We start from the raw sequence: 55,004 nt of genomic DNA on the forward strand, positions 1-55,004 counted from the left end.
CCGCTCGACGGCCGCCGCGACCGGTCGTGGCCTCGGCAGCCCGTTGTGGGCCGTCCTGTGATCGGCTGCGTTCGACAACGTGTCGCCTCCGGCTTTCGCGGCTCCGGCTCCGGCTTCGGCCCCGGCGTTCCCCCGCCCTCTCACCTGTTCTGCCCGCGATCGGGGCAACGCTCACGTTTCCCCCGGCGCTCCCGGGGCCACGGGGTCTCACCTGCGGCTGACGGTCTCACCTGGGACTGAGGGTCTTACCTGGGACTGAACCGTGACCTTGATCGGGAGCCCGCTGTCACCGGCGTGTGATTACCTGTCGCCATGCGCGCGTGCGCGCTCTGTACGGGGGTGCCGCGGGGAGCGGTGCGGGCGGAGGGGAGAGCCGTAGTGGAAATGCAGCCGGTATCGGGGGCGTTCGCGGCGCGGGGCCGCAGGGGGTTCCTCGCGCTGATGGTCGGGACGATGCTGCTGGTCGTGGCCGCCTGTGGCGGTGACGGCGGGTCGGACGACGGGAAGAAGGGCGCGGACGGCGACAAGGGCGGGGGCGGCCGGAAGACCTCGCGCGCCGTCGTGGCGATAGCGCCCAAGGACGGGGCGAAGGGCGTCAACACCCACGGCGCGCTCAAGGTGACCTCGGCCAAGGGCCGGCTCACCTCCGTCAAGGTCAAGGACGCCAAGGGCCACGCGATCGACGGAAAGATCACCGAGGACGGCAGCACCTGGCGGCCCACCCACCACCTGAGCTCCGCGACCACCTACACGGTGGACGCCGTCGCCAAGGACGCCCAGGGGCTGACGGCGGCCAAGCGCTCCTCCTTCACCACGCTCCGGCCCAAGCAGACGTTCCTCGGGACGTACACCCCGGAGGACGGCTCGAGGGTCGGCGTCGGCATGCCGGTCTCGATCCGCTTCTCCCGGGGCATCACGGACCCGAAGGCCGTGGAGCAGGGGCTCAAGGTCTCAGCCTCCCCGTCGGTGCCGATCGAGGGCCACTGGTTCGGCAACGACCGGCTGGACTTCCGGCCGGAGAAGTACTGGGCGCCGGGCACCAAGGTCACCCTCAGCATGGACCTGGACGGCGTGGAGGGCCGGCCGGGCGTCTACGGCGAGCAGAAGAAGACCGTGAAGTTCACCATCGGCCGCAGCCAGGTCTCCGTGGTCGACGCCAAGAGCAAGAAGATGGTGGTCAAGCGGGACGGCAAGACCATCAGGACGCTCCCCATCACCTCCGGCGCGCCCGGCCACGAGACGTACAACGGCAAGATGGTCATCAGCGAGCGGCTGGCGGTGACCCGGATGAACGGCGCCACGGTCGGCTTCGACGGCGAGTACGACATCAAGGACGTGCCGCACGCGATGCGCCTGTCCACCTCGGGGACCTTCATCCACGGCAACTACTGGGCGGGCCAGGCGACCTTCGGCTCGGCGAACGTGAGCCACGGCTGCGTCGGCCTCTTCGACCAGCGGGGCGGCGGCTCCAAGTCGACGCCGGCGGCCTGGTTCTTCCGGAACTCGATCATCGGTGACGTGGTCGTGGTGAAGAACTCGCACGACAGCACCATCCAGCCGGACAACGGGCTCAACGGCTGGAACATGTCGTGGAAGAAGTGGAAGGCCGACCAGTAAGGCCGACCGGGAGCGGCAGGCAGGAGCGGCAGGCCGTAGCGACGACCAGGAGGGACAGCGGGAGGCGCGGGGAGGGTGTGGACGGCGTGCTAACGGACGCTAACCTGCGCTCATGACTGTGAACCTCGAGGTCGCCGAGGGCGTCGGCACCATCCGGCTGGACCGTCCGCCCATGAACGCGCTGGACATCGCCACGCAGGACCGGCTGCGGGAGCTCGCCGAGGAGGTGACCGGCCGCGACGACGTACGGGCCGTGGTGATCTGGGGCGGCGAGAAGGTGTTCGCGGCCGGCGCGGACATCAAGGAGATGCGGGACATGGACCACGCCGGGATGGTCGCCAGGTCCCGCGCCCTCCAGGACTCCTTCACCGCCATCGCCCGGATCCCCAAGCCCGTCGTCGCCGCCGTCACCGGCTACGCCCTCGGCGGCGGCTGCGAGCTGGCGCTGTGCGCCGACTACCGGATCGCCGCCGAGAACGCCAAGCTCGGCCAGCCGGAGATCCTGCTCGGCCTGATCCCGGGCGCGGGCGGCACCCAGCGCCTCGCCCGGCTGATCGGCCCCTCCCGCGCCAAGGACCTCATCTTCACGGGCCGTCAGGTGAAGGCCGACGAGGCGCTGGCGCTCGGTCTGGTGGACCGCGTCGTACCGGCGGCGGAGGTCTACGAGCAGGCGCACGCGTGGGCGGCCCGGCTGGCGCGGGGCCCCGCGATCGCGCTGCGCGCGGCCAAGGAGGCGGTGGACGCGGGCCTGGAGACCGACCTGGAGACCGGCCTGGCCATCGAACGGAGCTGGTTCGCGGGGCTGTTCGCCACCGAGGACCGTGAGATCGGGATGCGGAGCTTCGTGGAGGAGGGGCCGGGCAAGGCCACGTTCCGCTGAGCGGTGGCCCGGGCGGCCCCACCGCCCGGGCGAGCCGTACCCCGCGCGGGTGAGCATGCCCCGTGCGGGCGAATTTGTTTCCCCACCCGCGAGCCCTGGGACGAGCCGGTCCGGTACGCTGGGTGATCGTGCGTACGCGCCGTGACATCGCAGGTCAGGCGCGGTATTTGGGGCATCTGACGGTCGCTGGCACACGTTGGAGCCGGTTTGTGGAGCCTAGGGCCCCGGTGTTCTGGAATCCCCTGGTTCCGCCCCGGACGGTATGCCGGACGGCCATGATGGGGGGCATGGCGGGCTTGGAGGGTATGGAGCAGCCGCAGCGGCGCACCGGTACGGCCGCGCCTTCCCGGGCACCTTCCGCCGACGACGAGTCGGCCGCCAGGGCGGTGGAGCTGTTCGGAAACCCCGCGGTCGACGAGGTGCGGCTGCCGTCCCGCCCGGAGTCGGCGGGCGCCGCCCGCCGGCTGGCCGAATGTGTGGTGCTGCGTGACTGGGGCCTGAGCCCCCAGCTGGCCGAACACGCGGTGCTGCTGGTGTCGGAGCTGGTGGGCAACGCGGTCCGGCACACCGGCGCCCGCACCTTCGGGCTGCGGATGCTGCGGCGGCGTGGCTGGATCCGGGTGGAGGTGCGCGACCCCTCGCGCGGGCTGCCCTGTCTGCTCCCGGTGGCCGAGCTCGACACGAGCGGGCGGGGGCTGTGGCTGGTGGACCTGCTCGCCCAGCGGTGGGGGGCGGATCTGCTGCCGCGCGGCAAGACGACCTGGTTCGAGATGCGGGTGACCGAGCCCTGACCGCACGCCGAAGAGGCCCCCACCGTCGGTTCGCGACGGCGCGGGGCCTCTTTCGTGCCGCCGCGGATGGAAAGGGGTGTCATCCGTGGCAGTGGGGTGAACGACCTCGCTCGGGTCGACGGGGGTCGCGTGCCTCACTATCGCAGAGACCAGATCCAGCCACCAAATCAATCAAAGGTGAGGTGTGACACTCGCCTTGTTAATAATGGGTAATGAAGTCGTCTTTCCTTTGGGTGGCCTTTTTCGGCAGGGAATTTCCAGTGGTCCATACCGTGACGCGAATTCTTTCTTTGCCTCTCAATCCTTGGCATGGCCCTGCCGACACCCCACCATGGAACCGCGCTACGCGCGTCACACCCCCCCACTGTCACGGCTATGGATCCCGGGAGACCCCCCATGGAAACGCACGGCCGCACCCCTTCCCGCCGTACCCTGCTGCGTTCCGGCGCCTACCTCGGCGCCGCCGCCGCCGGGCTCACCGCCGCCACGACCCCCGCGCGGGCCGACGCGAGACGCGTCCGGGCCGCCGTCGCCTACCCACCCACCCACTGGATCCCGGCCAGCACCTCGAACTACCGGGTCTCCAGCCGTCCCACCTCGTATCCGATCGACTTCGTCGTCATCCATGTGACGCAGGAGACGTTCCCGGACGCGATGAAGATCTTCCAGGACCCGGCCAAGCAGGTCTCCACCCACTACATGGTGGCCTCGGCCGACGGCTACATCGGGCAGTTCGTGCGCGAGAAGGACGTCGCCTGGCACGCGGGCAACCGCGACTACAACAACCGCAGCATCGGCATCGAGCACGAGGGCTGGGTGGACAAGCCCGAGTACTTCACCGACGCGCTCTACGAGTCCTCCGCGACCCTGACCGCCGCCATCTGCGACCGCTACGGCGTGCCCAAGACCCGGACCCACATCATCGGCCACAACGAGGTCCCGAACGCCACCCACACCGACCCCGGCAAGTACTGGGACTGGGACCGCTACATGGCCCTGGTCAAGGCTGCCTGAGGCGCCCCGCGCTCCCTGCTGCCGGACGGTCTAATCTGTGCGGGTCAGACAAGCGCACAGAAGGGGCGGATCACGTGGCGGACATCGAGGCGGCGCGGAAGGCGTTCGAGCGGTACGACCTCAACGGGGACGGGCTGATCAGCGCGGCCGAGTACAAGAGCGTGATGGCTCAGCTGGGGGACCCGTATGTCACGGAGCCGGTCGCCCAGGCCGTGATCAACTCCCATGACTCCAACGGTGACGGACTGCTCTCCTTCGAGGAGTTCTGGGCGTCCCAGAACAAGGGCAGCTGAACCGGGCGCAGGGCCCGACCGTACGTACGCAGGACCGGCGGCGCGGCCGGCGGATCACCGCCAGCCGCGCCGCTGCGCGCTCGCCCGCCGGCGGCGGTCGTTGCACAGCAGGCAGCGGCCGTACCCCTGCGGCAGCGGGTCGTCCTTGTCCCCGTACAGCGGGTCCACGGCGCCGCGCGGATGCTCCGGGCAGCCCGTCGCGCCGTGCTCCGCGCCCAGCGCGCCCGCGGCGGCCAGCGCCCGGCGCAGGGCGTCGACGAGCAGCTCGGTCTCCTGTCCGGAGGGCGCGGCGTCCAGCGAGAAGGCGATGTCCGACGCGGTGGTGAGCGCGCTGCGGAGTTCGCGCAGGTCTGCGTAGCTCATACCGGAAGGGTAGGTGCCGCCACCGACAGCCGCCCCGGCTGCCCCCACCCGCTCCCGGCCGCCCCGGCTACTCCTTCCGGGCCCAGGCGCGCAGGTCGGCCTTGCTGTCGAAGCGCGCCACGTTCTTGTCCACCGGGTGGTCGGTGTACTGGTGGATCCGCCACGTCGCCTTGATGCGCGGCTCGCCCGCCGTCACGTAGTCGGCGATCCACAGCCCGTCCCCGGCGTACGAGGTGGTGTCGACGTTCAGCCAGTACGTGCGGTTGCAGTACAGCAGCACCCGGTGCCCGGGGCGGAGCTTCTTGACCTCCCGTATGAACCGGTCCTTCTCGGCGTTGCTCGCGTGGGTGCCCTCGGAGGTGGTCTCCCAGTCCACGGCGAGCAGGTCGTGCGACCGGGAGGCGCACTTCTCCACGAAATAGGCCGCCTGCGCCGCGATGTTGCCCGGCCACAGGAAGTGGTAGAAGCCGACCACGCACCCCGCCGCGCGGGCGCGGGCGGCCTGCGCGGACTGACGTGGGTTGATGTAGGAGCGGCCCTCGGTGGCCTTGATGAAGACGAAGGCCTGTCCGTCCGGGTCGAAGCTGGACTGGTGCGAACTGACGTCGATGCCCCGCAGCATGCTGCCTGCCTTGGATTGCCGTGCCGGATGTCCCCTGTTGTCCTTGTCATGCCCGGCGCGGCGCCGTCCGCACCGTCGAGGGGCGTCATCCGTCTCTACATGGCGAGCCGTGCCCTGGACCAGCTGTCCCCCGGACGAGTCGGATCGACTGCTCATCAGCTCAGCAGAAGCACGGCCGCGATCGCCAGATGAGTGACGTACTGGCCGGCCATGAAGGCGCGGTACGGGGCGCGTTCCCGCCCGGCGGCGGGATGCCGGCACAACCAGGAGACCCAGCCCGCGCCCCCCGCCAGCACCGCGGCCGCGCCCAGCAGCGGCGGATCCCAGACGGCGGCGCCCACGGCGAACGCCACGGCCACCGCCGGGGCGCAGACCGCCGTGACCGTCCGCGCCGCCCTCTCGCCGCGGACCACCGCGAGCGTGCGGCGCCCGCCCTCCCGGTCCCCGGGGATGTCGCCCAGGTCCTTCGCGAACGCCCCCACCAGACCCATCCACGCCGACATCACGCCGGCGACCAGCCAGAAGCCCGGCCGCGGCGCACCGCCCGCGGCCTGCGCCCCGGCCCCGTACGTGCACAGCCCCACGCCGATCACCGACAACGACGACGACCAGCTGCGCCGCTTCGCGCTGAGCGGCGGCGCGGAATACGCCCAGCCGAAGAACAGCATTCCGCCGATGCACAGCAGGAGGCCCGGATCGCCGACGCCGAGCAGCAGAGCGGCCGCGGTCAGGACGCCGATCGCCCAGGCGGCCGCGCGGACGGACAGCGCGCCGGACGCCAGCGGCCGCCGCGAGCCGTTGGCCCGGTCCTCCGGCAGGTCCATCACGCCGTTGAGCAGATAGGCCGCGGCGGTCGCGCAGAACGAGGCGAGGGCGCCGGTGGCGAACTGGGCCAGGGGCAAGTGGCCGCCGGGCCGGGCACCGAGGGCCCCGACGGTGAAGCGGGCGAGGAAGACCACCTGGACCACGGGGCGCGCCTCGCGAAGACACAGCCAGGCCACCCTCGCGGCGGCGACGCGCGGGGACAGCCGGGGTAACGGACCGTCGGGGGTGGCCGATGCGGCCTGTGAGCCTGGGGACATGGGCAGAATCTAGCCGCCGTCCCCGCCGCCGGCGAGAAGGCGTCGCAGCGCGGCGGACACCCACGCCACCAGCACCCCGGCCACGACGGCCCCGGCCCCCGCGCCCGTCCCGATACACCCCACCACGCCCGAGGTCCTGCTCCAGTACGCTGAAGCCCATCAGTACGGACCCGCGTAGTGCACGGTCAGGGAGGTGAGTCATGACCGCCGAGATGGTCGCTCCCGCGTGGATGCACCAGCAGATCACCGCCGAGCAGTACGACTCCTGGTCCGAGGAGCAGTGCGCGGGCGTCGAGATCGTGGACGGGATGGTCGTCGTGAGCCCCAGCGCGTCCAAGCGGCACAACCGCCTGGCCCGGATCCTCGCGAACGCCCTGGACGCCGCCGCGGGACCCCAGTGGAACGCCGACACGGACTTCGATGTCCGCCTGCAGGACGTGCCGCTCACCAATCGGCGCCCGGACGTGGTCGTGTACCGCGCGGAGACGATCGACGTCACGCCCACCCGCCCCGAGCATGTGCTGCTGGTCGCCGAGGTCGTGTCGCCGGGGTCGGAGACCACGGACCGGATCGTGAAGGTGGATCAGTACGCGAAGGCCGGGATCGCCTTCTACTGGCGGGTCGAGCAGGCCGCCACCGGCCTGCCGCTGGTGTACACGTACGTCCTGGATCCCGCCACCGGGGCCTACCGGGACGGAGACGTGTTCACCGGAGTGGTGAAGGCAACGGCTCCGTTCCCGGTGGACATCGACCTCGGCCGGCTCTGACCACCGGCCCGTCGCTCAGGCCCTGCTCTGCCGCTCGGTGCAGGCGACGCACCGCTCGGCGTGCGGTACGGCCAGTACCCGCTCCCGGCCGATGGGGGCGCCGCAGGAGGCGCAGGAGCCGAAGGTGCCGTCCTGGATGCGGGTGAGGGCGGCGAGGGTCCGTTCCAGGAGGGCGGCGGCGGTGTCGGCGCGGGTGTGGAGTTCCTCGATGGCGAGGGTGGTGGCGCCGGCGTCCGCGGCGTCGAGGACGCAGTCGCCGCGGACGGCCGACTCGGTTTTCCGCGCGTCGGCGATCTCCGCGCGGAGGCGGTCGCGCAGGTCGGACAGTACGGCGGCCGCCTCCTCGAGGTCCTGCGGCCCGAGGGGGCTCTCGCGCGGGGGTGTGCTGTTCATGGTGGTCAAGCCGGTCCCGCCGTCAGTTGGCCACGAGGGAGTCGTCCTCGACGCGGGCGCCGGGGAGTCGGTGGCGGGCGGCGATGAGGGCCGCGTCCACGTCCCGGGTCCCGGTGGAGACGCACAGGGTGTAGGCGACGTCGTCCATGCGCTGCCGCACTTCGGGGCTGCCTTCCTCGGCGTTCAGCGCTCGCAGGGTTTCGTACTGCTGGACGAGGTTGCGCAGGACCGCGGGGTGTGCCATCAGCATGGGGCCTCCTTGGGGCGCAGAACCGCTACGGGGGTGAGCGGAAGCTCGGATACCCGCCGGGTGAACGCGTATGCCCTCGTGTTTCGAGAGGTCCCAGTGGTGTTAGAGGCGGGAAATGGCGGGGACCCGTCCACATGGTGTCCACGGGCACCAGGAGTGGTGTCCGCGGGAACCGGACCAGAAAGGTTGTGATGGTAGTGGGGCAGGAGGCCCTGCACGAGTTGGGGGAGAAGGTACGCAGCGCGAAGAAGACCGCGCCCACCAGGCCGCACCCGGGCGCGCCGGACAGCGCTCCGGCGCTCAAGCTCCTCGCCCCCGGGGCGGGGCCGGTCGACCGGGCCCGTGACCTGGTCACCGGACGCGGCAGGCAACCGAAGGGCAGGGAAGAGGGATAACCATGCCCGCACGATCCAGCAGTAAGCGCGAACGACAGTACGAGCACATCAAGGAGGGCGCGGAGAAGCGGGGCGCGTCCGAGGGCCGTGCCAAGGAGATGGCGGCCCGTACGGTCAACAAGGAACGGGCCCGCGCCGGCGAGAGCAAATCCGCCAGCAAGAGCTCGACCCGGGACCGCAAGTCCGCGCCGCAGCGCGGCGGCGAGCGGTCGGGCGGCGGCTCGAAGGGGCCGACGCGCGATCAGCTCTACAACGAGGCCAAGCAGCGCGGCATCGAGGGCCGCTCGCACATGACCAAGGACGAGCTGGCCAAGGCCCTGGGCCGCTGACCGTCATTGGACGGGCCCGTGGGCCCAAGGGCCCGCGGGGTGTGCGCGTGGGAAGAGGTCCTGGTCGATGGCCAGGGCCTCTTCCCACGTCTTACCGTGACCGCTCCATCCGGACGGTGAACGGCTCCTCGGCGCAGGGGGCCGTGAGGGTCAGGGTGAGCCTGGCCAGCCGGTCTCCCCACGACGCGCGCAGCAGCGGGTCGTCGAGGGGGCGGTGGTCGAGGTGCGCGGTGGCGCGGGCCGGGTTCCAGGTGATCGACAAGGCGCACCCTTCGGCGGTGACCCGGGCCCGGCCCTCGGCCAGTTCGACATCCCCCGACAGCACGTGCCGCAGCAGCACGGGGTGGGCGGGGCGCGCCGGGCCGGGGGCGCCGGGAGCCGGTGTCCAGCGGTCCTCGACCAGGATGTGGGCGGGGGAGTCCCGGGTGGCGCGTACGAGCCGCAGGGATCTGCGCCAGCTCCGCAGCAGGCCCGGCGGGTAGGCACCGGCGAGTTCGGCGTGCAGGGCGGCGCCGGTGGGGGTGAGGTCCACGCGTACGTCGTCCGCGGCGTGGGTGGGCCCGGGTTGCTGGGCGGCTCCCGGTTCGGGGACGTTGTGCCAGGCGCTCCGCAGGGGCCAGGCCCGGTAGCGGTCCGGGCCGAAGCTGGAGGCGGTGTACGTGGGCTGGCCGATGTCGACGACCAGGGGCCGGCCGTCCAGGGCGACCCAGTAGGAGCCCACGTCGAGGTGGTTGTGCCGCTCGCCGTTGTGCCCGGCCTTCGCGGCGAGCGTCAGTCCGGCCGCCGTGGCCGCCGCCTCGCGCGCGACGAGGACCTGCACCCGGGGGAGCCAGGTCTCGCGGGACAGCCAGGTGCTCCCGGCCGCGGGGGCGGTCAGGGCTCGGTGCCAGCGGGGGTCGGTGAGCCCCGCCAGGGCTCGGGCGAGGCCGGCCCGGGGGCGTACGGCGGCGCCGTCGCGGCCGCGGGCCAGCGCGTGGGCGCGGACGCCGGGGTCGGCCAGCCGCTCGCCCCACTGGAAGAGCAGGTGCCAGGGCTGGTCGGGCCACAGTCGGGCGGGGGCGTCTCCGGCGTTGACGTACCAGTCCCCGGCCAGGTGCATCCGGCTCGGGAACCTGCTGAGCGGGCCGAAGACGGGCAGGTCGCGGGCGTCGAGCGGGGGGCCGCCGGCGTCGGCGAGCAGGTCGAGGGCCTCCAGGAGCCGGCCGGCGCCCTGCCACCAGTAGGCGACGCCCTCGTCGATCCCGCCGTCGTCGGGGAGCACCGCGAGGTAGTGGTCCAGGCCCTCCACGACGAGCCGTACGAGCCGGGCCCGCCGCTCCTCGTCGTCGGTGAGCAGGAGGGCGGCGGCGAGCACCGCCCCATGGATCCACGGGTTCCAGTTGTGGGCGTCCCCGTCGCGGCCGATCCAGTGCCAGTCGCGGACGCGCTCGAAGGGGGTCAGCACCCGCAGGTCCACCTCGCGCCGAAGCCGCCGCCGCAGCCCGGGGATCCGGCGGTCCAGATGCGGCCCCAGGACGTGGTCGGCCCAGGCCAGCAGGGACGCCACCTCGGCGGCCCCCAGGTCGAGGAACGGCCGGTCGGGGTCCGGGAGCACCTCGCCGCGCGAGTCGGCGAACCGGTCGTGCGGCGCCCAGCACCACGTACTGGCCTCGGCCAGGGCCACCAGCGCGTCGGCCGCCGCGTCCAGGTGGGGCGCGGCCCCGGGCGGGGCGTCGGCCGCCGCCACCTCGCCGGTGAGCGTGGCGGCGAGGACCAGCAGCGTGGTCCGCTCCCGCAGCCTCCGGGCGGCGTCCTCGTAGGCGGTCCGCACGCCGTCGCGGAAGGTCCGCGCCCAGTCCGACGCGGTCAGTACGGGCGCGTCGCGGCGGAGTTCGGCCGCGGCCTCGTCCAACAGCCCCCGGCGGGTGGCGGCGTCCACCGCGTCCCACACCGGGCGCGCGGTCACGTCGGGGACGCGCAGCCGCGCCCGGACGTCCCGTAGGAGCTCGACCAGGGGATCGGCGCCGGGCCCGGTCTCCAGGACCGGGCCCAGCCGGTCCCGGAGGGAGCGGTGCGCGGCGGAATCCGGCTCTACCGTCCCCATGGTGGATGTCTCCTGATCGGTTGTCTGATCGGTTCTCTGCCGACACCTGATCGGTTGTCTGATCGTTTCTGTTCGAAATCGTTGACTCGGAACTATGCCACGGGGTGAGGTGGCAGATCACCACCACCCACCACCCACACCCACCACCACAGACTTCCGGAGGAAGCAGTGTCGCCTCACGAGGACCGGGACCTCTCTCCGTACACCGGATGGACCAGGGCGCACTGGACCACGCTCGCCGACCGGATGCTCGCCGCCACCCGCCCGTACGCCTCCCCGGCCGGCGCCCGGATCGACCTGCCCGGCCCGGCCAGCCGCAGCGGCCCGGTCTCCGACGGACTCGAAGGCTTCGCCCGGACGTTCCTGATCGCCGGCTTCCGGGTCGCCGGAGAGCGGGGCGCGGACCCCGGAGGGCTGCTGGAGCGGTACGCCCGCGGCCTGGCCGCGGGCACCGACCCGCACTCGCCCGAGGCCTGGCCCCGCCCCGACCGGCTCGGCCAGGCCAAGGTCGAGGCCGCCTCCATCGCCCTGGTCCTCCAACTGATCAGGCCCTGGCTGTGGGACCGGCTGGACGACGGGGTGCGCGAGCGGACCGTCGCCTGGCTGGGGACCGTCGTCGGGCAGCCCTACCCGCCGATCAACTGGGTCTGGTTCCGGATCGTCGTCGAGTCGTTCCTCCGGGAGGCCGGCGGGCCCTGGTCGGCGGGCGACATCGAGGAGGACCTCGCCGTCCACGCCTCGCTGCGCCGCCCCGGCGGCTGGCTCAGCGACGGGCAGGAGCGGGCCTACGACCACTACACGGGCTGGGCGCTGCACCTGTACCCGCTGCTGTGGACCCACCTGTTCGACGTCACGGGCACGCTGTGCCCGCCGGCCCTCCGCGAGACCTGGGCCGCGGACCTCGCCCGCTACCTCGACGACGCGGTGCGGCTGGTCGGCGCCGACGGCTCGCCGCTGCTGCAAGGGCGCAGCCTCGCCTACCGCTTCGCCGCCGCGGCGCCCTTCTGGGTCGGCGCGGTCACCGGGGCGGGCGGGCAGCCGCCCGGGCTGGTGCGCCGGGCGGCCGGCGGCATCGTCCGGCACTTCACCGACCGCGGCGCCCCCGACCGGGACGGGCTGCTGGGCCTCGGCTGGCACGCCGCCTGGCCGGCGATGCGGCAGTCCTACTCCGGGCCGGGCTCCCCGTACTGGGCGGCCAAGGGCCTGCTCGGCCTGATGCTCCCGGCCGACCACCCGGTGTGGACGGAACCGGAACTGCCGCTGCCGGTGGAGACCGGGGACGTGGCACGGGTGATCGAGGCCCCCGGCTGGCTGCTCTCCGCGCGGCGCCGCGACGGCATCGCGGTGGTGCTCAACCACGGCACCGACCACGCCCGCCCCGGCGACACCAGCGCCGACTCCCCGCTGTACGCGCGGCTCGGCTACTCGACCGCCACCGTCCCGCCGTTGACCGCGGCCTCGGCGGCGGACCCGGTCGACAACGCGGTCGTCCTGCTCGACGGCGCCGGCCGGGCCAGCCACCGCAGCGGATTCGAGACCCTGTTCGCGCGCGAACTGCCCGGCGGGGTGCTCGCCGCCGGCTCCCGGGGGCCGGTGCGCTGGGTCGACACCACCGCCGACGACTCGCCCGACCACGGCTCTGGCCGGACCGGGCCGACGACACCCGGGCCCCAGGTCACCGTTGTTTCCGTGCTGCGCGCGGGGGTGGAGGTCCGGCTGGTCAGGGTCGATGCCCCGGCATCCCGAGCGGCCGCGTCGGGGGTCTGCGTACGGGTGGGCGGCTGGCCGGTCGCCGCCGGCACCCCGCCCGAGACCCGGACGGGCACCGGGCCTTCGGGACCGTACGCCGAAGCGGGCACCGCTTCCCCGCCTCCCGCTTCCCGGCCTCTCGCTTCGCCACCTCCCGCCTCGCCACCTCCCGCTTCCCCGCCTTCAGGCTTCCCGTCGCCCGGCTGCCCGTCTTCCGGGCCCCTGCGTTCCGTGCTGCGTGGTCTGCGGGGGCTGAGCCACGGCGGGGTCGCCCTCGGCGAGGACGACAGCCCCCTCGGCGCCCGGACCGCGATCCCATGGCTGGCCACGGACGGCGTGCCGTACGGCGAGGTGCTCGCCGCCGCGGTGGTCCTCGACCGGGGCGCCGCGGGTGACACCGACGGGCCGGACGGCCCGGAGGGCCCGGACCCGGCCGTCGCCGTGCACCCGACTCCGGACGGCGGTCACCGCGCCCGGCTGACCTGGCCGGACGGCCTCACCGCCGAGGTGGAGCTGCCCGCCGTGCGGTAGTCAGTGAACTTTGTGGTGAGTATCGGACAGCGACACGCCGACGCCACGGCGTGTCGCTGTCCGATACTCACCACAAGTCTCAGACGGCCGAGGCCCGCTTGACCGAGGAGTCGCGGAGGACGAGCTCCGGCAGGATGAGGACGCGCTGGGCCGGGCGGCGCCTGCCCTCCATGAGCCGGGACACCATCATCTCCACCGCGACCCGCCCGACCCGGGCCTTGGGCGGGCGGACGGCCGTCATCGCCGGCTCCGCCAGATGCGCGACCTCGTCGTCGTAGCTGACCAGCGCGATGTCGTCCGGGATCGCCACCCCCCGCTCGGTGAGGTACTGGGCGACGGACATCGCGTCGGGGTCGCTGTGCACGATCAGCGCGGTGATCCGGGACCTGCGGCACCGGTTGAGGATGCCCTCGATGATCTGCCGGTGGCCCGGCACGTCGAGGGCCACGCCCTCGCGGCTGCTGGCCCTGGCCGCCGAGCACCGGCCCTGGCGGTACCTGGTCTTCTTGGGCCTGCTCTCCCTCGCCGCCGGCCCCTCGCTCGCCGCGGCCTTCGCCTACCTCCGCGCCGCCGCCGACGACGCGCGGGCCCCGGTGACCATCCTGTTCCGCGGCTACCGCCGCCTGATCACCCGGGCGCTCCTGGCCTGGACCCCGTTCGCCCTGCTGGCCGCCGTGGCCACCACCGACCTGGCCGCCCTCGGCACGACCGGCCCCGGCCCGGTGCTGGCCCCCCTGCTCATCGTGGTGACCCTGGTCGCCCTGAGCTCCGGCGTGGTCGCGATGGCCGCCCTGGCCGAGGACATCGGGCTCACCCGCCACACCCTGCTGGCCGCCTCCTACGCGTCGGTCCGCCGCTGGCCGCTCGCCCTGCTCAACCTCGCCCTGCTGGGCGTCGCCCTGGTGATCGTCAACCAGGCCCCGCTGCTGGGCCTGGCCGCGGTGCCTGGCTGCGTCCTGTTCGTCGTCTGGCGCGACTGCGGGGCCATGCTGGAGGCGGTGGGGGCCGTCAGCACTCGATCACGTTGACCGCGAGCCCGCCCCGCGCGACGGGGAGGCAGCGCGGTGGCCCATGATGGCGGCCTGGAGCTCGGTCATTGCTGGGCCAGATCGCCCATCCACACCCTCCTGCCCATTTCGTCCAGCTCCACCTCCCACCGGGCGCACTCGGGCATCGCCCGGCGCAGCAGCCGCCAAGAGTCCGGCCCGGTCGGTGGGTGCCCCAGCGACGCCCCACGTCCCGCACCTCGACGCGGGGCTCGCTCACGTCCATTCGCCGCCCACGGCTGCAGCCGCCCCCGGACCCAGCCCAGACCGGCCCGGGTGTACCAGTCGGCCAGCGCCCGCCTGGCCAGCTTGGGGTCGGCCGCGGCGGGCCGGTCCATGCGCGGCCGACCCGCGACCGGTCGGTCCGGCCGGCGGCAAGAAAATCATCTTGTCGCGACCATGATCAAGACATAGCCTCGCCACCCGAGTCGAACAGCCGCGGGGGGCGGATGTGACGTTACTCATGGTTGCCGCGACGGTGTACGGCGTGGCGCAGATGCTCGTACTGTCCTCGCCGGCGCGGTCGGCGCGGGTTTCCACGGCACTGTTGGCCATCGCGGTGGGTGTCTACGGGGGCGGTGTCGTGGCGGCGCTGCTGGAACTCGCGTACACCCGGAACGTCGCGGAGGCGACCGGGGAGCCGCTGGCCAAGGTCGTGGAGACCGCGAGCTACACGGTTGACCCGGTCATCGAAGAGCTGATCAAGGTCACGCCGCTGCTGCTGGTCGGCTGCAACATCAAGATCCGCCGTCAGTGGGGACTCACGGACTTCGTGGTGCTCGGCGCTGGGCTGGGTGCGGGGTTCGGGTTGCTGGAGGCCGTGGCACGGTACGGGCTGGAGGCGGAGCGGGCGATCAGCCATCCGGGCGGCGGCTGGATCATTCCCGACAGCCTTCGCGCGCCCTATGTCCCAGGCCCCGAGCAGGTCTTCTCCGCCTGGTTCCCCGCTCCGCAGGGAACTCTTGAACTGGGTGATCTCTCCCCGGCCGCGGGAACCAGTCCCCATCTGGTCTACACGACGATGGCAGCGCTCGGTGTGGGGGTTCTGCTGCGTGCGAGAGGCTGGGTACGGGCCCTCGGCGTCGTGCCCCTGGTCGCCACGTCCGCTCTGCACATGCTCACCAACTACGCCGCCGCGCATCCGACCGACCGGGACGCCGCGTCACGGGTCGATACGTTCCAGGGGATGCTGTGGGCGGTTCCCCTGGTGTGCCTGGCCGTGGCCATGGCCGCCGATCTGCGGCAGGTGCGGCGTGCGAAACCGGTGGTGCAGGGCGTCCTGCTGCATGCGGAGCGCGCCGGGAGGTCCGGTCTGAGTGCGCTCGCGGGGTACGCGGCCTGGTGCGTGCCCTGGTCGACTCTGATCGCCCTGCGTTTCGCACGGCTCCGGCGGTCGCTGTTCTTCGGGATGACGGGCGGTGCGCCGTACGCGGGTGCTGAGGTCCTGCACCGCACGGTCACGTGGGCCGCCTCCCAGATCGACGCCTCCGACCGCGAACAGGCCTGGCGCGGTGTCGACTTACGGGCCGTGCTCCGGGCAGGGGGCGGGCTTCGGGCCCCGCGCCGCAAGTGGTTTGTGGTCATCGCCCTCGGGCTGACGATCCCGTCCCTGGTACTTCTGCTGCTCGGGTCCTTTCCCGCTGCGGCTGAGGTGCAGCGGTACTTCGGCTCGGGCAAGGGGCTGTACATCCTGGTCGTCTTCGGGATCGCCGGTCTGCTGCTGATCGGCTGGCAGCTCATGCGGCTGCTGGGCGCCTGGCGGTCGACCCTCGCGCTTCCGCATGGCGAGGTGCTCGCGATCATCCGTCTCCGGATCTGGGTGGCGTTCGGCGGCGGTGTCACAGGTGTGCTGTTGGTGCTGAGGCTGGGGGACGGCGCGGCGCCGGACAGCCCGGTGATCCGCAATCTCCATCTCCTCGACGCGCTGAACAACTTCCTGGCCTACCTCGGCTTCGTCCTCATGCTGCTGGCCCTCCTCGCCCTCTTCCCACCCGGCGGCGGGCTCGCCCTCGCGACCGCAGGAGTGACAGCCGGCGCTGTCACTGCCGAGGCGGCGATCCATGCCGCCGCGCTTGGAACGCTCGGCATCCTCCTCATGACGGCGGCGTCCGGCGGCAGCGGCGCGGAAGAGGGCTCATCAGCCCATACGCCATCCGAGGGCCAAGGGAAGCAATCCGGCCCACGCGATGGACGCTTTCCGTCGGATGAAACCGTCCCGGTCACCGAGGAGCAGCAGGGAGCCTTTACACAGAGTCAACGACAGTTGAGCGGGCTCAGTAAGAGGAAGCAGGCCGAAGAGGTCGGAAAAGGGTTCGAGAAGGATGGCCAGAAGTACAAGCCGGAGGCGCCCTTGTTGAGGGGAGGGAAGCATGGATTGGACTGGTCGGAGGGAACAGCTCGTGCGGTCAAGGACGGCCGTCCACAAGGGCGCTTCGGGGATGCCGCGGATGTCAAGTACGCTGCGGAGCGCGGAGCCGAACTGGGGCCGGGCGAGCAGGGGTTCTTCAGATTGCCGAACGGGCACAATTGCGTGGAATATTTACCGGATGGGACGACGCGCACACCGAACAGTATTTTTGTGAAAGTTTATCCAAACGGTAAGGTGCACGCCTACCCGTTGACTCGATAGGGGTTGTTATGGGCTTCTGTGTGCAACCGGGGTGTCCCGAGGTGCTGAAGGTCGAATCCGCTGAGGACATGGCTGATGCGGTGGGTCAACTCTATCCTCTGGAGACCGAGCATGCGGTCTTGGTGTGGAACCGGGTTCCGGTGCTGCTGGAGTACCGCTACGATATTCCGGTGTTGCTCGACGACCTCGTGCCGCTACTTGAGGAAGTTCGGCGTCCGGAATTCTCTGAAACTCGGGTCTACTGGGGATCGGACACCTTCTCCGCCGAATGGCAGATTCGTCGCGACGGCGCCTTGCTGGACATTCATTCCCGCTGGATGGCCGTGTCCGGAGGATATGAGTTCCTACTTAACGACAGGAGTCAACTGACTGTCGAAATCAACTCGTTCGTCGCCGAGTGGCTGAAGGTGCTGCGACGGATCACATACGATCTCGGGGCTCAGACCGTACATTTCGAGGATGACGACCTAGTGGTCCGGGTGAAGGCCCTGCTGACGTCACCGCATTAACGCGGGGCCGTGCGGCTGTCCCTCACCGTGGACCTCTGGACCGGCCCTGGGGACTCATGACGACCGCTCCGTCCGGACGGTGAACGGCAGGGTGACCCAGTACGAACCCGCGTAGAGGTAGCCGTGCCGCTCGCCGTCGAGATGTGGCGGTGGTTTATGGATGGCTGCCGGGCAACATGGCACCGTCCATGAATCACTTCCTCCCGGAGATTTCGGACGCACGGCTGCATGCCGAGCGTTGCAGTCTCGCGAAAACTGATCTCCCCGGTGGGTTACCACGACAGGCGGCGGGCCCCGTTTCGCAAAGGCCTGGGGGCATGAGTACTTGTACTCATGCCCCATCGCGGCGTCTTGGAAAGGTAAGGGTGTGACGGGACGAAAGCGAGGTGTTACGTCAACTCGTCGGGCTGATCTTGGCGACTGCGGTCTCGATGTGCCGGTCGACCAGCGCGGGCGCGCCGGTGAGCATCACCACGACATTGCCCTGGCGGACGGCGGCGGTCTTGAAGACCTGCGGTCGGGCCGGGAGATCGATAGTGGTCGTGTACGCGTACTGCTCCTCCCCGACCTGCGGGGGCGCGGACTTGCTGACCTTAATCGAGATCGGCGTGCTGCCGGATGTCATGGTGAAGGTCGGACAGGATGTCCACGCGTTCATCACGGCGCGCAGCTTGCTCGATAGGGCGGACGGGGTGTCGCTGTACAGTTCCTCGCCCAGTTCAGAGTCCTCGTCGTACTTGAATTCCGCCGTGGCTTTAACCGCGAACTTCATCCGGTCACTCTGCTTGGCGAGCTTTTCCAGCGCTGGACATCCGTCTGCGCCGATGTCGTCGTACTGGGACGCCTCATCCTCCTTTTCCGGTGATTGGACGTATCCGGAACCGAGATCGCTGGTTGTGAGCAGGAATGCCCGCAACTTGCTGGCTTCGAGGGGCCGGGCGTCGGCAGGCTGGCTTGCGGTCGACGTCTTGATGCTTGGCTTGGAGTCCGTATGCTGGCCTCCTGAACTGCTGCAGCCGACAGTGGCGGCAAGAGTTCCGCAGACAGCGATCGCGGCGATCCCATGGTATTTCAGTGGCTTGTGCCGTAAGTGCATTTCGGGTCTCCTTTAATCGGCGGGTGACGACCCTACCGGCCGGGCGACCAAGGGGTGGAAAGCACTGGTCAGGGCCTATTTCCCTAGCACTCGATCACGTTGACCGCGAGCCCGCCCCGCGCCGTCTCCTTGTACTTGACCTTCATGTCGGCGCCCGTCTCCTTCATGGTCTTGATGACCTTGTCGAGGGAGACGTGGTGCCGCCCGTCCCCGCGCAGGGCCATGCGGGCCGCCGTGACGGCCTTGACCGAGGCCATGCCGTTGCGCTCGATGCAGGGGATCTGGACGAGGCCGCCGACGGGGTCGCAGGTGAGGCCGAGGTTGTGTTCCATGCCGATCTCGGCGGCGTTCTCGACCTGTTCGGGGGAGCCGCCCAGGACCTCGGCGAGGCCGCCGGCGGCCATGGAGCAGGCGGAGCCGACCTCGCCCTGGCAGCCGACCTCGGCGCCGGAGATGGAGGCGTTCTCCTTGAAGAGCATGCCGATGGCGCCCGCGGCGAGGAGGAAGCGGACGACGCCGTCCTCGTCGGAGCCGGGGACGAAGTGGGTGTAGTAGTGGAGGACGGCGGGGATGATGCCGGCCGCGCCGTTGGTGGGGGCGGTGACCACGCGGCCGCCGGCGGCGTTCTCCTCGTTGACGGCCATGGCGTAGAGGGTGACCCACTCCATGGCGCGGGTGGCCGGGTCGCCCTCGGAGCGCAGGGCGCGGGCCGCGGTGGCGGCGCGGCGACGGACCTTGAGGCCGCCGGGGAGGATGCCCTCGCGGGACAGGCCGCGCTCGACGCAGCCGCGCATCACCTGCCAGATCTCCAGCAGGCCCTCGCGGATCTCCGTCTCGGTGCGCCAGGCCTTCTCGTTCTCCAGCATCAGCGCCGAGATGGACAGGCCGGTCTCATGGGACAGGCGCAGCAGCTCGTCGCCGGTGCGGAAGGGGTACTTCAGCACGGTGTCGTCGAGCTTGATGCGGTCCGCGCCGACCGCGTCCTCGTCCACGACGAAGCCGCCGCCGACCGAGTAGTAGGTCTTCTCCAGGAGGGGGAGGCCATCGGCGTCGTACGCGAAGAGGGTCATGCCGTTGGCGTGGTACGGCAGCGAGCGGCGGCGGTGCAGGACCAGCTCGGCGGACTCGTCGAACCCGATCTCGTGCTCGGCGCCGATCTCCGCGCCGAGCAGCCGCAGCCGCTTGGTGGTGCGGATGCGCTCCACCTCGTCGTCGGCGGTCTCGACGTCCACCGTGCGCGGGGAGTGGCCCTCCAGGCCGAGGAGGACGGCCTTGGGGGTGCCGTGGCCGTGGCCGGTGGCGCCGAGGGAGCCGAAGAGCTCGGCGCGCACGGCGGAGGTGTGGGCCAGCAGGCCGTCGTTCTTCAGCCGGCGGACGAACATCCGCGCGGCCCGCATGGGGCCGACCGTGTGGGAACTGGACGGTCCGATGCCGATCGAGAAGAGGTCGAAGACGGAGATGGCCACGGGGGAGCTCCTTGGATCTGCACGGAGTGCGTGCGTGTGGTGCGGGGTGGGTGGGGGCGCCGGGGTGGTGCGCCCCCCTCCACCTTCCGGCCCGGATTACTTGGTGAGGTCCGGGTACAGCGGGTGCTTGTCGGCGAGCGCGGTGACGCGCGCCTTGAGCGCCTCCGCGTCGTAGGACGGCTTGAGCGCCTCGGCGATGACGTCGGCGACCTCGCGGAAGTCGTCGGCGGTGAAGCCGCGGGTGGCCAGCGCGGGGGTGCCGATGCGCAGGCCGGAGGTCACCATCGGGGGGCGCGGGTCGTTCGGGATGGCGTTGCGGTTGACCGTGATGCCGATCTCGTGGAGGCGGTCCTCGGCCTGCCGGCCGTCCAGCTCGGAGTCGCGCAGGTCGACCAGGACGAGGTGGACGTCGGTGCCGCCGGACAGCACGGCGACGCCGGCCTCGGCCACGTCCGGCTGGGTGAGCCGCTCGGCCAGCAGCTTGGCGCCCTCGAGGGTACGCTGCTGGCGCTCCTTGAAGGCCGAGCCAGCCGCGATCTTGAAGGCCACGGCCTTGGCGGCGACCACGTGCTCCAGCGGGCCGCCCTGCTGACCGGGGAAGACCGCGGAGTTGATCTTCTTGGCCAGCTCGGCCGTGGAGAGGATCACGCCGCCGCGCGGGCCGCCGAGGGTCTTGTGCGTCGTGGTGGTGACCACATGGGCGTGCGGCACCGGGGAGGGGTGCAGCCCGGCCGCCACCAGGCCCGCGAAGTGGGCCATGTCCACCATCAGGTAGGCGCCGACCTCGTCCGCGATCCGGCGGAAGGCCGCGAAGTCGAGCTGGCGCGGGTACGCCGACCAGCCGGCGATCACCAGCTTGGGGCGGTGCTCCTTGGCCAGCCGCTCGACCTCGTCCATGTCGACCAGGCCGGTCTCGGCGTCCACGTGGTAGGGCACCACGTTGTAGAGCTTGCCGGAGAAGTTGATCTTCATGCCGTGGGTGAGGTGCCCGCCGTGCGCCAGGTTCAGCCCCAGGATGGTGTCGCCGGGGGAGAGCAGGGCGAACATCGCGGCCGCGTTGGCCTGGGCGCCGGAGTGCGGCTGGACATTGGCCGCCTCGGCCCCGAAGAGCGCCTTGACCCGGTCGATCGCGATCTGCTCGACCACGTCGACGTGCTCACAGCCGCCGTAGTAGCGGCGGCCCGGGTAGCCCTCGGCGTACTTGTTGGTCAGGACCGAGCCCTGGGCCTCCATGACCGCGACCGGAGCGAAGTTCTCCGAAGCGATCATCTCCAGGGTGGACTGCTGGCGGTGGAGTTCGGCGTCGACCGCGGCGGCTACGTCCGGGTCGAGCTCGTGCAGGGGGCTGTTGAGAAGCGACATCAGGGTCCCGATCGAAGGAGGGGGTCAGTTTTCGGCGAAGGCGGCGTACTCGTCGGCGGAGAGCAGCTCGTCCGGCTCGTCCGTCACCCGCACCTTGAACAGCCAGCCGCCCTCGAAGGGGGCGGAATTCACCAGCGCCGGGTCGTTGACCACATCCTCGTTGATCTCGGTGACCTCGCCGGTGACCGGCGCGTACAGATCGCTGACGGACTTCGTGGACTCCAGCTCACCACAGGTCTCGCCCGCGGTGACCGTCGTGCCGACCTCCGGGAGCTGGACGTAGACGACGTCGCCGAGCGCGTTGGCCGCGAACTCGGTGATGCCGACCGTCGACACGCCGTCCTCGCCGGCGGCCGACAGCCACTCGTGCTCCTTGCTGTAACGCAGCTGCTGGGGGTTGCTCATAATGCGATTCTCCTGGATACGGGGGAGTGCTTGGGAAACGGGTCTTGCCTGGTGGGACAGGCGGTATGGGCGGGTACGCACGGGAGTGCCCCGGCGCCGCCCGCGCGCCGGGCGGCCCGGCGCGTGCTCGGTGCGGCTCAGCGCCGCTCGTGGGAAGCGCTCAGCGCCACCCGCAGGAGCGCTCAGCGCCGGTCGTCCAGCGCTCAGCGCCGGTCGTCCAGCGCTCAGCGCCGGTCGTCCAGCGCCCAGCGCCGCCCGCAGAGCGCTCAGCGCCGCTTGTAGAAGGGGAGGGCCACGACCTCGTACGGCTCATGGGTACCGCGGATGTCCACCGCCACTCCCGACGTGCCCGGCGCGGCGTGCGCGGCGTCCACGTACGCGATCGCGATCGGCTTGCCGAGGGTGGGCGAGGGCGCGCCCGAGGTGACCTCGCCGATCACCGCGCCGTCCGCGCCGACCACCGCGTACCCCGCGCGCGGGACCCGGCGGCCCGCCGCGACCTGGCCGACCAGCACCCGCGGCGGGTCGGTCTCGGCCCGCCGCCCCGCCTCCTCAAGCGCCGCGCGGCCGACGAAGTCACCGGGCTTGTCGAACTTCACCACCCGGCCGAGCCCCGCGTCGAACGGCGTCGTCGCGCGGGTCAGCTCGTGCCCGTACAGCGGCATCCCGGCCTCCAGGCGCAGCGTGTCCCGGCAGGACAGCCCGCACGGGACCAGCCCGGCCGGCGCACCGGCCTCGGACAGCGCCCGCCACAGCCGCTCGGCGTCGTGCGGGGCGACGAACAGCTCGAAGCCGTCCTCGCCTGTGTAGCCGGTACGCGCGATCAGCGCCGGGACGCCCGCGACGGTGCCCGGCAGGCCCGCGTAGTACTTGAGGCCGTCCAGGTCCGCGTCGGTCAGCTCGCGCAGGATCGCCGGGGAGGCCGGACCCTGGACGGCGATCAGCGCGTAGGCGTCCCGGTCGTCCCGTACGGCCGCCTCCAGGCCCGCGGCGCGCTCGGTCAGCGCGTCCAGCACTACCTGGGCGTTCCCCGCGTTGGCCACCACCAGGAACTCCTGCTCCGCCAGGCGGTAGACGATCAGGTCGTCCAGGATGCCGCCCTCGGCGTCGCAGATCATGGTGTAGCGGGCGCGGCCGACGGCGAGCGCCGACAGATGGCCCACCAGCGCGCGGTCCAGGGCAGCGCCCGCCTCCGGGCCGGTGAGCGTGATCTCGCCCATGTGCGAGAGGTCGAACAGGCCGGCGCGGGTGCGCACCGCGGTGTGCTCGTCGCGCTCGCTCCCGTAGCGCAGCGGCATCTCCCAGCCGGCGAAGTCGGTCATGGTGGCGCCGAGCGCCCGGTGCAGCGCGTCCAGCGCGGTACGGCGGGGGGCGGGCGGGGCGTCGGTCACGGGGGCACCGGTCAGGGGGGCGTCGGTCATGGGGCTGGCTCCAGGGCGGGACGGTGACGGGGACGACGAGGACTGTCCTCCCCATCTGTCATCGGAACCTGAGAGGTTCGCCGTGACCCTCCTTCCGCCCGACGCCGGGGGCGTCGTCGCAAAGAGCGGTCCGGCTTGCACCGTGGGTGGAGCCACGCCAGCGGCTCGCTTTTCAGATCTGCCTCGCCCGCGCGGTATCGGGGCCTGAGAGATTCAAGGGAGGACTTGCTCCTTCGGCGCCCCGGACGGCCGGCACTGCTGCCGGTGGCCGAGGACTCTCCCGCGCGGATTCAAGCGGCCGGTATGGAGTTGCGCGCAACATCATCGCACGTACGCCCGAGAAGGGAAGACCCGCTCGGGCGGAACCCCGGCCCGGACCCGGCTCACAACGGGGCGAAACCCCGATGCACAGGGATCAGAGGCCCAGCCCACGGCAATACCACCTTGCTGGACATTACCTTTTCTTGACACTCTTCGGGAACGAGCCGCAGTGACCGGACCTAGGAGGACGATCACGGTGCAGGGGCAGGGTACGTACGCGACGACATGGGGGCCCCTGCCGGTGACGCAGGGGGCGGCGCCGACCGGGGGAGCGCTCAGACCGGGGTGCCCGGCGGCCGTCCAGGACCTGCGCGGCGACGGCGGCGCCGCGCGGCCCGGCGCCCGTGAGCTGCGCTACCGGGCCGGCGATGTGGTGGTCGCCTCGGGACTGCCCGGCAGCGGCAAGAGCACCATGATCGACCGCACCGTGCCCCGCCTGGACCAGCGCGGCGGGCCGGTGCTGCGGGTCGACTCGCAGGACACCCGCGAGCGCTGGGAGCGGCGGATGCCCCACTGGCTGCCCTACGCCCTCTACCGGCCGCTGGTGCGCTGCGCCCACTACACCGGGCTGCGCCGGGCGCTGCGCTCGGGGGCCAGTCTCGTGGTGCACGACTGCGGCACCCTCCCCTGGGTCCGCCGCTGGCTGGCCCGCGACGCCCGGCGCACCGGCCGCGGGCTGCACATGGTGCTGCTCGACGTGGACGCCGCGGTGGCGCTGGAGGGGCAGACCGCCCGCGGCCGGGTGGTCTCCCGCTACGCCTTCGGCCGGCACCGCCGCGCGGTGGGGCGGCTGGTCGCGACCGCGGAGGGCGGGCGGCCGCCCGAAGGCTGCGCCTCGGTGGCGCTGCTGGATCGGACGGCCGCGAGCGCGCTGCGCCGGATCGGCTTCGACTGAGCCGAGCCGGCCGGCCTTCGACTGAACTGGCTGGCTGCTTGGCCGGCCGGCGGGCGGGTGGCGGCGCGGCGGGGCGTCGCCGTCAGGGGCGCGCGTCGGCCCCGGCACCGTCCGCGTCCACCGGGTGGGGCAGCGGCATGGGGGCCACGGAGTCGTCGGCCGCCCCGGGCGCGGACCCGGGGGCGGCCAGCGGGGTGGCGGCCGTGGTGGTGGGCTTCTCGGCGGTCTTCTTCCCGGGCTTCTTGGCCGGCTTCTCGGACGTCTTCCTGCCCGTCTTCTTGCCGGGCTTGTCGGTGTGGGGCTTGGGGGAGGGCTTCGCCGTGTCGGGCTTGGCGGCGCCGAGCTCCGGGGCACCGGTCCCGGGGGCGCCCGGCTGCGTGGCGGCCGTCGGCCCGGTGGGCTTGGCGGCGAGGGCCGACGCGTCCTCGGCGAGGCTCGTCGCCTCGTCCGGGAACGGCAGCAGCGGGGGCATCACGGGGAAGTCCCGCCCGGGGAGCGGGCCGACGACGGCGCCGATCAGCCCGACGATCGCGTCGGCGATGCGGGGGATCGCCACGGTGGCCGCGTTCGAGTCGCCGGCCGCGACGGCGTCCAGCAGGTCGTCGATCGCCCGCTGCAGCGCGTCCAGCGGGTCCGTCGAGATGTCCGAAGGCGTCGGCTGGGCGGCGAAGGGAGGCATCACGGCCCCGCCCTCCCCGACGGCCCCGCCCTCCCCGACGGCCCCGCCCTCCCCGGCGGCCTGCGGCGGCACGGTGATCCGGCCCTGATCCTGAGCCTGGCCCTGATCCTCGCCCTGAGCCTGGCCCTCGCCGGAGCCCTGCGAAGGCGTCGGGTCCTGGGCCTGCCCCCGGCGGTGCGCGGCGGCCCGCGGGGCGCCGGCCTTGTCGGCCGACTCGCGGACGGCCTTCACCGCGCTGTCGATCGCCGTCGCGTGCTTGATCAGCTCCTCGTCGGAGAGCACCCCGCCGGGCGCCTCCTCCACCGCCCGCGCCAGCTCCGTCACCCGCTCCAGGAGGACGCGCAGGTCGCGCAGCGCCTGGGTCTGGGCCGGGTTCAGTCTCGTGTCGGCGAGCGCCGCGGGGGTGGGGGCCGGGGCGCCGGCCGTGCCCCCGGATCCGTCGGCCGCCGCGGCGGCCAGGCCGGCGGCGCCGAACAGGAGCGAGCCGGCCAGGACGGAGGAGACGAGGACATCGGCCTTGCGGGACACGCGGATCATGAGACCTTCCTTCGCTGTGGTGAGGTACGGGCGTACGCGACACCACGCTGCGAAAGACGCAAACAGAGCGCAACTTGTCGATTACGTTCAGAAGCGGTCGTAGGTGATAAAGGATCAACCGGGATCGCGCCGTCGACCTGGGAATTTGCTGTGGAGATCGACGGCCCCCGATGCCGCCCGGCCGTACAGCCGTTAGGGTGCCTGTGCAGGTCGGACGAGATGGCGGTTGGACGAAGATGAGCATCCCGGAGCAGCACGGTCCAGCACCGGCTCACGGCGGGTTTCCTGACGGTGCGTTTCCCGCGTTCCCCGACCATTCCGGCTATCCCCCTCATCTCGACCAGGCCGCCCATCCCGCCCCTGCGGCCCCTTCGGCGTTCCCGGGCAATGAACTCGAAGAGGTGCTCGCCGCCTCGGTCGACGTCCCCGGCGCCGGCCCCCGCATCGTCGAGACCCTGGCCCGCAGTCAGGTCTGGGTACCGCTGCCCAACGGGGGCGGCCCGGACAGCAATGGACTCGACCTGCCCACCGTGGAGATCGAGGGCGCCGCGTACGTCCCGGTGTTCAGCTCCGAACAGCAGTTCCTCCAGGTCGTCGGCGTCCATATGCCGTTCACCGTCGCCCCGGCCGTCGAGTTCGCCCGCGGCCTGCCGCCCCAGCTCGGCATCGCCGTGAACCCCGGCGGCGCGGTCGGCGTCCCGCTCCCGCCGCCCGCCGTGGCCGAGCTGTGCCGGACCGGGCGCAGCGAACTGGACGGCCCGGCCACCGGCGGCCGGGTGCGTCTCTTCGAGCCGGACTGGCAGGACGAGCCGGTCGACTTCCTGGCGGCCGCCGGGCTCGAGTTCGGCAAGGTGGCCGGGGTGCGGACCGCCCGGCGCGCGCTGGCCAGCGTCGAGGGGGAGCAGCCCGCGCTGTTCGTCGGCGTCGAGCTGGACCTGCCGGGCCCGGAGAGCCAGGCCACGGCCGTGGACGCGCTCGGGCGGGCGCTCGGCGCCGTGCCGGTGCCGTGGACCGTTCAGCTGGTTCTGCTGGACATCGCGCAGGATCCGGTGGCGGACTGGATGCGGGAGCGGGTACGACCGTTCTACGACCGTGACCGCTGAGTCGCCCGGGAGACCACTGCAAGGGCCCGTAAGCTGGTTGGATGGCCGGTGGCGCGCGTGTGTGCGCGCCCTTGGGCAGCGGTGTGGACAGGCCGAGAGAGGGGCGGACCCAGGTGAGCGCGGGAGGCGGCCACGTGGAGCGGATGCTGCGGCAGGTCGCTCCCGGCCGGTACGACGCCTACGAGTCGCTGTTGCAGGCGCTCGCCGACGGCCAGGTCTGGATGCTGCTGTGGCACGGCACCCCGGGCTCGCCCGACGCCCAGTACGGGAACATGGACGTCGAGGGGCTCGGCTACGCCCCCTGTGTGACCTCCGCTCAGGAGCTCGCCGCCAGCGGCTGGAACCGCGCCCATGAGGTGGTGAGCGGCCGCCAGATCGCGGCCTCCCTCTTCCCCGACCGCTACGGCCTGTGGCTCAACCCGCACGCCCCCGGCGGCGGCGTCGGCATCCCCTGGCTCGATCTGCGCAGAATCGCCGGCGGCCTGGACCGGCTGCCCGCCGGGCCGCTGCGGCTCAGCGAGCCCGCCATCGAAATCCCCCAGTTCTACGCCCTGTTGGGGCAGAACGCGCACCGTACCCCCGCGGTGCGCTCGCTGCGCCGGGCCTGGGTGCAGCCCGCGCTCGGCGCGCCGTATCTGGCGATCGGGCTTGACCTGTACGACCCCGCGCCCGCGTCCGTCGAGGCCGCGCGGGTGATGATGAGCCAGTCGATCACGGCGGTCCCCGAGGGGCTGCCGGTCTCCACGGTCGCGCTGTCCGACGAGTACGACCCGGTCGCCATGTGGATGCGGGTCAACGCCCGCCCGTTCTTCGACCGCGCCGCCTACGGCGCGCCCCCGTCCGCCCCCTCGTACGGCTACGGCTACCCGCCCCCGCACGGCGGCCGCCAGTCGGGACCCGCGCCCAGCGCCTGGTAGCGCGCGCTCAACTCCCTTTTTTTACACACCTTTTGATCATCCCCTCACCGGACGCCGCGTACCGCTGAGCGGAGCCGCGGTCCGGATAACGGAACACTCCTCACCACATCACGGTTAGGCATCCATTGGCCGGATGCACTGGCGGCTGATCGCAGACGCGATGAAGACTCCCGCAACAAGAGGTGTCCGTACCTGCGGGTAGCTCACGTCACCTCCACCAAACCACCGCACCACGAGCACGACTTTCACCTGCGTTGTGAACCACGTCGCTACAGCGGCGGATCGTGGGCCGGTCACCACCGGTCGAGAGGGGTCCCCACCACGATGACGGCACCATTGCACGGCACGACCAAGGACGCGGAACCCGTCGCGTCCGTCGATGTCGCGGCGAATGCAGTCAAGGCATCGGTCGAAGGACGGTCGCTGCGTCAGATCGCCTGGACGCGCCTGAAGCGGGACAAGCTGGCGCTGGCCGGCGGCGCCGTGGTTCTCTTCCTGGTCCTCGTGGCCATCTTCGCGCCGCTGATCGTGAGTGTGCTGGGGCACCCGCCCAACGAGTTCCACCAGGAGCAGATCGACCCGCTGTTCGGCACCCCCAAGGGGTCGATGGGCGGCATGAGCTCCGACTTCCTCCTCGGCGTGGAGCCCCAGAACGGCCGCGACGTGTTCAGCCGGATCGTCTACGGCGCGCGGATCTCCCTGCTGGTGGCCTTCCTCGCCGCGGTCGTCGCTGTCGCTCTGGGGACTGTCTTCGGCATCATCGCGGGGTATTTCGGCGGCTGGATTGACACCGTTATCAGCCGCGTGATGGACATGCTGCTGGCCTTCCCGCAGCTGCTGTTCATCATCTCCCTGGTCTCCGTGCTCCCCAACGACCTGCTGGGGCTGACCGGCAGCGGGGTGCGCATCGCGATCCTGGTCTCCGTGATCGGCTTCTTCGGCTGGCCGTACGTCGGCCGCATCGTGCGCGGCCAGACGCTCTCGCTGCGCGAGAAGGAGTACATCGAGGCGGCGCGCAGCCTCGGCGCGGGCCGGCGCTACATCCTCTTCCGGGAGCTGCTGCCCAACCTGGTCGCGCCCATCACCGTCTACGCCACGCTGATGATCCCCACCAACATCCTCACCGAGGCGGCGCTCAGCTTCCTGGGCGCCGGCGTGAAGCCGCCGACCGCGTCCTGGGGGCAGATGCTCTCCAAGGCCGTCGGCACCTACGAGGACGACCCGATGTTCATGATCATCCCGGGTCTGGCGATCTTCATCACCGTGCTGGCGTTCAACCTCTTCGGCGACGGCGTCCGCGACGCCCTCGACCCGAAGGGCACCCGTTGACGGCGAACCGCGCGACCGCGGACCAGCCGCACCGATACGAATCCGCCCCTGCCGCACCTGTCAGGCGGCTACCCGATGGTTCCGCGGCGCCAGGCCAAGAACCGCTATCCCGGAGGTTGCACGAAACTATGAAACCCCTACGTTCGTCGAGAAGCAGGCGGATCGCCGGTGCGGCGCTCGTCGTCGGTGCCCTGATGGCCACCGCGGCGTGTGGCGGCGGCAAGGACGACGACAAGGGCGACGGCGCCGGTTTCAACGCAGCGATGAAGGGCGTCGCCAACAAGTCCTCCAAGACGGGCGGCACGCTCAAGTTCGTCAACAAGCAGGACTTCGACTCGCTCGACCCGCAGCGCCAGTACTACGGCTTCGCCTGGGACTTCGCCCGGTTCTACACGCGACAACTGATCACCTACGCGCCGAAGCCGGGCAAGGAGTCCAACACCCTGGTCCCCGACCTGGCCACCTCGAACGCCAAGATCACCGACGGCGGCAAGACCTACACGTACACCCTGCGTGACGGGATCACCTGGGAGGACGGCTCGCCGATCACCGCCCAGGACATCAAGTACGGCATCGAGCGGATCTGGGCCAAGGACGTCGTCTCCGGCGGCCCGGCCTATCTGCGCCAGGTCCTCGACCCCAAGGGCGAGTACAAGGGCCCCTACAAGGACAAGTCCAAGGACAAGCTGGGCCTGAAGGCGATCGAGACGCCGGACGCGAAGACCATCATCTTCCGCCTGCCCAAGCCCAACGGTGACTTCGAGCAGATGCTGGCGATGCCCACCGGCTCGCCCGTGAAGGCATCCAAGGACACCGGCGCCCGCTACACCAACCAGCCCTTCTCCTCCGGCCCGTACAAGGTCCAGTCGTACAAGCCGGGCAAGGGCGCGGTCCTGGTCCGCAACCCCAAGTGGAACAAGAAGTCCGACCCGATCCGCCCGGCCCTGCCGGACAAGATCACGGTGACGATCAACTCCAACCTCGAGGCCATCGACAAGGAGCTGATCAAGGGCAACTACGACGTCTTCCTCAGCGCCACCGGCATGACCCAGTCGGGCCGCAACGACGCGCTGAAGCAGCACAAGGGCAACGTCGACAACATCGAGACCAGCTTCGTCCGGTACGTGGACTTCGCCACCAAGGTGAAGCCGTTCGACAACATCCACTGCCGCAAGGCGGTCATCTACGGGACCGACTTCGAGGCGCTGCAGACCACCCGCGGCGGCCCGCAGGCCGGCGGCGACATCGCCCCCAACATGCTCCCCAAGAGCATCGCGGGCTCGGACGACTACGACCCGTACGGCATCCTCAAGCGCAAGGGCAAGCCGGACAAGGCCAAGGCCAAGGACGAGCTGAAGCAGTGCGGCAAGCCGAACGGCTTCAAGGCCAACATCGTCGCCCGTAACGACCAGCCGAACGAGCCCGAGGCCGCCGAGACGATGCAGGAGTCGCTGGGCAAGGTCGGCATCACGCTCGACGTCCAGCCGATCGACGGCGCCTCCTCCGCGAGCATCACCGGTTCCCCCGAGGTGATGAAGAAGCGCAACTACGGCCTGTCCATGACCGGCTGGGGCCCCGACTTCCCGACCGGCCAGGGCTTCGAGCAGCCGCTGATCGACGGTCGCTTCATCCAGCAGACCGGTAACTACAACGTCTCCGAGACGAACGACCCGCAGATCAACAAGTGGTTCGACGACGCGCTCCTGGAGACCGACCCGGCCAAGGCCGGCGAGATCTACAAGAAGATCAACCACGCCATCGCCGACAAGGCCGTGCAGATGCCCTTCCTCTACGAGAAGAACATCACCTGGCGCAGCTCGCGGCTGACGAACGCCTTCTCGTCGGCGGCCTACAACGGCCGTTACGACTACTCCCAGCTGGGCGTCGTCAAGTGACGGTCGCTCCCGCGACCGCCATACCCCGCCGCCGCCGAACCCGATAGGCCCGAAGGGCAGGTGATGGCCGCGGGCGGTGGTCCGGGAGCCCCCTGATCGGGGGCTCCCGGACCACCGCCGGGCCGCGCACAGTGCTTGCTTATGTCATCCGGCGCTTGTTCGCCGTCATCATGATGCTGTTGGTCGTCACCCTCACGACCTTCGCCATCTTCTTCATGATTCCGAAGTGGGCCGGTTCCGATCCCGCGCTCCTCTTCGTCGGCAAACAGTCCGACCCGGAGGCCATCGAGGGCATCAGACAGAAGCTGAGCCTCGACGATCCGCTGCTGGTGCAGTTCTGGCACTTCATCGAGGGACTGTTCGTCGGCCGTGACTACGCCAACGGCAACGATGTCACCCACTGCCCCGCGCCCTGCTTCGGCTACTCCTTCCGCACCGAGCAGGCGGTGTGGCCGCAGCTGACCGACGCCATGCCGGTCACCCTCTCGCTCGCCGCGGGCGCCTGTGTGCTGTGGCTGGTCGGCGGTGTCGCCGCGGGCGTCGTCTCCGCGCTGCGACGGGGCACCCTGTGGGACCGCGCCGCGATGGGCGTCGCCCTCGCCGGTGTCTCGCTGCCCATCTACTTCACCGGTCTGCTCTCCCTGGCCGTGTTCAGTTACCAACTGAACTGGGTCGACGTGGACTACAAGGGGCTGGGCGAGAACCCGGGTATGTGGTTCCAATCCCTGGTGCTCCCCTGGATCACCCTCGCCTTCCTCTACGCCGCGACGTACGCCCGCCTCACCCGCGCCACCATGCTGGAGATCATGGGCGAGGACTACATCCGCACCGCCCGCGCCAAGGGTCTGCGGGAGCGCGTCGTGATCGGACGGCACGCCATGCGCTCCACCTGGACCCCGATCCTCACCCTCCTCGGTCTGGACCTCGGCGCCCTGCTGGGCGGCGCGGTGCTGACCGAGACCACGTACAACCTGCCGGGCCTCGGCCGGCTCGCGGTGACCGCGATCAGCAACAAGGACCTGCCGGTCATCCTCGGCGTCACCTTGATGGCCGCCCTGTTCATCGTGGTGGCCAACCTCATCGTGGACCTTCTGTACGCCGTCGTCGACCCGCGAGTGAGGCTCGGATGACCGATCGACACAAGCCCGAGAAGACCGGCGGCGAGCCGCTGCCGGCCACCGGCACGGCGCCCGGGGAGGTGGCCGCGGCCGGCTCCCCCGCCCCCACCGCCTTCCTCGAGGTGCGCGACCTCAAGGTCCACTTCCCGACGGACGACGGCCTGGTCAAGTCCGTGGACGGGCTCAGCTTCCGGCTGGAGAAGGGCAAGACCCTCGGCATCGTCGGCGAGTCCGGCTCCGGCAAGTCCGTCACCTCGCTGGGCATCATGGGCCTGCACACCGCCGGGCAGTACGGCCGGCGCAAGGCGCGGATCTCCGGCGAGATCTGGCTCAACGGGCAGGAGCTGCTGAGCGCCGACCCGGACGAGGTGCGCAAGCTGCGCGGCCGCGAGATGGCGATGATCTTCCAGGATCCGCTGTCCGCGATGCACCCGTACTACACGATCGGCCGCCAGATCGCCGAGGCGTACCGGGTGCACCACGACGTCACCAAGGACGTGGCCCGCAAGCGCGCCATCGAGCTGCTGGACCGCGTGGGCATCCCCCAGCCGGACAAGCGGGTGGACAGCTACCCGCACGAGTTCTCCGGCGGCATGCGGCAGCGCGCCATGATCGCGATGGCCCTGGTCAACAACCCCGAGCTGCTGATCGCCGACGAGCCGACCACCGCCCTGGACGTCACCGTGCAGGCGCAGATCCTCGACCTCGTCCGGGACCTGCAGAAGGAGTTCGGCTCCGCGGTCATCATCATCACCCACGACCTGGGCGTCGTCGCCGAGCTCGCCGACGACCTGCTGGTGATGTACGGCGGGCGCTGCGTCGAGCGCGGCCCGGCCGAGAAGGTCTTCTACGAGCCCCAGCACCCCTACACCTGGGGCCTGCTCGGCTCGATGCCGCGCATCGACCGCGACCAGACCGACCGCCTCATCCCGGTCAAGGGCTCCCCGCCCAGCCTGATCAACGTGCCGTCCGGCTGCGCCTTCCACCCGCGCTGCCCGTACGCGGATGTCCCCAAGGACAACATCACGCGCACGGAGCGGCCGGAGCTGCGTGAGGCCGGGGGCGGCGGGCACTTCTCCGCGTGCCACATGACGCAGGAGGAGCGCACGCGGATCTGGACCGAAGAGATTGCGCCGAAGCTGTGACGGACACGAAGGATCCGAAGATGACGGTCCCGGAGCAGGCGACCACCACCCCCGAACCCCTGCTCAAGGTGTCCGGCCTGGTCAAGCACTTCCCCATCAAGAAGGGGCTGCTGCAGCGGCAGGCCGGCGCGGTGCAGGCGGTGGACGGCCTCGACTTCGACGTACGGCCCGGGGAGACCCTGGGCGTGGTGGGCGAGTCGGGCTGCGGCAAGTCCACCATGGGGCGGCTGATCACCCGGCTGCTCGAACCCACCCGGGGGAAGATCGAGTTCGAGGGCAAGGACATCACGCACCTCGGCACCGCCGGGATGCGGCCGATGCGCCGCGACGTCCAGATGATCTTCCAGGACCCGTACTCCTCGCTGAACCCCCGGCACACGGTCGGCTCCATCGTCGGGGCGCCCTTCCGGCTCCAGGGCGTCAAGCCGGAGGGCGGCGTCAAGGCGGAGGTGCAGCGGCTGCTGGAGCTGGTGGGCCTGAACCCCGAGCACTACAACCGCTACCCGCACGAGTTCTCCGGCGGCCAGCGGCAGCGCATCGGCATCGCCCGCGCGCTCGCGCTCAAGCCCAAGCTGGTCGTCGCGGACGAGCCGGTCTCGGCGCTGGACGTCTCGATCCAGGCCCAGGTGGTCAACCTGCTGGACGACCTCCAGGACGAGCTGGGCCTCACGTACGTGATCATCGCGCACGACCTGTCGGTCATCCGGCATGTCTCCGACCGGATCGCGGTGATGTACCTCGGCAAGATCGTTGAGCTGGCGGACCGCAAGGCCCTGTACGAGCGCCCCATGCACCCGTACACCAAGGCGCTGCTCTCGGCGGTGCCGGTGCCGGACCCCAAGCGGCGCGCCAAGCGGGAGCGGATCCTGCTCAAGGGCGATGTGCCCTCGCCGATCTCGCCGCCGTCCGGCTGCCGCTTCCACACCCGGTGCTGGAAGGCGACCGAGGTCTGCAAGCAGCAGGAGCCGCCGCTGGTCGCGCTCGAGACCGGACACCAGGTGGCCTGCCACCACCCGGAGTCTGTGTCCGATATGCAGCTACCGCCGCGTGGCCCGGACCAGGTGCCGGCGGAGAAGCCCGGCCCCGAGGCGGCGGCGAAGGTGGAGAAGAAGGCGGAGTAGGGGGCCGGAGAGCACGGGACGGAGCCGAGGTCTGGACGGCCCGGCGGGCGAGAACACCCGATGAGTAAAAATATCGGGTGTTCATCGATCTGTTCAGCCCGTCCGTCCAGCACTCGCTGGACCTCGCCGGGATCTTCGTCTTCGCGATATCCGGCGCGCTGCTCGGCGTGCGCAAGAACTTCGACATCGTCGGCATGGCGCTGCTCGCGGAGGTCACCGCGCTGGGCGGCGGGGTGTTCCGCGATCTGGTGATCGGCGCCGTGCCGCCGGCCGCCTTCACCGACCTCGGCTACTTCCTCACCCCGCTCGTCGCCACCGTCATCGTCTTCTTCCTCCACCCCGAGGTGGAACGGATCACGGCGGCGGTGGGCGTCTTCGACGCGGCCGGGCTGGGGCTGTTCTGCGTCGCCGGCACGACGAAGGCGTACGACCACGGGCTCGGCCTCACCTTCTGCGCCGTCCTCGGGATGACCACCGCGATCGGCGGCGGCGTGCTGCGCGACCTCCTCGCCCACGAGGTGCCGTCGGTGCTGCGCTGGGACCGCGACCTGTACGTGGTCCCGGCCATCGTGGGCGCGACGATCGCGGCAGTCCTCATACGCTTCGACGCGCTGACGGGCTCCACCAGCGCCCTGGCGGCCACCGTCGCGTTCCTGGTCCGGCTGCTGGCGATGCGGTTCGGCTGGCGCGCGCCGCGCGCGTGGAACCGGCGCAGCACGGCGGCCGAGGAGGTCTGAGGCCAGCCGGGGCCGGCCAGGGGGCGGAACGGGACCGGACAAGGGCCGGAGCAGGCCCGGGGCAGGTCTGGTCAGGGCGCGGCTGGCGGCTCGATCAGCCCGAGCTGGGCGAGCTGGGACAGCGCGTCGTAGAAGTACTCGCCGCCCACCACCCGCCCGTCCGCGTCGTAGTGCAGGATCTCGCAGATCGTCATCCGCATCGGCCTGTGGGTGGGCGGCACCCCGGGGATCAGCTCGCCGTCGTTGACGCCCCGGCCCTCGAAGACGGCGATGGTGTGGTCCCCGGCGTCGTAGAAGCGCTCCTCATCGACATGGACGTCGGAGAAGGCGACCGCCGCCCGCCGGGAGTGCTCCACCACCCCCTCCACCCCCTTGATGACCTCCCCCCTGGGGTGGTCGACGAACACCACGTCCGGGCTGAAGGGGAGGGCGGCGGCAGCCCAGTCACGGGCCCGGAACGCCTGGGTCAGCTTCTTGTGCGTGTCGAGATTGCGCGTGTCGGGATTGCTCACCGGCGAAGCCTCGCAGGACTCCCTCAGCACCGGCTCAGGGCTCGGTCAGCCCCCGGCGGCGCCCACCGTGGTTGTATGGCGATGAGCCCTGAACGAGGGAGGACGCGCCGTGAAGGACACGCTGAGCTCGACCGAGGGCGGCCGCTCGGCCCTGCGCCTGGAGCGGCGGATCGCCCGCCCGCCGGAGGAGGTCTGGCGGGCCCTGACCGAGCCCGCCCTGATGGCGCGGTGGTTCCCCGCCGAGGTCAGGCTGGAGGCGCGGGTCGGCGGGCGGATGGACTTCGTCTTCCCCGGGCAGGACGTACCGGACACCCAGGGGACGGTCACGGAGCTCGACCCGCCGCGCGTCTTCGCCTTCACCTGGGGCGCCGACCAGCTCCGCTGGGAGCTGCGGCCGGAGGGCGACGGCTGTGCCCTGACCCTCACCCACACCTTCCGCGACCGCTTCGGCGCGGCCAGCTTCGCCTCCGGCTGGCACACCTGCGTCTCGGCGCTCGCCACGCTGGTGGAAGGGGTGGAACCCGGCGCCCCGGCGGGCACCGCCGACACCGGTGACACGACCGGCCCGGCCGGCCCGGCTGACATGGCCGAGCTGCACGAGCGCTACGTCGAGGCTTTCGGCCTGGCCGAGGGCGTCGTCGAGGCCGCCGAGGACGGCTGGCGGCTGCGGTTCGAGCGCCAGCTCGTCCGCCCGGTCGAGACGGTGTGGCAGGCGCTGACCGGCCCGTCCGGCACCGGGGAGCCCGTGGTGGGCGGCCCGGTGCCGATCGGATTCCGTACGGACGCGGTGCCGCCCGGCCCGGTCGCGGATGTCGCCCCGCCCCGCGAGCTGTCCTATGACTGGCTGCGGGGCGGCCACCCGGCCGGGCGGGTCCGCTGGCGGCTGACCGACGGCACCGGGCACGGCGCCCGACTGATCCTCACCCAGACCGGCCCGCCCGAGGCGGGGGAGGAGCGGGACGCGGCGCTGGCCGCCTGGCGCAAGCACATCGCGCTGCTGGCCGCGAAGCTGCTGTACGCGCGGGGCTGAGCCGCCGACTCGACCGGCGCGTGGATCGTCCGGTCTGCCGCCGGACGGCCCACTGTCCGGCCTGCCGCCGGACGGCCCTACTCGCCGAGGAAGCCCAGCAGCGCCGCCGTGAGCTCGGCGGGGGCGTCCTCCTGGACGAGATGGCCCGCGCCCTCGAACATCCGCAGCCGCGCGCCGGGGATCGCGGCGGCCAGCTCCCGCCCCCGCTCCGGCGGGAGCCAGGTGTCGGCGGCGCCCCAGCAGACCAGGACGGGCAGGTCCAGCTCGCCGTAGCGGCCCTGGATCTCGTCGGTGAAGCGCTGGTCGTTCTGCGCCATCTGCCGGTACAGCGCGGCCTGTCCCTCGTCGCCGCACCACGGCTCGACCAGCCGGTCAAGGACGGCGGGGTGCAGCCCGGGGCCGCTGGCCGAGGCCACGTACTCGCGGACCAGGGCCCGGTGCAGCCCGGGCGGCAGCCGCTCGAAGACCCCGGCGTGGTCGCCGAGCAGCCGGTAGGTGTCCGTGCCCCAGGGCGCCAGGGTCACCGCGTCGACCAGGGCCAGCCGCTCGTAGCGCGCGCCGTGCAGCAGATGGGCGCGGAGGGCGACGCAGCCGCCGAAGTCGTGGGCGACGACGGACGGCGCCGGCCCGGGGCCGGTCAGCCCCCAGTGGTCCAGCAGCTCGGTGAAGACCCGGGCCTGGGCCGCCAGGGAGACGTCCTGCCCTGCCCGCTTCTCCGAGGCGCCGTAGCCGGGCATGTCCCAGACGAAGACCCGGTGGCGGTCGGCGAGCGAGCGGGCTACGGCGCGCCATATGTACGAGGAGAAGGGCGTGCCGTGGAGGAGGACGACCGGCGGGCGGTCGGGGGCGCCGAGCGCGGCCCAGCGGACCTCGCCGGAGGAGCTGTGGTGGGTGTGGTCCAGTTCCCAGTCGCCTGTCATGAGCAAAACGCTAGTTGCTCATGACATGACCTGTCGAGCCCGTCCTGTCAGTCCCCCTCCCGTCAGCCCTCGGCGGCGGCGTCGCCTCCGGGGACGGGCAGCAGCCCGCGCTCGCCGAAGACCTTCTTGGCGACGAAGGTGGCGTTGAGCGCCTTGGGGATGCCGCAGTAGACCGCCGCGTGCAGCAGCGCCTCGGTGATCTCGGTCGTGGTGAGGCCCACGTTCAGCGCGGCGTTGATGTGCACCTCGAGCTGCGGCTCGCAGCCGCCGAGGGCGGTGAGTATGCCGAGGGTGACCAGCTGCCGGTCCCGGGGGGCCAGCTCGGGGCGGGCGTACATGTCGCCGAATGCCCAGGCGGCCACCTGGTGGCCCAGCTCGGGGGAGATGTCGGCCAGCGAGTCGACCACTCGCTCCCCCACCTCGCCGTCGATCCGGCTGAGCACCTCCATGCCGTACTCGAAGCGCTCCTGCTTGACCGTGTCGTTCTTGACCGTGTCGTTCATGGCCCTGACGTTCGCGTTGCTCATGTTGCTCATGCGGAGAAACGTAGGAGTTGGAGCACACTCCAAGGCAAGCGGCCGGGCACCGGGCCTCCCGCCCCCTGTGCCCGGCATGCGCCCGGCACGCGCCCCCGCCGTGGCTCGTAGAATCGTGTCCACCATGGTTTACCTCGACCACGCCGCCACCACCCCGATGCTTCCGGAGGCGGTGCGGGCGATGACCGCCCAGCTCGCCGTCACCGGTAACGCCTCCTCGCTGCACGCCGCCGGCCGCCGGGCGCGCCGTACGGTCGAGGAGTCCCGCGAATCGCTCGCCTCCTCGCTGGGCGCGCGCCCGAGCGAGGTCGTCTTCACCTCGGGCGGAACCGAGGCCGACAACCTCGCGGTCAAGGGACTGTACTGGTCCCGCAGGGACGCCGATCCCGCCCGCACCCGCCTGCTCGCCAGCCCCGTCGAGCACCACGCCGTCCTCGACGCCGTCGACTGGCTCGCCGAGCACGAGGGCGCGCGGGTCGAGTGGCTGCCCGTGGACGGATACGGGCGGGTGCACCCCGACGCGCTGCGCGAGGCGATCGCCCGCGACCCCTCGGATGTCGCCCTCGCGACCGTCATGTGGGCCAACAATGAGATCGGCACGGTCATGCCGGTGCGGGAACTGGCCGCCGTGGCGGCCGAGTTCGACATTCCGCTGCATGCCGACGCGGTCCAGGCCTTCGGCCAGCTCGACCTCGACTTCGCCGCCTCCGGCCTGGCCGCGATGACGGTCAGCGGCCACAAGATAGGCGGCCCGTACGGCATCGGCGCGCTGATCCTCGGCCGTGAGTGGACCCCGGCGCCACTGCTGCACGGCGGCGGCCAGGAGCGCCAGGTGCGCTCCGGCACCCTCGACACCCCGGCCGTCGCGGCCTTCGCGGTCGCCGCCGCCCACGCCGCCGCCCACCGCGAGCAGTTCGCCCGCGAGATCGGCGCCCTGCGCGACGCGCTGATCAGCGCCGTCCGTACGGCCGTCCCCGACGCGATCCTGGGCGGCGACCCGGACCCGGCCGGCCGCCTCCCGGCCAACGCCCACTTCTCCTTCCCCGGCTGCGAGGGCGACTCGCTGCTCCTGCTGCTGGACGCGCGGGGCATCGAGTGCTCGACCGGCTCGGCCTGCACCGCCGGTGTCGCCCAGCCCAGCCATGTCGTCCTCGCCACCGGCACCGACCCCGATCTGGCGCGCGGCACCCTGCGCTTCTCGCTCGGCCACACCTCCACCAAGGCGGACGTGGAGGCGGTGGCAGAGGCAATCGGCCCGGTGGTCGAGCGGGCGCGCGGCGCGGGCCTGAGCTAGGCCCTGTTCTATTCAGCCGCTCACCGGCTCGACCGCTCATGGTCCGCCATGGCCGCCCGGACCAGCCGCAGATAACGGTCCCAGTCCCAGTGCGGCCCGGGGTCGGTGTGGTCGGTGCCCGGCACCTCGGAGTGGTCGACGAGGTGCTCGCGGTCCGCCGGGAATCCGTACCGCTCGCAGATCCGGGCCGTCAGCCGCGCCGAGGCGCGGTACATCCGGTCCGTGAAGGAGCTCGGCCGGTCCACGAACCCCTCGTGCTCGATGCCGACGCTGCGCTCGTTGTACGCGCGGTTTCCCGCGTGGAAGGCGACGTCCAGCTCGCGGACCGTCTGCGCGATCACCCCGTCGCGGCGCACCACATAGTGCGCCGCGGCGCGGTGGCCCGGGTTCCGGAACGCCGCCAGCGCGTCGGAGAAGCTGCCCTGGACGACGTGGATCACGACCCGGTCGACGGTGTAGTCGTACGGCCGGTCCGCCCGCCGCCAGTTCGCCGGGGAGGCCGCGGCCCACCGCGCGCCGGGATAGTCGACCGCCCCCTCCTCGCGCGGCCGGTCCACGCCGGGCAGCCGCCACCACAGCCGCTCCAGGTCGTCCCACGCCGCGTAGCCCACCCCGGCCAGCCCGGCGGCGACCCCGCCGGTCAGCAGCGCCCGCCGGCCGAGGCGGCGCCCGCCGCCGCGCCCCCCTGCGCTGTCGCCCTGCCCGGGGTTCCCGTCGGAGGCGGAGCGCTCCTGGGCGTCCGTGGTCTCGCTCACGGTTCTTTCAACGGGCGGCGAGGCGCGTCCGGTTCCAGCGGGACCGACCGGGATCATCGGACGCGGATGCTCTGAAGTGGAGGATCATGGCGTGAATCCCTCGCCCGACGCGCCGACCGCCCCACCTCGGGGTAGATGAAAGTTGGACCACCTTCGCCCCGGCCACTCGACGAGGAGTGAACAGCATGCGCATCGGCTTCGCGCTTCCCCAGTTCGGCGCTCTGGCGCACCACCCGGAGGACGTCGTCCGGTTCGCCCGGCAGGCCGAGGAGCTGGGCGCGGCGAGCCTGTGGGTCGGCGACCGGCTGCTCGCCCCCGTCCGGCCGACCGTCGGATACGCCGGCACCGACACGATCCCGCCGGAATTCCGCGTCACCCTGGACCCCTTCGCCCTCCTCGCCACCGCCGCCGCCGTCACCGAGCGGGTCCAACTGGGCAGCAACGTCATCAACGCCCCCTGGTACCCGCCGGCCGTCCTCGCCCGCTCCCTCACCACCATCGACGCGCTGAGCGCGGGCCGGCTGCTGGTCGGCCTCGGCACCGGCTGGTCCCCGGAGGAGTACCAGGCCGTGAACGTCCCGATGGCCGAGCGCGGCCGCCGCCTGGACGAGACCCTCGACGTCCTGACTGCCTGGTGGACCACCAACCCGGTCGAACACCGTGGCGAGCACTGGACCGTCCCCGCCTCCCACATCGACCTCAAGCCGGCCACCCGCCCCCACCCGCCCGTCTACCTCGGCGGCTTCGTCCCCACCGCCCTCCGCCGGGTGGCCCGGCGCGCCGACGGCTGGCTGCCCATCGCCGTACCGCCCGGCCCGTTCGACCCCGAGGCCGCCGTCGTCCGCCCGATGCGACGCATCCGGGAGACGGCCGAGCGCGAGGGTCGGGACCCCGCCGCGCTCGACGTGATCCTGCGGGTCAACCCCACCTCCGCGGCCACCGCCGAAGACATCGTCACGGTGCTGGCCCGGGCGGAGGCGGAGGCGGGCGTGCGGCACGCCTTCGTGGACCTGACGTACGCGGCCAAGGACGTGGACCGGGCGCTGGAGGAGGCGCGTCGCGTCCTGGACCGCGCGGGCGGCCGCTGAGGAGCGGCGCTGGGAGCGGCGCTGAGGAGCGCCTGTCGAGGAGCGGCGCTGAGGGGCGGCCCTTGAGGGGCGGCCCTTGAGGGGCGGCCGCTGAGGGGCGGCCGCTGAGGGGCGGCCGCTGAGGGGCGGAGCAAGCGCGCGCGAAGCACAGGGCCTACGTACCGCCACTGTCCGTGACGGCCCCCGGGGCAACCAGGCCCCCACCACAAGGGCCTACCCTGGAGGGGTTATGAATGACTTCCCCGGTGCGCCCACAGGTCCCCGCGACGGTCGTCGCCTGCGCGTCCTCGCCGCCATGTCCGGCGGCGTCGACTCCGCCGTCGCGGCCGCCCGCGCGGCCGAGGCGGGCCACGACGTGACCGGCGTCCACCTCGCCCTCTCCGCGAACCCGCAGTCCTTCCGCACCGGCGCCCGCGGCTGTTGCACCATCGAGGACTCGCGCGACGCCCGCCGGGCCGCGGACATCATCGGCATCCCCTTTTACGTGTGGGACCTCGCCGAGCGCTTCCGCGAGGACGTGGTGGAGAACTTCATCTCCGAGTACGAGGCGGGGCGCACCCCCAACCCCTGCCTGCGCTGCAACGAGAAGATCAAGTTCGCGGCGCTGCTCGACAAGGCGCTCGCCCTCGGCTTCGACGCCGTCTGCACCGGCCACTACGCCACGATCGTCCACCGTGAGGACGGCACCCGCGAGCTGCACCGGGCCTCGGACATGGCCAAGGACCAGTCGTACGTCCTCGGTGTCCTCGACGAGCGCCAGCTGGCCCACGCCATGTTCCCGCTCGGCGACACCCTCACCACCAAGGACGAGATCCGCGCGGAGGCCGAGCGGCGCGGCCTGGCCGTCGCCAAGAAGCCCGACAGCCACGACATCTGCTTCATCGCCGACGGCGACACCCAGGGCTTCCTCGCCAAGCACCTCGGCACGGCCGAGGGCGACATCGTCGACGAGGACGGCCGCAAGCTCGGCACCCACGAGGGCGCCTACGGCTTCACCATCGGCCAGCGCAAGGGCCTGCGCATCGGCCACCCCGCGCCCGACGGCAAGCCGCGCTACGTCCTGGACATCTCCCCGGTGAACAACACCGTCACCGTCGGCCCGGCCGAGGCCCTCGACGTGACTGCCCTCACCGCCATCACCCCCCGCTGGTGCGGCACCCCTCCCACCGGCCCCGCCACCTACACCGCCCAGCTGCGCGCCCACGGCGGCGAAACCGAGGTGACGGCGGAACCCGTCGCCGACGGACTGCGCGTCACCTTCACCACCCCGGCCCGCGGCGTGGCCCCCGGCCAGGCGATCGTGCTGTACGACGGCACCCGGGTCGTGGGCTCCGCGACCATCGCGACGACGGAACGGGCGGCGGCCCGCGCGGCGTCGGTGAGCTGAGCGGGCGCCTTGGCAGGCGTGCCTCAGTAGGTGTAGAGCGCCGAGGTGTCGAGGTCGGTGCCGAGCGGTTCACCGAGCGGCACCGGCTCGCCGAAATCCGTCTCCAGCGAGGCGCGGTAGTGCTCCCCACTGGGCAGGGAGTAGAGCAGGCACTTGCCCACGATGGGGTTGACGATCAGGTAGTACGGGATGCCTGCCAGGGCGTACTTCCTGACCTTCTTCACCGTGTCGTTCTCGGGATTGGACTCCGAGACGACCTCGGCTACGAGGATGATCTCGTCGGCGGGGAATTTCGCCATGTGCGTACCGCGGTAGGAAGAGTCGGCCACGGAGATGTCCGGCCGGAGGAGCGTCGTGCCGTGCCACCCCTCGTAGACGGTGTCGACCTCCGTCATGACAAACCACTTGGACACGAGCTGGGATGCGATGGTGAGGACCATGTTCCCGTGAGAGCTGGTAACCACGGTGCTGACGTAAACCTCTCCATCGATCATCTCGGCGTGGTAGTCCGGGAATGCCGCATCGAACTTCTCGAAGCGCCGCATCTGTTCGGTCTGCACTGGGCTCTCCATCTGCGCCGTCATGGTGTGCCCTCCCCTCGTGTCCTGGCTTTTGCCAGGGTAGCTGTGCGTATGCGCTTCCGCACTCAGTCGGGCCTCGGAGGCATCGGCCTTTCTCCGGGCAGCGCGGGCGAATCGCGGTCTCGTATCAGGCGGCATGCAGTGATCCAGAGATGTCTCGGTAGTCCCGGCAGCGGCCGGGCGGGGCGTACGATGGACGGCCCCCGCAACACCAACTCCCTTGCCGTGGCAAAGTCACGACCATGTTGAACTCGACGCCTGAGCGTCGCAGACGCCTCGCCGCGACCGCTCTCCTCCTGGGAGCCGCCATATCCCTGACCGCCTGCGGTGAACAGCGCGGCACGGACTCGGCGGCCGGCATCCCCAACCCGCCGCCCTCGAGCTCGAGCCCCAGCTCCTCCGGCGCCTCCCCCTACGCGGAGCCCGGAGCAGGCGACGGCGCCCCGCACTACAACGAGAACAACGCCGGCCGCCTCCCCGGCGAGATGTCCGCCGACGGCGCGGAGGACGCGCGGAAGGAGGCGGACCGCATCAGGCCCGTGCTCAGGCGGCTCTGGAAAGAGAAGAAGTGGGACGTCAAGAGCGTGCGCGCGGCGCTGCTGAAGCTGGGGCTCGACGGGATGCTCGACGTACGGGAGATGGAATCGCGCTTCGAGACCGACCACTACGTGACGCCGGAGGGCGCCCGGGTCGGCCTTCGCGTGCGTGACGACGCCTGCGTCACGGCCTTCGTGCAGAAGACCAACTTCGAGGTGCGGACGAACGGCCCGTACCCGGAGAGCGGCTGCTTCGAGCCGCCCTTCGCCCACTGAGGGAACGCGTCCAGGGCTTGCGGCCCGGGGACGACAAGGCTAACGTACAACCAAATGGTTGTAGATGAGCTGAGCGACGAGACGGTGGACCGCCTGTTCCACGCGCTGGCCGACGCCACCCGCCGCAGCATCCTCCGCCGCTGTGTGCGGGGCGAGCTGTCGGTGTCACGGCTGGCCGAGGACTACCCGATGAGCTTCGCCGCCGTGCAGAAGCACGTCGCCGTGCTGGAGCGGGCCGGACTCGTCACCAAGCAGCGCCGTGGGAGGGAGCAGCTCGTGCGGACCGACGCCGAGGCCATAGCCCGCGCGCGACACGCGCTCGACGAGCTGGAAGCGACCTGGCGCGGGCGCGTGGACCGGATGGCCCGCCTGCTCGCCCAGGACCCGGAGCCGGACGACAAGACCCCGAAGGAAGGACGAGGCCGATGAGCGTCACCAGTGTGGACAAGGACCTGGACAACCTGACCCTGACCCTGATCGCCGACTTCGCCGCCCCCGTCGACCGGGTGTGGCAGCTGTGGGCCGACCCGCGGCAGCTGGAGCGCTGGTGGGGACCGCCGACCTACCCGGCCACGGTGGAGCAGTACGACCTGACCCCGGGCGGCGAGGTCACGTACTTCATGACCGGCCCGGAAGGCGACAAGCACCACGGCTGGTGGCGGGTCGCCTCGGTCAACCCGCCGACCTCCCTCGAATTCCTCGACGGGTTCGCCCACGAGGACGGAAAGCCGAACGACGAGATGCCGACCACCACCATGAGGGTGCGGCTCACCGAGCACGAGGGTGGCACCCGGATGGAACTGCGCTCGGTCTTCGACTCCCGGGAGCAGATGGAGCGGATGGCCGAGATGGGCATGGTCGAGGGCCTGCGGCAGGCGGCGGGCCAGATGGACGCCCTGCTCGGCGCCTGACGTCGACTCAACCCGATCCCGCAGCCCCGTTTTTGCGCCTCGGGCGCACGGGAGCCCCGGTGCGCGTCCGCACCGGGGCTCCGTCATATCACTGAATCTTCATGCCTTCAGAATGACAGCTAATCTCACAGCCCAAACCAAGGTCAGTACCAGAATGCACAGGGTGGCTACTTCATAAAATGTCGACCAGATGTTTTTAAGAGATTCCACGATCTCGGCGCCTGTCGCAAGATCCACGTAGCCGGAGATCAGTGCCGTGATCGCAGAGATGGTAAAAGCGGCCAATAGGTGGCGGGTGAGTGATCGAAGGATCGATTTCTTACGTTCGGAATCGGATGTACTCATGGGTTGTACTCCTTCGTGGTCTCAACATGATTTCCTCCAAAATTGGCGATACTTGTGTATGGCGGGGTATCGCGTATTACCCGCGTTGGCGCGCCCGCGCCTGGCGAAGTGGGGTGTAGACCCCTCAGGGACCTCTCATCGCAACCCTCCGTCCTGACGGCAAGTCAACCGATCTTGGCAGGAGCATGCTCCCACCGCACTGCGGCGGGGCGCCAGTGGCACGGCGGCGCCACGCCTCCCCCTGCCCAACGCTCCTGACGACGCGATAGTTCCACTCCTCGTCGTGCCTGGTCGCCGGGTTGTGCGCCGGGGCGGGACGCGCGACGCGTTGTCCGCGGACAAACTCTCCGCCCTCTTGGGGCCCGGCCGGTGGGTGGCCGGGCCCCGCTCTCTCGTGCGTCAGGTACGGCGGGTGCGGCGGGCGAGAAGGCAGGCCCGGCGGGTCTCGACCTCGTGGTCGTAGTGAGTGCGCCCCATGCGCATCTCCACTGTGAACCCGGCCGCCTCATACTCCGTGATCGGCGAGGACTGGGGCACGTGAGTGGCGCACTGCATCGGTGAGGTCCGGCCAGGCAGGCCGGACCTCACAGCATGACCGGGGCTAGCCGGAGAATGACATCACCATCGGCTGGAGTACAGGGCGTTCGCCGCTACCCGGCCCGGTGCGGCGCCGCGGCGTTGCACTACCCAGCCGTCGGGTGCATTCCGGTAGCGCAGCCGGTATGTGCCGGTGGTCTTGTTCGGCATATTTCCGTGGCCGAGTGAAGAATCGGCGTAGTAGTGTACGAAATGAGCCGCGTTCATTCCGAGCGCTGACCTTTCGGAGACCCTGTCGAACCAGAACTCATTGAGTGAGAGCAGGGTCCAATCCGTGCCGCCCTTCCCCTGGGGATTGTCCAGCGCCCACCTGGTCAGGAAGTTCGAGCCGGATCGCATGTCGCGGCACTGCGCAGTTGAGCAGAATTCAGTCAGGCCGACGCCCTTGTGGCCGGTGTCGAAGGTCACCACGTCATCGACCAACAGCGAATCCGGGAAGCCATCCGCCTTCCGCTGGACACCGGTGAGTGCGGCGCGTGCAACGAGTCCACCCATGGAGTGACCGACCAAGTCCACGGTCTGGCCCTTGCTCGTGTAGTTGTCGTAGATGTGGTTGGCGAGCTGCCGGCCGAGTTCTACGATCCCCACGTCCTGTCCACCTTTCGCAAGGCGGACGTCACAGCTATCGGTGTCTCCCGCGTAGAAGCCAACCTTGTGGAATGTTCCGGTCCACCCCCAACCGCGCATCGCCTCGGGCAATGGCTTCCAGTATTCGTTGCAATCCACCCCCGGCTTGTCGTCCCTGTCATAGCCCGGAACGAAGTACACCGGATCGCTCGCACTGTCGGCACGAATGTCGGCTGTTGTGGCCGTTGCGGCCGAGACCGGACCGCTCAGACTGAGTGAGAGTAAGGCCGCTACGGACCCGATGAGCGCCCGCCATCGCTTTCTCATACCTGCTGCTTCCCTCGTGGTAGGTTCATCAGCCTCGCAGCTGATCTAGCACAACCGTGTCCTGTCGACTTTGCGCGTTGCTTGGAAGAACCTTGAATTGCCTGCTCACATCGTCGTGGGTGAGCAGTGGCACGCCTCTTTTGAAGCCCTCAGTGAGGTGCGCGGATGGGACTTCCGGGTGTCGCGGTCGTCGCGTACGTCCCCGGGTGCGTAGCGGACTGCTCCGCGCATGATGGTGACCTCCCTGGAGGAGAGAGGGGCGGTGGCTCAGGCGGTGCGGGTCGCCGTACTCGCCGGCGGTGACGTTTTCCAGCCAGTCGACGCGTCGGTCTCCCACTCGGCGATATGGGTCATGAAGTGGTCGGGGCGGCGCCGCGGCCTGAGGAGGCCGGTGGCCCCGGACGCGCAGGGTGTCGGAAGAACGGGCTGAGCATGTCCAGGCCCTCATGCCTCCGCGGTTATAACGCCATAGCAATACCAGTCTTGGACGTTATGACTCGGCCAGACATAGCGTCGAGGTGTTCGACCACGGAGATCGCAACGAGGAGGTTTCACCATGGTGACCGGCAGTCAGGCACCCGCTGGCGCACATCGGACGGAGCGGGGGAGGAGCAACCGGCGGGCGAGGTTCGTCAGATCCTTCGCCGTGTCGCTGGTCACCGCATTGGTCGGCGTCTGCGCGGTCGGCAGCGCAGACGCCGATGCCCCGGAAAAGGACCGGGCCGAGGTCCTTGAACTCCAGGTTCGGAACGACCAGTACACGAATACCGACCTCGGGCCGGCGGGGCCGAGCTTGGGTGACATGTACGTCTACTCCGGCACCGCGGTGCAGGACGGTCGTGACGTCGGGCGCGGGGGCGGGACGTGCCAGGTCGTCCACGTCGAGGGCGAAGAACTCACGACGCAGTGCCTGCTCACGATAGAACTCGAGCGTGGCTCCCTGACGATGCAGTCGCTGTGGGTGAGCGGAACGAATGCGCTCGACATGGCCATCACCGGCGGTACGGGCGACTTCCGTGGCGCGAGGGGCACCGCGCGCTACTGGGACATCGCCACGTCGAAGGAGAGGATGCGGGCCGAGATCCTGCGCTGATACGTCAGCGATCGAGCAGCTGATCGAAGCGCCCCTCCTTCACGCCGAGGACGAAGGCGCGCAGAGCGGTTCGGTCGGTGGTCACGATGGCCTCGGGCTCGGCGCTCTCGCGTATCGCTATGCCGCAGTCGGCGGTGGCGACCTCTATGCAGTTGTTGCCGCCGCCGCCGCAGAACGACGACCGCTGCCAGGTGAACTCGGGCACCGATGGCTCCTCTCACGTATCGCGGGCGATGGACCGGATGAGCTTCTGCGACTCGTCGGGGCAGAGTGCTGACTCTTCCATCAGGTCCAGGAGAGCACGATAGTTGGTGAGCGGAGTCGGGGCGTCGACGAAGTGGGGGCCGTACGCCGTGTCCAACTGCACGGTGTCGAGCTGAGGCACGGGCCCGTGCGCGTAGAGGATCGACTGCCCGGCGCCGGGGAAACTGCCCACGCTGAACGGGATGACCAGCAAGGTGATGTTGTCGCGGTCTGCGGCGTCGGCCAGGTATTCGAGCTGCGTCCGGGCCACGTCCGGGCCGCCGAACTGCATGCGCAGCGCCGCTTCGTGAATGATGCCGACGTAAGGGGTCGGGTCCTTCCGCTCGAAGATGCCCTGGCGACCCTGGCGGTGTGCCACACGCAGTTCGACCTCCAAGCGTGGCAATTTGGGAACCACGAGATCGAAGAGTGCGCGAGCGTGTTCCTCGGTCTGTAGCAGGCCTGGCAGGTGGACCGTCTGCGCGGTGCGGATCCGCGTGGCATGGTGCTCGATTTCGGAGATGTCCAGGAAGCCGTCTGGCAGCTTCCCCCTGTACTCCACCCACCAGTCCTGGTTCCGGCGACCGCCTGTCAGGGATGCCAGTGCACTGATCAGCGCATCGTCCGCACATCCGTAATTGCAAGCGAGTTGGCGGACTCGCTCTTCGCTCAGCCCTGTGCGAGCGGCCTCGATGTTGGAGACCATCGTTCGATCGGCGCCCAGCATCGTGGCCGCCTGCTGGATGGAAACCCCGGCCTGCTCGCGCATACGCCGTAGCTCTGCGGCGAGGCGGCGTTGACGGCTCGTGGGGGTGCTTCTTGGTGCCATGAGTCCTCTCTTGCTACCCGTTCAGGCAGTCTGACAGGACATCAAGTGGGCGTCTAATGAGCTGAGTATCGATTCACTCGTTCGTGTTTCTATGACTCATAAGTTACTCGGAATGCTCTAGCTTGTGACCACGAACACAACGCCCGCTCCCACCGGAGGTGCCCGTGACCCCGCAACCACCGCCGCTGCTGTTCACCGAGCCCTGGGAGTACGAACTCCGCTTCCCCCGGGACCCCCGCGGCCCCGGCGTCGTCCGGGCCACACTGCGCGCCGTGCTGGCCGCCCACGGGCTGCGTGAAATGGTGGAGTTGGCTTCTCTGCTCACCTCCGAGCTGGCCACGAACTCCGTCCGCTACTCCGACGCCTGCGCGTCCGTGCGGCTGCTCTGGACGCACCCCGTACTCCGGGTCAGCGTCACGGACACCAACCCCGAGCTTCCGGAACCGTTCAAGCCCTCCGACGACCTCGACAGCGGCCGGGGGCTGTTCATCCTCGACGTCCTGGCCGACCGGTGGGGTGGCTGTGCCATCGGAGAGGAGCCGTTCGGTCTGGGCGGGAAGACGGTGTGGTTCGAGCTGGCCTGGGGCGGGCCCCCGCCGACGCCCACCGCTGCGCTCGCCGCCTGAACCCGTCCGTACATCGATCCGGGCGCTGTCGGACCCGGGCCGTACAGTGTCGGGCATGAACATCTGCGTCTTCTGCTCCGCCGCCGACCTGGACGAGCGCTACACCGCCCCCGCGCGCGAATTCGCCGAGCTGATCGGCAAGCGTGGCCACACGCTCGTATGGGGCGGGTCGGACGTCGGGCTGATGAAGGTCATGGCGGACGGCGTGCAGGAGAGCGGCGGGCGCTTGGTGGGAATATCGGTGGAATTCCTGGCGGCGAAGGCCAGGGAGAACGCCGACGAGATGGTGATCGCCAAGGATCTCGCCGAGCGGAAGGCGCAGCTGCTCGCACGGGCGGACGCGGTAGTGGTCATGGTGGGTGGCACGGGGACGCTGGACGAGGCCACCGAGATCCTGGAGCTGAAGAAGCACGGCCTGCACATCAAGCCGGTGGTGCTGCTCAACACGGCGGGCTTTTACGACGGGCTGAAGCAGCAGTTCCAGCGGATGGAGGACGAGGGCTTCCTGCCGGTGCCGCTGAGCGAGCTGGTGTTCTTCGCGGAGAACGGCGCGGAGGCGATGGCGCACCTGGAGCAGTGAGCGGTGCGGGCGTGGCTCTGCCGGGGCGGAGCCACGCCGAACGGGCTGGTCACCCGCGGGCCGCGGGCCCGGGCTCGTGCGGCAAGCTGGAGACATGGGAACGCATCTGATCACTGGAGCAGGCTCGGGCATCGGCGAGGCGGTCACCGAGCGGCTGGCCGAGCGGGACGAGGAGCTGTGGCTGCTGGCCCGCGACGCGGGGCGGGCGCGGGAGTTGGAGGGACGCTTCCCCGGTGCCCGTACGGTCGTCGGTGACCTGGCGGACCCGGACAAGCTGTCCTGGGCGCTCGGGCAGCAGGCGCTGCCCGACCGGCTCGACTCGCTGCTGCACATCGCCGGCGTGGTGGACCTCGGCGGGGTGGCCGAGCTGACGCCCAAGGTGTGGAGCCGCCAGCTCGCGGTCAACCTGATCGCGCCCGCCGAGCTGACCCGGCTGCTGCTGCCGCAGCTGCGGGCGGCCCAGGGGCATGTCGTCTTCGTCAACTCCGGGGCGGGGCTGCGGGCGAACGCCCAGTGGGGCCCGTACGCGGCGAGCAAGCACGGGCTCAAGGCGCTGGCCGACGCGCTGCGCTGGGAGGAGAGCGGCCACGGCGTGCGGGTGACCACCGTCTACCCCGGGCGTACGGCCACGCCCATGCAGGTCAAGGTGCATCAGCAGGAGGGCAGGGAGTACGACCCGGAGCGCTGGATGACCGCCGGATCCGTCGCGACCACGGTCCTCGCGGCGCTGGACCTGCCGCGCGACGCGGAGATCACCGACCTATCGGTGCGGCCGCTGGCCTGACCGGCCGCCGGGCCGGGCGCCGGGCCGGGGCCCGGCAGTGCTTGCCGGTGCCCGAGGCGTCCGGCGGTGCCCGGCGGCGCCCGCTGTGTCCACGGCGGATCGCGCGCGCCGACGTACGCTGACGAGGTGAGCAGCGAAGCCGAAGGTGCCGAAGCGAGAGCGACCGACGCGCAGGCGGGATGCGGGGTCAGGGAGATCCGGGGGCTCGTCACGGAGCTGTCCCGGCGGATGGACGCGCACCGGCGCAGCCGGATCGCGGAGCTGGGGCTCACCCCGACCCAGGCGAAGGCCCTGGAGGAGCTGGGGGAGCCGAAGACGGCGCGGGAGCTGGCCGGGGTGCTGTGCTGTGAGCCGCCGAACGTGACGTATGTGATGGACAAGATGGAGAAACAGGGGCTGGTCGTACGGCAGCCGCACCCCACGGACCGCCGGGCCAAGCAGCTGGTCCTGACCGAGGCGGGGCGGGAGTTGCGGCTGGATCTGCTGCGGCGGATGGGGAAGGACTCGCCGCTGGACCATCTGACCGAGGAGGGGCGCCTTGAGCTGCGGGCGCAGCTGTTGAAGGCGCTCGACCGGGCGGTGTAGGCCGGGGCGGACGGCGCGGAGCCCCAGGGGCCGGGCGAGGGTCCCTGGGGCTTTCGTATGGGCTCGGTAAAGTTATAGCTGTCACGGTTGCAGCTGTAATAGATACAGCTATAAGTTTCTGCGCATGATCACTCGTACGGACAGGGCACGGCGGAAGGCAACGGCGGTCGAACCCGATCACCCCGCGAACGCGAAGCGAGTGGAGGCCCAGGAGTGGCAGGCGGAGCCTGAGGCACAGGGGGCGCGGGGGCGGCAGGGCGTGCAACTCCTCGCGCTCGCCCTCGGCTTCGTGATGGCGACCCTGGACGTGACGATCATCAACGTCGCGGGCCCCGAGCTGCGCAGCGGCCTGGACCTCAGCCTGGCCGGCCTCACCTGGGTCGTCGACGGCTATGTGCTGGTCTTCGCCTCGCTGCTGCTGCTCGCCGGGTCACTGGCCGGCCGCTTCGGGGCCCGGCGGGTGTATCTGACCGGGCTCGGGCTGTTCACCGCGGCCTCACTGGTGTGCGCGGTCGCCCCGGTCGCCGCCGTGCTGGTGGCGGGGCGGCTGGCGCAGGGGGCCGGCGCCGCGCTGTTCATGCCGAGCTCGCTGACCCTCCTCATGAACGCCTTCCCGGGCGGCCCGCAGCGCGCCCGGGTCCTCGGCGTCTGGTCCGCGATCGTGTCCACGGCGGCCGGCGTGGGGCCGGCGGTCGGCGGGCTGCTGGTGGGCGGCCTGGGGTGGCGCAGCATCTTCCTGATCAACCTGCCCGTCGGGCTCGCCGCCCTGGTCCTGGCGCGCCGCTACGTCGCGCCGCTGCCCGGCCGCGCCGTGCCGCTGGGCGCGGGCGGGCACGCGCTCGGCCTGGTCGCGCTCGCGGCGCTCGCGTACGGGCTCATCCAGGGGCCCGAGACGGGGTGGGACGCGGCGCCGGTGCTGGCCGCGTTCGCGGTCGCGCTGCTGGCCGGGGCCGCCTTCGCGGTGCGGGAGCGGGCCCCGGGGACGACGGCCCGGGTGCTGCCGGGCGAGCTCTTCGCCAACGCCCACTTCTCGACCGCCAACGCCGTCGGCTTCCTCTTCAACCTCGGCTGCTACGGCGGGATGTTCATGCTCGGCCTCTTCCTCCAGAACGCGCGCGGCGCGAGCCCCCTGGAGGCCGGTCTGCAGCTGCTCCCCACCCAGATGGTCTTCCTGCTCGGCAACATCCTCTACGCCCGGCTGGGCCACCGCGTGGGCAACCGGGCCGCGCTCGCCGGGTCGCTGCTGTACTCGGCGGCCGGGACGCTCGCCCTGGCGCTCGTCCTCTCCCCGGACCTGCCCTACTGGGTGCTCGCCGTGGTCCTGGGCGCCTTCAACACCGGCCTCGGCGTGGCCTCCCCGGCGATGACCGGCGCCCTCATGGACGCCGCCGGACGCGAGCACGCCAACATCGCCTCCGCCACGCTCAACGCCAACCGCCAGATCGGCACCCTGGTCGGCATCGCCGTCATGGGCGCGGTGCTGGCGGGCGCGGGCGGCTGGTACGCGGGCGCCGCGGCCTCCTTCGCGCTGACCGGCGGGTCGTACGCGGCCGCCGCCCTGCTGGCCTGGTTCGGCCTGCGGCCGCCCCGGGCCGGGCGAGCGGTTCACACGAGCGGCCCCGCGGCTCGTACCCTTCCGGGGTGAGCGAGAAGAACACCGCCGACGACGCGAACAGAGCGAACAAGCCGAGCTGGGGCGCGGGGGCCGCGACCGGGGTCGGGTCGATGCCGGGCGGCGACGCGCGGGAGGCCGCGAAGACCGTCACCGGGTCGCTGGAGACGCTGCCGTACCTGCCGGAGCTGCCCGCGCGCGGGCCCGGCGCGGACATGATCGGGCGGACCGCCGGGATGCTGGTCGAGGTGTACGCCCATGTGGAGCCGAGCGGCTGGCGGATCAGCGACCGCCCCGGGCGCGACACCCGACGGGCGCGCGCCTGGCTGAGGGAGGACCTGGACGCCCTGGAGGAGTTCACGCAAGGGCACCGGGGCGCCCTCAAGGTGTCGGCCGTCGGGCCCTGGACCCTGGCCGCCGGGCTCGAACTGCGGGGCGGCGAGGCCGCGCTGAACGACGCGGGCGCCTGCCGGGACCTGACGGCCTCGCTCGCGGAGGGGTTGCGCGCCCACCTGGACGAGGTGCGCCGCAGGGTCCCGGGGGCCGAGGTGGTGCTCCAGCTCGACGAGCCGTCCCTGACGGCGGTGGCGCGCGGCCGGGTCCGTACGGCCAGCGGTTACCGCACCTACTCCGCGGTGGACCGGGGCGTGCTGGAGGGCGCGCTGCGGGAGGTGATCGCGGTGACGGACGGGCCGGTGGTCGTCCACTCGTGCGCGCCCGGCGTGCCCTTCGGGCTGCTGCGGCGCGCGGGGGCGGACGGTGTGTCGTTCGACCTCTCCCTGCTCACGGAGGGTGAGGAGGAGGCGATCGGGGAGGCCGTCGAGGGCGGCACCTCGCTGTTCGTCGGCGCGGTGCCCGGCACGGACGCCCCATTGTCGGACCCTGCGGGTAGCGTCATGGGTGTCAGGACGTTGTGGCGCAGGCTGGGGCTGTCACCGGGGACTCTCGCCGAGTCCGTGGTGGTCACCCCGGCGTGCGGCCTTGCGGGCGCCTCGCCCGCGTACGCGCGCGCCGCGCTGGCCCACTGCGTCCGGGCGGCGAGATCGCTCGCGGACAACCCTGAGTAACGGGAGGACGACACGGTGGCCGGCGAACAGCAGTCGACAGTGCCCGCCGAGGTACGGGACAAGCACGCCAAGCTCGCTGAGCAGGTCGAGGAGCACCGCTTCCGGTACTACGTCAAGGACGCGCCGGTCATCAGCGACGCCGAGTTCGACAAGCTGCTGCGCGGGCTGGAGGCGCTGGAGGAGGAGCATCCGGAGCTCAGGACGCCCGACTCGCCCACCCAGAAGGTCGCGGGGGCGTACGAGACCGAGTTCACCGAGGTCCGGCACCGCGAGCGGATGCTCAGCCTGGACAACGCCTTCGAGGGCGACGAGCTGGCCTCCTGGGCAGAGCGGATCGCCAAGGAGCTGGGGGAGACCCCCTACCACTTCCTGTGCGAGCTCAAGGTGGACGGCCTCGCGGTCAACCTGACGTACGAGCGCGGCCGGCTGACCCGCGCCGCCACCCGCGGCGACGGCCGCACCGGCGAGGACATCACGCCCAATGTGCGGACGATCTCCGAGATCCCCGACCGCCTCAAGGGCGACCGGATCCCGGATCTCGTGGAGGTCCGCGGCGAGGTCTACTTCCCCGGGGAGCGCTTCGAGGAGCTCAACGCACGGCTGGTGGAGGCCGGGAAGCCCCCCTTCGCCAACCCGAGGAACGCGGCGGCGGGCTCGCTGCGCCAGAAGGACCCCAAGGTCACCGCGAGCCGGCCGCTGCGCATGGTGGTCCACGGCATCGGCGCGCGCGAGGGCTTCGCCATCGAGCGGCAGTCGCAGGCGTACGAGCTGCTGCACGAGTGGGGGCTGCCGACCGCCGCCCACTACAAGGTGGTGGATTCGCTCGACGGCGTCCGCGAGTACATCGCGTATTACGGGGACCCCAAGCGGCGGCATTCGCTGGAGCACGAGATCGACGGGGTCGTGGTCAAGCTCGACGAGATCCCGTTGCAGGGGCGGCTGGGCTCCACCTCGCGGGCGCCGCGCTGGGCGATCGCCTGGAAGTTCCCGCCGGAGGAGGTCAACACCAAGCTGGTCGACATCCGGGTCGGCG

58 protein-coding genes, 1 pseudogene and 1 riboswitch (1 of these 60 running past the window's edge) are annotated in these 55,004 nt (G+C 71.2%); of the genes and pseudogenes, 36 read left to right on the forward strand and 23 right to left on the reverse strand.

The features are described from left to right. The first annotated feature begins 384 nt into the window (after positions 1-384). The 5 genes from ABFY07_RS30490 to ABFY07_RS30510 all read left to right on the forward strand — a co-directional run bounded on the left by ABFY07_RS30490 (position 385) and on the right by ABFY07_RS30510 (position 4,595). On the forward strand, positions 385-1,617 hold the full coding sequence (locus ABFY07_RS30490; protein ID WP_346177586.1) for a L,D-transpeptidase: 1,233 nt from the start codon (positions 385-387) through the stop codon (positions 1,615-1,617). Positions 1,618-1,729: 112 nt separating this feature from the next. Further along, positions 1,730-2,497: an enoyl-CoA hydratase/isomerase family protein gene (locus ABFY07_RS30495; protein WP_346177587.1), complete on the forward strand. Its 768-nt coding sequence runs from the start codon at positions 1,730-1,732 to the stop codon at positions 2,495-2,497. Between the two features lie 287 nt (positions 2,498-2,784). Then, positions 2,785-3,288 (forward strand): ATP-binding protein, encoded by a 504-nt coding sequence (locus tag ABFY07_RS30500; RefSeq protein WP_245738184.1) that lies wholly within the window; start codon positions 2,785-2,787, stop codon positions 3,286-3,288. A gap of 396 nt (positions 3,289-3,684) precedes the next feature. After that, on the forward strand, positions 3,685-4,302 hold the full coding sequence (locus tag ABFY07_RS30505) for an N-acetylmuramoyl-L-alanine amidase (protein ID WP_346177588.1): 618 nt from the start codon (positions 3,685-3,687) through the stop codon (positions 4,300-4,302). 74 nt (positions 4,303-4,376) lie between these two features. Next, positions 4,377-4,595 carry an EF-hand domain-containing protein gene (locus ABFY07_RS30510; RefSeq protein ID WP_346177589.1) on the forward strand — a complete coding sequence of 73 codons (219 nt, stop codon included), beginning with the start codon at positions 4,377-4,379 and terminating at the stop codon, positions 4,593-4,595. 54 nt (positions 4,596-4,649) lie between these two features. Here ABFY07_RS30510 and ABFY07_RS30515 read toward each other — a convergent pair whose 3' ends face one another. From ABFY07_RS30515 to ABFY07_RS30525, 3 genes are all read right to left on the reverse strand, one after another. Beyond that, positions 4,650-4,958, reverse strand: a complete 309-nt coding sequence (locus tag ABFY07_RS30515) for a hypothetical protein (protein WP_346177590.1) — start codon at positions 4,956-4,958, stop codon at positions 4,650-4,652. 67 nt (positions 4,959-5,025) lie between these two features. Continuing rightward, positions 5,026-5,580, reverse strand: coding sequence for a GH25 family lysozyme (locus ABFY07_RS30520; RefSeq protein ID WP_346177591.1), 555 nt, complete (start codon positions 5,578-5,580; stop codon positions 5,026-5,028). Between the two features lie 155 nt (positions 5,581-5,735). Continuing rightward, positions 5,736-6,662 (reverse strand): UbiA family prenyltransferase, encoded by a 927-nt coding sequence (locus tag ABFY07_RS30525; RefSeq protein ID WP_346177592.1) that lies wholly within the window; start codon positions 6,660-6,662, stop codon positions 5,736-5,738. Positions 6,663-6,862: 200 nt separating this feature from the next. Between ABFY07_RS30525 and ABFY07_RS30530 the strand changes: the two genes are divergently transcribed. Continuing rightward, entirely contained in the window at positions 6,863-7,429 is a 567-nt protein-coding gene (locus tag ABFY07_RS30530; RefSeq protein WP_346177593.1) for a Uma2 family endonuclease, read from the forward strand. Positions 7,430-7,444: 15 nt separating this feature from the next. On the opposite strand, the gene ABFY07_RS30535 is transcribed toward ABFY07_RS30530, so the two are convergent. Continuing rightward, positions 7,445-7,822, reverse strand: a complete 378-nt coding sequence (locus tag ABFY07_RS30535) for a TraR/DksA family transcriptional regulator (protein ID WP_346177594.1) — start codon at positions 7,820-7,822, stop codon at positions 7,445-7,447. Positions 7,823-7,844: 22 nt separating this feature from the next. Beyond that, a complete protein-coding gene (locus tag ABFY07_RS30540; protein WP_065964870.1) occupies positions 7,845-8,072 on the reverse strand; it encodes a DUF5133 domain-containing protein in 228 nt (75 codons plus the stop codon). A gap of 206 nt (positions 8,073-8,278) precedes the next feature. Between ABFY07_RS30540 and ABFY07_RS30545 the strand changes: the two are divergent. Beyond that, positions 8,279-8,467, forward strand: a pseudogene (locus ABFY07_RS30545) (hemerythrin domain-containing protein); the annotation flags it as partial. Between the two features lie 2 nt (positions 8,468-8,469). Next, entirely contained in the window at positions 8,470-8,796 is a 327-nt protein-coding gene (locus tag ABFY07_RS30550; protein WP_065964872.1) for a plasmid stabilization protein, read from the forward strand. Positions 8,797-8,887: 91 nt separating this feature from the next. Here ABFY07_RS30550 and ABFY07_RS30555 read toward each other — a convergent pair whose 3' ends face one another. Next, on the reverse strand, positions 8,888-10,879 hold the full coding sequence (locus ABFY07_RS30555) for a heparinase II/III domain-containing protein (protein WP_346177595.1): 1,992 nt from the start codon (positions 10,877-10,879) through the stop codon (positions 8,888-8,890). 168 nt (positions 10,880-11,047) lie between these two features. Between ABFY07_RS30555 and ABFY07_RS30560 the strand changes: the two genes are divergently transcribed. Further along, entirely contained in the window at positions 11,048-13,159 is a 2,112-nt protein-coding gene (locus ABFY07_RS30560; RefSeq protein WP_346177596.1) for a DUF2264 domain-containing protein, read from the forward strand. A 79-nt stretch (positions 13,160-13,238) separates the two neighbouring features. Here ABFY07_RS30560 and ABFY07_RS30565 read toward each other — a convergent pair whose 3' ends face one another. Further along, positions 13,239-13,607, reverse strand: coding sequence for a substrate-binding domain-containing protein (locus tag ABFY07_RS30565; protein ID WP_346177597.1), 369 nt, complete (start codon positions 13,605-13,607; stop codon positions 13,239-13,241). Between ABFY07_RS30565 and ABFY07_RS30570 the strand changes: the two genes are divergently transcribed. Further along, positions 13,573-14,187, forward strand: coding sequence for a hypothetical protein (locus tag ABFY07_RS30570; RefSeq protein ID WP_346177598.1), 615 nt, complete (start codon positions 13,573-13,575; stop codon positions 14,185-14,187). The genes ABFY07_RS30565 and ABFY07_RS30570 overlap by 35 nt on opposite strands. Positions 14,188-14,252: 65 nt before the next feature. Here ABFY07_RS30570 and ABFY07_RS30575 read toward each other — a convergent pair whose 3' ends face one another. Beyond that, positions 14,253-14,543 (reverse strand): hypothetical protein, encoded by a 291-nt coding sequence (locus ABFY07_RS30575; protein WP_346177599.1) that lies wholly within the window; start codon positions 14,541-14,543, stop codon positions 14,253-14,255. A 149-nt stretch (positions 14,544-14,692) separates the two neighbouring features. On the opposite strand from ABFY07_RS30575, the gene ABFY07_RS30580 reads away from it, so the two are divergent. After that, complete coding sequence (locus tag ABFY07_RS30580; protein ID WP_346177600.1) at positions 14,693-16,834, forward strand: PrsW family intramembrane metalloprotease; 2,142 nt, start codon at positions 14,693-14,695, stop codon at positions 16,832-16,834. 41 nt (positions 16,835-16,875) lie between these two features. Next, positions 16,876-17,343 carry a hypothetical protein gene (locus tag ABFY07_RS30585; protein WP_346177601.1) on the forward strand — a complete coding sequence of 156 codons (468 nt, stop codon included), beginning with the start codon at positions 16,876-16,878 and terminating at the stop codon, positions 17,341-17,343. 394 nt (positions 17,344-17,737) lie between these two features. Here the strand turns inward: ABFY07_RS30585 and ABFY07_RS30590 are convergent, their stop codons facing one another. From ABFY07_RS30590 to gcvT, 5 genes are all read right to left on the reverse strand, one after another. Next, positions 17,738-18,439 (reverse strand): hypothetical protein, encoded by a 702-nt coding sequence (locus ABFY07_RS30590; protein WP_346177602.1) that lies wholly within the window; start codon positions 18,437-18,439, stop codon positions 17,738-17,740. Between the two features lie 83 nt (positions 18,440-18,522). Continuing rightward, positions 18,523-19,905, reverse strand: coding sequence for an L-serine ammonia-lyase (locus tag ABFY07_RS30595; protein ID WP_346177603.1), 1,383 nt, complete (start codon positions 19,903-19,905; stop codon positions 18,523-18,525). Between the two features lie 96 nt (positions 19,906-20,001). Further along, a complete protein-coding gene (gene glyA / locus ABFY07_RS30600) occupies positions 20,002-21,267 on the reverse strand; it encodes a serine hydroxymethyltransferase (protein WP_346177604.1) in 1,266 nt (421 codons plus the stop codon). 24 nt (positions 21,268-21,291) lie between these two features. Then, positions 21,292-21,672 (reverse strand): glycine cleavage system protein GcvH, encoded by a 381-nt coding sequence (gene gcvH / locus ABFY07_RS30605; RefSeq protein ID WP_065964915.1) that lies wholly within the window; start codon positions 21,670-21,672, stop codon positions 21,292-21,294. A gap of 266 nt (positions 21,673-21,938) precedes the next feature. After that, positions 21,939-23,093 carry a glycine cleavage system aminomethyltransferase GcvT gene (gcvT, locus tag ABFY07_RS30610; protein WP_346177605.1) on the reverse strand — a complete coding sequence of 385 codons (1,155 nt, stop codon included), beginning with the start codon at positions 23,091-23,093 and terminating at the stop codon, positions 21,939-21,941. A 182-nt stretch (positions 23,094-23,275) separates the two neighbouring features. Then, a riboswitch (glycine riboswitch) is annotated at positions 23,276-23,386 on the reverse strand. Between the two features lie 224 nt (positions 23,387-23,610). Here gcvT and ABFY07_RS30615 point away from each other — a divergent pair. Next, positions 23,611-24,309 (forward strand): AAA family ATPase, encoded by a 699-nt coding sequence (locus tag ABFY07_RS30615; RefSeq protein ID WP_428837038.1) that lies wholly within the window; start codon positions 23,611-23,613, stop codon positions 24,307-24,309. A gap of 82 nt (positions 24,310-24,391) precedes the next feature. Here ABFY07_RS30615 and ABFY07_RS30620 read toward each other — a convergent pair whose 3' ends face one another. Next, the gene (locus ABFY07_RS30620; RefSeq protein ID WP_346177606.1) at positions 24,392-25,525 is read right to left on the reverse strand and encodes a hypothetical protein; all 1,134 of its coding nucleotides are present in this window, start codon (positions 25,523-25,525) and stop codon (positions 24,392-24,394) included. Between the two features lie 236 nt (positions 25,526-25,761). On the opposite strand from ABFY07_RS30620, the gene ABFY07_RS30625 reads away from it, so the two are divergent. The 8 genes from ABFY07_RS30625 (at position 25,762) to ABFY07_RS30660 (ending at position 34,890) form a co-directional block, all read left to right on the forward strand. After that, positions 25,762-26,628 (forward strand): enhanced serine sensitivity protein SseB, encoded by an 867-nt coding sequence (locus ABFY07_RS30625; protein WP_346177607.1) that lies wholly within the window; start codon positions 25,762-25,764, stop codon positions 26,626-26,628. Positions 26,629-26,771: 143 nt separating this feature from the next. Beyond that, positions 26,772-27,545: an enhanced serine sensitivity protein SseB C-terminal domain-containing protein gene (locus tag ABFY07_RS30630; RefSeq protein ID WP_346177669.1), complete on the forward strand. Its 774-nt coding sequence runs from the start codon at positions 26,772-26,774 to the stop codon at positions 27,543-27,545. 324 nt (positions 27,546-27,869) lie between these two features. Beyond that, entirely contained in the window at positions 27,870-28,874 is a 1,005-nt protein-coding gene (locus ABFY07_RS30635; protein ID WP_346177608.1) for an ABC transporter permease, read from the forward strand. A 128-nt stretch (positions 28,875-29,002) separates the two neighbouring features. Further along, complete coding sequence (locus ABFY07_RS30640; protein ID WP_346177609.1) at positions 29,003-30,769, forward strand: ABC transporter substrate-binding protein; 1,767 nt, start codon at positions 29,003-29,005, stop codon at positions 30,767-30,769. Positions 30,770-30,924: 155 nt separating this feature from the next. Continuing rightward, on the forward strand, positions 30,925-31,899 hold the full coding sequence (locus tag ABFY07_RS30645; protein ID WP_346177610.1) for an ABC transporter permease: 975 nt from the start codon (positions 30,925-30,927) through the stop codon (positions 31,897-31,899). After that, on the forward strand, positions 31,896-33,032 hold the full coding sequence (locus ABFY07_RS30650; protein WP_346177611.1) for an ABC transporter ATP-binding protein: 1,137 nt from the start codon (positions 31,896-31,898) through the stop codon (positions 33,030-33,032). The genes ABFY07_RS30645 and ABFY07_RS30650 overlap by 4 nt, the downstream gene beginning before the upstream one ends. Positions 33,033-33,052: 20 nt before the next feature. Further along, on the forward strand, positions 33,053-34,153 hold the full coding sequence (locus ABFY07_RS30655) for an ABC transporter ATP-binding protein (RefSeq protein WP_346177612.1): 1,101 nt from the start codon (positions 33,053-33,055) through the stop codon (positions 34,151-34,153). A 77-nt stretch (positions 34,154-34,230) separates the two neighbouring features. After that, the gene (locus ABFY07_RS30660; RefSeq protein ID WP_346177613.1) at positions 34,231-34,890 is read left to right on the forward strand and encodes a trimeric intracellular cation channel family protein; all 660 of its coding nucleotides are present in this window, start codon (positions 34,231-34,233) and stop codon (positions 34,888-34,890) included. A 71-nt stretch (positions 34,891-34,961) separates the two neighbouring features. On the opposite strand, the gene ABFY07_RS30665 is transcribed toward ABFY07_RS30660, so the two are convergent. Next, a complete protein-coding gene (locus tag ABFY07_RS30665; RefSeq protein ID WP_346177614.1) occupies positions 34,962-35,402 on the reverse strand; it encodes an ester cyclase in 441 nt (146 codons plus the stop codon). 109 nt (positions 35,403-35,511) lie between these two features. Between ABFY07_RS30665 and ABFY07_RS30670 the strand changes: the two genes are divergently transcribed. After that, positions 35,512-36,432: an SRPBCC family protein gene (locus tag ABFY07_RS30670; RefSeq protein ID WP_346177615.1), complete on the forward strand. Its 921-nt coding sequence runs from the start codon at positions 35,512-35,514 to the stop codon at positions 36,430-36,432. A gap of 77 nt (positions 36,433-36,509) precedes the next feature. Here the strand turns inward: ABFY07_RS30670 and ABFY07_RS30675 are convergent, their stop codons facing one another. Together ABFY07_RS30675 and ABFY07_RS30680 are read right to left on the reverse strand one after the other, a co-directional pair. Further along, a complete protein-coding gene (locus tag ABFY07_RS30675; protein WP_346177616.1) occupies positions 36,510-37,352 on the reverse strand; it encodes an alpha/beta fold hydrolase in 843 nt (280 codons plus the stop codon). A 62-nt stretch (positions 37,353-37,414) separates the two neighbouring features. Then, a complete protein-coding gene (locus tag ABFY07_RS30680) occupies positions 37,415-37,879 on the reverse strand; it encodes a carboxymuconolactone decarboxylase family protein (protein ID WP_346177670.1) in 465 nt (154 codons plus the stop codon). A gap of 133 nt (positions 37,880-38,012) precedes the next feature. Between ABFY07_RS30680 and ABFY07_RS30685 the strand changes: the two genes are divergently transcribed. After that, the gene (locus ABFY07_RS30685) at positions 38,013-39,182 is read left to right on the forward strand and encodes a cysteine desulfurase family protein (protein WP_346177671.1); all 1,170 of its coding nucleotides are present in this window, start codon (positions 38,013-38,015) and stop codon (positions 39,180-39,182) included. Positions 39,183-39,202: 20 nt separating this feature from the next. Here the strand turns inward: ABFY07_RS30685 and ABFY07_RS30690 are convergent, their stop codons facing one another. Next, entirely contained in the window at positions 39,203-39,937 is a 735-nt protein-coding gene (locus tag ABFY07_RS30690; protein ID WP_346177617.1) for an N-acetylmuramoyl-L-alanine amidase, read from the reverse strand. A 185-nt stretch (positions 39,938-40,122) separates the two neighbouring features. Between ABFY07_RS30690 and ABFY07_RS30695 the strand changes: the two genes are divergently transcribed. Both ABFY07_RS30695 and mnmA read left to right on the forward strand, forming a co-directional pair. Continuing rightward, the gene (locus tag ABFY07_RS30695; RefSeq protein ID WP_346177618.1) at positions 40,123-41,025 is read left to right on the forward strand and encodes a TIGR03619 family F420-dependent LLM class oxidoreductase; all 903 of its coding nucleotides are present in this window, start codon (positions 40,123-40,125) and stop codon (positions 41,023-41,025) included. 229 nt (positions 41,026-41,254) lie between these two features. Then, on the forward strand, positions 41,255-42,412 hold the full coding sequence (mnmA, locus tag ABFY07_RS30700) for a tRNA 2-thiouridine(34) synthase MnmA (protein ID WP_346177619.1): 1,158 nt from the start codon (positions 41,255-41,257) through the stop codon (positions 42,410-42,412). Positions 42,413-42,435: 23 nt separating this feature from the next. Here mnmA and ABFY07_RS30705 read toward each other — a convergent pair whose 3' ends face one another. Next, positions 42,436-42,996: a Uma2 family endonuclease gene (locus tag ABFY07_RS30705; RefSeq protein ID WP_346177620.1), complete on the reverse strand. Its 561-nt coding sequence runs from the start codon at positions 42,994-42,996 to the stop codon at positions 42,436-42,438. 239 nt (positions 42,997-43,235) lie between these two features. Here ABFY07_RS30705 and ABFY07_RS30710 point away from each other — a divergent pair, with 239 nt between their 5' ends. From ABFY07_RS30710 to ABFY07_RS30720, 3 genes are read left to right on the forward strand one after another with little or no spacing between them, the layout of a single operon-like run. Further along, the gene (locus ABFY07_RS30710; RefSeq protein ID WP_346177621.1) at positions 43,236-43,805 is read left to right on the forward strand and encodes a hypothetical protein; all 570 of its coding nucleotides are present in this window, start codon (positions 43,236-43,238) and stop codon (positions 43,803-43,805) included. A gap of 54 nt (positions 43,806-43,859) precedes the next feature. Next, the gene (locus ABFY07_RS30715; RefSeq protein WP_346177622.1) at positions 43,860-44,234 is read left to right on the forward strand and encodes an ArsR/SmtB family transcription factor; all 375 of its coding nucleotides are present in this window, start codon (positions 43,860-43,862) and stop codon (positions 44,232-44,234) included. Next, positions 44,231-44,716: an SRPBCC family protein gene (locus tag ABFY07_RS30720; protein WP_346177623.1), complete on the forward strand. Its 486-nt coding sequence runs from the start codon at positions 44,231-44,233 to the stop codon at positions 44,714-44,716. The genes ABFY07_RS30715 and ABFY07_RS30720 overlap by 4 nt, the downstream gene beginning before the upstream one ends. A gap of 99 nt (positions 44,717-44,815) precedes the next feature. Here ABFY07_RS30720 and ABFY07_RS30725 read toward each other — a convergent pair whose 3' ends face one another. Together ABFY07_RS30725 and ABFY07_RS30730 are read right to left on the reverse strand one after the other, a co-directional pair. Next, positions 44,816-45,061, reverse strand: a complete 246-nt coding sequence (locus tag ABFY07_RS30725; protein WP_346177624.1) for a hypothetical protein — start codon at positions 45,059-45,061, stop codon at positions 44,816-44,818. A 618-nt stretch (positions 45,062-45,679) separates the two neighbouring features. Further along, complete coding sequence (locus tag ABFY07_RS30730; RefSeq protein ID WP_346177625.1) at positions 45,680-46,552, reverse strand: esterase/lipase family protein; 873 nt, start codon at positions 46,550-46,552, stop codon at positions 45,680-45,682. 646 nt (positions 46,553-47,198) lie between these two features. On the opposite strand from ABFY07_RS30730, the gene ABFY07_RS30735 reads away from it, so the two are divergent. Next, entirely contained in the window at positions 47,199-47,645 is a 447-nt protein-coding gene (locus tag ABFY07_RS30735; protein ID WP_346177626.1) for a dirigent protein, read from the forward strand. Positions 47,646-47,649: 4 nt separating this feature from the next. Here ABFY07_RS30735 and ABFY07_RS30740 read toward each other — a convergent pair whose 3' ends face one another. Continuing rightward, positions 47,650-47,850 carry a DUF397 domain-containing protein gene (locus ABFY07_RS30740; RefSeq protein ID WP_346177627.1) on the reverse strand — a complete coding sequence of 67 codons (201 nt, stop codon included), beginning with the start codon at positions 47,848-47,850 and terminating at the stop codon, positions 47,650-47,652. 12 nt (positions 47,851-47,862) lie between these two features. After that, entirely contained in the window at positions 47,863-48,717 is an 855-nt protein-coding gene (locus tag ABFY07_RS30745; RefSeq protein ID WP_346177628.1) for a helix-turn-helix domain-containing protein, read from the reverse strand. Positions 48,718-48,881: 164 nt separating this feature from the next. On the opposite strand from ABFY07_RS30745, the gene ABFY07_RS30750 reads away from it, so the two are divergent. The 7 genes from ABFY07_RS30750 to ligA all read left to right on the forward strand — a co-directional run. Next, positions 48,882-49,343: an ATP-binding protein gene (locus ABFY07_RS30750; RefSeq protein ID WP_346177629.1), complete on the forward strand. Its 462-nt coding sequence runs from the start codon at positions 48,882-48,884 to the stop codon at positions 49,341-49,343. Between the two features lie 55 nt (positions 49,344-49,398). Continuing rightward, a complete protein-coding gene (locus tag ABFY07_RS30755; RefSeq protein WP_065964976.1) occupies positions 49,399-49,923 on the forward strand; it encodes an LOG family protein in 525 nt (174 codons plus the stop codon). A 94-nt stretch (positions 49,924-50,017) separates the two neighbouring features. Then, on the forward strand, positions 50,018-50,707 hold the full coding sequence (locus ABFY07_RS30760) for an SDR family oxidoreductase (RefSeq protein WP_346177630.1): 690 nt from the start codon (positions 50,018-50,020) through the stop codon (positions 50,705-50,707). A gap of 126 nt (positions 50,708-50,833) precedes the next feature. Continuing rightward, positions 50,834-51,292, forward strand: coding sequence for a MarR family winged helix-turn-helix transcriptional regulator (locus ABFY07_RS30765; RefSeq protein WP_346177631.1), 459 nt, complete (start codon positions 50,834-50,836; stop codon positions 51,290-51,292). A 124-nt stretch (positions 51,293-51,416) separates the two neighbouring features. After that, complete coding sequence (locus ABFY07_RS30770) at positions 51,417-52,937, forward strand: MFS transporter (protein ID WP_346177632.1); 1,521 nt, start codon at positions 51,417-51,419, stop codon at positions 52,935-52,937. Further along, the gene (locus tag ABFY07_RS30775) at positions 52,934-53,971 is read left to right on the forward strand and encodes a methionine synthase (RefSeq protein WP_346177633.1); all 1,038 of its coding nucleotides are present in this window, start codon (positions 52,934-52,936) and stop codon (positions 53,969-53,971) included. Before ABFY07_RS30770 ends, ABFY07_RS30775 begins: the two co-directional genes overlap by 4 nt. Before the next feature lie 15 nt (positions 53,972-53,986). Beyond that, a protein-coding gene (ligA, locus tag ABFY07_RS30780; protein WP_346177634.1) for an NAD-dependent DNA ligase LigA crosses the window boundary here: on the forward strand, positions 53,987-55,004 show its 5' end (the start). 1,169 nt of this gene lie beyond the right edge of the window; only the first 1,018 of its 2,187 coding nucleotides appear in the window; it begins with the start codon at positions 53,987-53,989; its stop codon lies beyond the right edge, outside the window.

This window comes from Streptomyces sparsogenes subsp. cuspidosporus (genome assembly GCF_039532705.1).
Taxonomy (GTDB): domain Bacteria; phylum Actinomycetota; class Actinomycetes; order Streptomycetales; family Streptomycetaceae; genus Streptomyces; species Streptomyces sparsogenes.

Bases quoted from the DNA above. Each gene is read 5' to 3' on its own strand.
- ABFY07_RS30490 (WP_346177586.1), top strand. From the start codon at position 385: ATGCAGCCGGTATCGGGGGCGTTCGCGGCGCGGGGCCGCAGGGGGTTC.
- ABFY07_RS30495 (WP_346177587.1), top strand. From the start codon at position 1,730: ATGACTGTGAACCTCGAGGTCGCCGAGGGCGTCGGCACCATCCGGCTG.
- ABFY07_RS30500 (WP_245738184.1), top strand. From the start codon at position 2,785: ATGGCGGGCTTGGAGGGTATGGAGCAGCCGCAGCGGCGCACCGGTACG.
- ABFY07_RS30505 (WP_346177588.1), top strand. From the start codon at position 3,685: ATGGAAACGCACGGCCGCACCCCTTCCCGCCGTACCCTGCTGCGTTCC.
- ABFY07_RS30515 (WP_346177590.1), bottom strand. From the start codon at position 4,958: ATGAGCTACGCAGACCTGCGCGAACTCCGCAGCGCGCTCACCACCGCG.
- ABFY07_RS30520 (WP_346177591.1), bottom strand. From the start codon at position 5,580: ATGCTGCGGGGCATCGACGTCAGTTCGCACCAGTCCAGCTTCGACCCG.
- ABFY07_RS30525 (WP_346177592.1), bottom strand. From the start codon at position 6,662: ATGTCCCCAGGCTCACAGGCCGCATCGGCCACCCCCGACGGTCCGTTA.
- ABFY07_RS30530 (WP_346177593.1), top strand. From the start codon at position 6,863: ATGACCGCCGAGATGGTCGCTCCCGCGTGGATGCACCAGCAGATCACC.
- ABFY07_RS30535 (WP_346177594.1), bottom strand. From the start codon at position 7,822: ATGAACAGCACACCCCCGCGCGAGAGCCCCCTCGGGCCGCAGGACCTC.
- ABFY07_RS30540 (WP_065964870.1), bottom strand. From the start codon at position 8,072: ATGCTGATGGCACACCCCGCGGTCCTGCGCAACCTCGTCCAGCAGTAC.
- ABFY07_RS30550 (WP_065964872.1), top strand. From the start codon at position 8,470: ATGCCCGCACGATCCAGCAGTAAGCGCGAACGACAGTACGAGCACATC.
- ABFY07_RS30555 (WP_346177595.1), bottom strand. From the start codon at position 10,879: ATGGGGACGGTAGAGCCGGATTCCGCCGCGCACCGCTCCCTCCGGGAC.
- ABFY07_RS30570 (WP_346177598.1), top strand. From the start codon at position 13,573: ATGATCTGCCGGTGGCCCGGCACGTCGAGGGCCACGCCCTCGCGGCTG.
- ABFY07_RS30575 (WP_346177599.1), bottom strand. From the start codon at position 14,543: ATGGACCGGCCCGCCGCGGCCGACCCCAAGCTGGCCAGGCGGGCGCTG.
- ABFY07_RS30590 (WP_346177602.1), bottom strand. From the start codon at position 18,439: ATGCACTTACGGCACAAGCCACTGAAATACCATGGGATCGCCGCGATC.
- glyA (WP_346177604.1), bottom strand. From the start codon at position 21,267: ATGTCGCTTCTCAACAGCCCCCTGCACGAGCTCGACCCGGACGTAGCC.
- gcvH (WP_065964915.1), bottom strand. From the start codon at position 21,672: ATGAGCAACCCCCAGCAGCTGCGTTACAGCAAGGAGCACGAGTGGCTG.
- gcvT (WP_346177605.1), bottom strand. From the start codon at position 23,093: ATGACCGACGCCCCCCTGACCGGTGCCCCCGTGACCGACGCCCCGCCC.
- ABFY07_RS30620 (WP_346177606.1), bottom strand. From the start codon at position 25,525: ATGATCCGCGTGTCCCGCAAGGCCGATGTCCTCGTCTCCTCCGTCCTG.
- ABFY07_RS30625 (WP_346177607.1), top strand. From the start codon at position 25,762: ATGAGCATCCCGGAGCAGCACGGTCCAGCACCGGCTCACGGCGGGTTT.
- ABFY07_RS30630 (WP_346177669.1), top strand. From the start codon at position 26,772: ATGCTGCGGCAGGTCGCTCCCGGCCGGTACGACGCCTACGAGTCGCTG.
- ABFY07_RS30635 (WP_346177608.1), top strand. From the start codon at position 27,870: ATGACGGCACCATTGCACGGCACGACCAAGGACGCGGAACCCGTCGCG.
- ABFY07_RS30640 (WP_346177609.1), top strand. From the start codon at position 29,003: ATGAAACCCCTACGTTCGTCGAGAAGCAGGCGGATCGCCGGTGCGGCG.
- ABFY07_RS30650 (WP_346177611.1), top strand. From the start codon at position 31,896: ATGACCGATCGACACAAGCCCGAGAAGACCGGCGGCGAGCCGCTGCCG.
- ABFY07_RS30655 (WP_346177612.1), top strand. From the start codon at position 33,053: ATGACGGTCCCGGAGCAGGCGACCACCACCCCCGAACCCCTGCTCAAG.
- ABFY07_RS30675 (WP_346177616.1), bottom strand. From the start codon at position 37,352: ATGACAGGCGACTGGGAACTGGACCACACCCACCACAGCTCCTCCGGC.
- ABFY07_RS30680 (WP_346177670.1), bottom strand. From the start codon at position 37,879: ATGAGCAACGCGAACGTCAGGGCCATGAACGACACGGTCAAGAACGAC.
- ABFY07_RS30685 (WP_346177671.1), top strand. From the start codon at position 38,013: ATGGTTTACCTCGACCACGCCGCCACCACCCCGATGCTTCCGGAGGCG.
- ABFY07_RS30695 (WP_346177618.1), top strand. From the start codon at position 40,123: ATGCGCATCGGCTTCGCGCTTCCCCAGTTCGGCGCTCTGGCGCACCAC.
- mnmA (WP_346177619.1), top strand. From the start codon at position 41,255: ATGAATGACTTCCCCGGTGCGCCCACAGGTCCCCGCGACGGTCGTCGC.
- ABFY07_RS30705 (WP_346177620.1), bottom strand. From the start codon at position 42,996: ATGACGGCGCAGATGGAGAGCCCAGTGCAGACCGAACAGATGCGGCGC.
- ABFY07_RS30710 (WP_346177621.1), top strand. From the start codon at position 43,236: ATGTTGAACTCGACGCCTGAGCGTCGCAGACGCCTCGCCGCGACCGCT.
- ABFY07_RS30715 (WP_346177622.1), top strand. From the start codon at position 43,860: ATGGTTGTAGATGAGCTGAGCGACGAGACGGTGGACCGCCTGTTCCAC.
- ABFY07_RS30720 (WP_346177623.1), top strand. From the start codon at position 44,231: ATGAGCGTCACCAGTGTGGACAAGGACCTGGACAACCTGACCCTGACC.
- ABFY07_RS30725 (WP_346177624.1), bottom strand. From the start codon at position 45,061: ATGAGTACATCCGATTCCGAACGTAAGAAATCGATCCTTCGATCACTC.
- ABFY07_RS30730 (WP_346177625.1), bottom strand. From the start codon at position 46,552: ATGAGAAAGCGATGGCGGGCGCTCATCGGGTCCGTAGCGGCCTTACTC.
- ABFY07_RS30745 (WP_346177628.1), bottom strand. From the start codon at position 48,717: ATGGCACCAAGAAGCACCCCCACGAGCCGTCAACGCCGCCTCGCCGCA.
- ABFY07_RS30755 (WP_065964976.1), top strand. From the start codon at position 49,399: ATGAACATCTGCGTCTTCTGCTCCGCCGCCGACCTGGACGAGCGCTAC.
- ABFY07_RS30760 (WP_346177630.1), top strand. From the start codon at position 50,018: ATGGGAACGCATCTGATCACTGGAGCAGGCTCGGGCATCGGCGAGGCG.
- ABFY07_RS30770 (WP_346177632.1), top strand. From the start codon at position 51,417: ATGATCACTCGTACGGACAGGGCACGGCGGAAGGCAACGGCGGTCGAA.